Source organism: Candidatus Similichlamydia laticola (genome assembly GCF_003339615.1).
GTDB classification, from domain to species: Bacteria; Chlamydiota; Chlamydiia; order Chlamydiales; family Parilichlamydiaceae; genus Similichlamydia; species Similichlamydia laticola.
Map to the genome: position 1 here is coordinate 1 of NZ_QQBG01000011.1, position 55921 is coordinate 55921.

At 42.4% G+C, this 55921-nt stretch carries 50 protein-coding genes, 4 tRNA genes and 2 pseudogenes; 25 read left to right on the forward strand and 31 right to left on the reverse strand.

The window, feature by feature from the left end:
• The 3 genes from HAT2_RS01295 to HAT2_RS01305 form a co-directional block, all read right to left on the reverse strand.
• The gene (locus HAT2_RS01295; protein ID WP_114544285.1) at positions 1–390 is read right to left on the reverse strand and encodes a hypothetical protein; all 390 of its coding nucleotides are present in this window, start codon (positions 388–390) and stop codon (positions 1–3) included.
• A gap of 60 nt (positions 391–450) precedes the next feature.
• On the reverse strand, positions 451–1125 hold the full coding sequence (locus HAT2_RS01300) for a ribulose-phosphate 3-epimerase (protein WP_147267467.1): 675 nt from the start codon (positions 1123–1125) through the stop codon (positions 451–453).
• A gap of 92 nt (positions 1126–1217) precedes the next feature.
• On the reverse strand, positions 1218–2195 hold the full coding sequence (locus HAT2_RS01305) for a DNA polymerase III subunit delta (protein ID WP_114544237.1): 978 nt from the start codon (positions 2193–2195) through the stop codon (positions 1218–1220).
• Positions 2196–2312: 117 nt separating this feature from the next.
• Here HAT2_RS01305 and HAT2_RS01310 point away from each other — a divergent pair, with 117 nt between their 5' ends.
• From HAT2_RS01310 to mnmA, 5 genes are all read left to right on the forward strand, one after another.
• Positions 2313–3047 carry a hypothetical protein gene (locus HAT2_RS01310; RefSeq protein WP_114544238.1) on the forward strand — a complete coding sequence of 245 codons (735 nt, stop codon included), beginning with the start codon at positions 2313–2315 and terminating at the stop codon, positions 3045–3047.
• 279 nt (positions 3048–3326) lie between these two features.
• Complete coding sequence (locus HAT2_RS01315; RefSeq protein WP_114544239.1) at positions 3327–3494, forward strand: small basic protein; 168 nt, start codon at positions 3327–3329, stop codon at positions 3492–3494.
• Positions 3495–3510: 16 nt separating this feature from the next.
• Positions 3511–4017, forward strand: a complete 507-nt coding sequence (gene ybeY, locus HAT2_RS01320; protein ID WP_114544240.1) for an rRNA maturation RNase YbeY — start codon at positions 3511–3513, stop codon at positions 4015–4017.
• 15 nt (positions 4018–4032) lie between these two features.
• The gene (locus tag HAT2_RS01325; RefSeq protein WP_147267469.1) at positions 4033–5319 is read left to right on the forward strand and encodes a hemolysin family protein; all 1287 of its coding nucleotides are present in this window, start codon (positions 4033–4035) and stop codon (positions 5317–5319) included.
• 1 nt (position 5320) lies between these two features.
• Positions 5321–6397: a tRNA 2-thiouridine(34) synthase MnmA gene (gene mnmA / locus HAT2_RS01330; protein WP_114544242.1), complete on the forward strand. Its 1077-nt coding sequence runs from the start codon at positions 5321–5323 to the stop codon at positions 6395–6397.
• Here the strand turns inward: mnmA and HAT2_RS01335 are convergent.
• Positions 6375–8294: an HDIG domain-containing metalloprotein gene (locus HAT2_RS01335; protein ID WP_220253866.1), complete on the reverse strand. Its 1920-nt coding sequence runs from the start codon at positions 8292–8294 to the stop codon at positions 6375–6377. The genes mnmA and HAT2_RS01335 overlap by 23 nt on opposite strands.
• Positions 8295–8794: 500 nt before the next feature.
• Between HAT2_RS01335 and dnaX the strand changes: the two genes are divergently transcribed.
• Positions 8795–10120 (forward strand): DNA polymerase III subunit gamma/tau, encoded by a 1326-nt coding sequence (gene dnaX / locus HAT2_RS01340; RefSeq protein ID WP_114544244.1) that lies wholly within the window; start codon positions 8795–8797, stop codon positions 10118–10120.
• On the opposite strand, the gene HAT2_RS01345 is transcribed toward dnaX, so the two are convergent.
• Together HAT2_RS01345 and thyX are read right to left on the reverse strand one after the other, a co-directional pair.
• A complete protein-coding gene (locus HAT2_RS01345; RefSeq protein ID WP_220253867.1) occupies positions 10117–10896 on the reverse strand; it encodes an FAD-dependent thymidylate synthase in 780 nt (259 codons plus the stop codon). The two genes, dnaX and HAT2_RS01345, sit on opposite strands and share 4 nt — an antisense overlap.
• Before the next feature lie 9 nt (positions 10897–10905).
• Positions 10906–11655: an FAD-dependent thymidylate synthase gene (thyX, locus tag HAT2_RS01350; protein WP_114544246.1), complete on the reverse strand. Its 750-nt coding sequence runs from the start codon at positions 11653–11655 to the stop codon at positions 10906–10908.
• A gap of 155 nt (positions 11656–11810) precedes the next feature.
• On the opposite strand from thyX, the gene HAT2_RS01355 reads away from it, so the two are divergent.
• The 4 genes and pseudogenes from HAT2_RS01355 (at position 11811) to HAT2_RS01370 (ending at position 16677) form a co-directional block, all read left to right on the forward strand.
• The gene (locus tag HAT2_RS01355) at positions 11811–12212 is read left to right on the forward strand and encodes a hypothetical protein (protein WP_181860294.1); all 402 of its coding nucleotides are present in this window, start codon (positions 11811–11813) and stop codon (positions 12210–12212) included.
• A gap of 111 nt (positions 12213–12323) precedes the next feature.
• Positions 12324–14750 (forward strand): annotated as a pseudogene (lon, locus tag HAT2_RS01360) (endopeptidase La); the annotation flags it as partial.
• A gap of 131 nt (positions 14751–14881) precedes the next feature.
• Complete coding sequence (locus HAT2_RS01365; RefSeq protein WP_114544249.1) at positions 14882–15796, forward strand: ribonuclease Z; 915 nt, start codon at positions 14882–14884, stop codon at positions 15794–15796.
• Complete coding sequence (locus HAT2_RS01370; protein ID WP_114544250.1) at positions 15793–16677, forward strand: DMT family transporter; 885 nt, start codon at positions 15793–15795, stop codon at positions 16675–16677. Before HAT2_RS01365 ends, HAT2_RS01370 begins: the two co-directional genes overlap by 4 nt.
• Here HAT2_RS01370 and HAT2_RS01375 read toward each other — a convergent pair.
• From HAT2_RS01375 to HAT2_RS01415, 9 genes are all read right to left on the reverse strand, one after another.
• Positions 16654–16735 (reverse strand) — tRNA-Tyr (locus tag HAT2_RS01375). The two genes, HAT2_RS01370 and HAT2_RS01375, sit on opposite strands and share 24 nt — an antisense overlap.
• 12 nt (positions 16736–16747) lie before the next feature.
• Positions 16748–16821, reverse strand: a tRNA-Thr gene (locus HAT2_RS01380).
• A gap of 53 nt (positions 16822–16874) precedes the next feature.
• Positions 16875–17846 carry an oligopeptide/dipeptide ABC transporter ATP-binding protein gene (locus HAT2_RS01385; RefSeq protein WP_114544251.1) on the reverse strand — a complete coding sequence of 324 codons (972 nt, stop codon included), beginning with the start codon at positions 17844–17846 and terminating at the stop codon, positions 16875–16877.
• Positions 17847–17848: 2 nt separating this feature from the next.
• The gene (locus HAT2_RS01390; RefSeq protein ID WP_114544252.1) at positions 17849–18847 is read right to left on the reverse strand and encodes an ABC transporter ATP-binding protein; all 999 of its coding nucleotides are present in this window, start codon (positions 18845–18847) and stop codon (positions 17849–17851) included.
• Complete coding sequence (locus tag HAT2_RS01395) at positions 18844–19779, reverse strand: ABC transporter permease (protein ID WP_114544253.1); 936 nt, start codon at positions 19777–19779, stop codon at positions 18844–18846. Before HAT2_RS01395 ends, HAT2_RS01390 begins: the two co-directional genes overlap by 4 nt.
• Positions 19780–19800: 21 nt before the next feature.
• A complete protein-coding gene (locus HAT2_RS01400) occupies positions 19801–20736 on the reverse strand; it encodes an ABC transporter permease (protein WP_114544254.1) in 936 nt (311 codons plus the stop codon).
• Positions 20724–22361: a diphosphate--fructose-6-phosphate 1-phosphotransferase gene (locus HAT2_RS01405; protein ID WP_181860296.1), complete on the reverse strand. Its 1638-nt coding sequence runs from the start codon at positions 22359–22361 to the stop codon at positions 20724–20726. The genes HAT2_RS01400 and HAT2_RS01405 overlap by 13 nt, the downstream gene beginning before the upstream one ends.
• Positions 22362–22452: 91 nt before the next feature.
• Positions 22453–22526: transfer RNA gene (locus tag HAT2_RS01410), tRNA-Met, on the reverse strand.
• A 33-nt stretch (positions 22527–22559) separates the two neighbouring features.
• A tRNA-Met gene (locus HAT2_RS01415) sits at positions 22560–22631 on the reverse strand.
• 144 nt (positions 22632–22775) lie between these two features.
• On the opposite strand from HAT2_RS01415, the gene HAT2_RS01420 reads away from it, so the two are divergent.
• The 15 genes from HAT2_RS01420 to HAT2_RS01495 all read left to right on the forward strand — a co-directional run bounded on the left by HAT2_RS01420 (position 22776) and on the right by HAT2_RS01495 (position 36008).
• Complete coding sequence (locus HAT2_RS01420) at positions 22776–24695, forward strand: DUF3604 domain-containing protein (protein ID WP_114544256.1); 1920 nt, start codon at positions 22776–22778, stop codon at positions 24693–24695.
• 22 nt (positions 24696–24717) lie between these two features.
• A complete protein-coding gene (locus HAT2_RS01425; protein WP_114544257.1) occupies positions 24718–25581 on the forward strand; it encodes a P-loop NTPase family protein in 864 nt (287 codons plus the stop codon).
• Between the two features lie 379 nt (positions 25582–25960).
• Positions 25961–26407 (forward strand): Holliday junction resolvase RuvX, encoded by a 447-nt coding sequence (ruvX, locus tag HAT2_RS01435; RefSeq protein ID WP_147267471.1) that lies wholly within the window; start codon positions 25961–25963, stop codon positions 26405–26407.
• Positions 26408–26409: 2 nt separating this feature from the next.
• The gene (locus tag HAT2_RS01440) at positions 26410–27741 is read left to right on the forward strand and encodes a glucose-6-phosphate dehydrogenase (NADP(+)) (RefSeq protein ID WP_114544260.1); all 1332 of its coding nucleotides are present in this window, start codon (positions 26410–26412) and stop codon (positions 27739–27741) included.
• A 1-nt stretch (position 27742) separates the two neighbouring features.
• Positions 27743–28486 carry a 6-phosphogluconolactonase gene (gene pgl, locus HAT2_RS01445; protein WP_114544261.1) on the forward strand — a complete coding sequence of 248 codons (744 nt, stop codon included), beginning with the start codon at positions 27743–27745 and terminating at the stop codon, positions 28484–28486.
• Positions 28461–29495 carry a tRNA (adenosine(37)-N6)-threonylcarbamoyltransferase complex transferase subunit TsaD gene (tsaD, locus tag HAT2_RS01450; protein WP_114544262.1) on the forward strand — a complete coding sequence of 345 codons (1035 nt, stop codon included), beginning with the start codon at positions 28461–28463 and terminating at the stop codon, positions 29493–29495. The genes pgl and tsaD overlap by 26 nt, the downstream gene beginning before the upstream one ends.
• A 60-nt stretch (positions 29496–29555) precedes the next feature.
• Positions 29556–29699 (forward strand): 50S ribosomal protein L33, encoded by a 144-nt coding sequence (gene rpmG / locus HAT2_RS01455; RefSeq protein WP_114544263.1) that lies wholly within the window; start codon positions 29556–29558, stop codon positions 29697–29699.
• Positions 29699–30808 carry an ABC transporter permease family protein gene (locus HAT2_RS01460; protein WP_114544264.1) on the forward strand — a complete coding sequence of 370 codons (1110 nt, stop codon included), beginning with the start codon at positions 29699–29701 and terminating at the stop codon, positions 30806–30808. The genes rpmG and HAT2_RS01460 overlap by 1 nt, the downstream gene beginning before the upstream one ends.
• Entirely contained in the window at positions 30805–31416 is a 612-nt protein-coding gene (locus HAT2_RS01465; RefSeq protein WP_114544265.1) for an ABC transporter ATP-binding protein, read from the forward strand. Before HAT2_RS01460 ends, HAT2_RS01465 begins: the two co-directional genes overlap by 4 nt.
• On the forward strand, positions 31346–32470 hold the full coding sequence (locus tag HAT2_RS01470; RefSeq protein WP_114544266.1) for an FAD:protein FMN transferase: 1125 nt from the start codon (positions 31346–31348) through the stop codon (positions 32468–32470). Before HAT2_RS01465 ends, HAT2_RS01470 begins: the two co-directional genes overlap by 71 nt.
• Before the next feature lie 20 nt (positions 32471–32490).
• Positions 32491–33084, forward strand: coding sequence for an adenylate kinase family protein (locus tag HAT2_RS01475; RefSeq protein ID WP_181860298.1), 594 nt, complete (start codon positions 32491–32493; stop codon positions 33082–33084).
• Positions 33085–33087: 3 nt separating this feature from the next.
• Complete coding sequence (gene smpB, locus HAT2_RS01480; protein ID WP_114544267.1) at positions 33088–33537, forward strand: SsrA-binding protein SmpB; 450 nt, start codon at positions 33088–33090, stop codon at positions 33535–33537.
• A 26-nt stretch (positions 33538–33563) separates the two neighbouring features.
• Positions 33564–34664, forward strand: coding sequence for a DNA polymerase III subunit beta (dnaN, locus tag HAT2_RS01485; protein WP_181860299.1), 1101 nt, complete (start codon positions 33564–33566; stop codon positions 34662–34664).
• On the forward strand, positions 34621–35724 hold the full coding sequence (gene recF / locus HAT2_RS01490) for a DNA replication/repair protein RecF (RefSeq protein ID WP_114544269.1): 1104 nt from the start codon (positions 34621–34623) through the stop codon (positions 35722–35724). Before dnaN ends, recF begins: the two co-directional genes overlap by 44 nt.
• Before the next feature lie 20 nt (positions 35725–35744).
• A complete protein-coding gene (locus HAT2_RS01495; protein WP_114544270.1) occupies positions 35745–36008 on the forward strand; it encodes a 2Fe-2S iron-sulfur cluster-binding protein in 264 nt (87 codons plus the stop codon).
• On the opposite strand, the gene HAT2_RS01500 is transcribed toward HAT2_RS01495, so the two are convergent.
• The 16 genes and pseudogenes from HAT2_RS01500 to HAT2_RS03835 form a co-directional block, all read right to left on the reverse strand.
• Positions 36009–38027, reverse strand: coding sequence for an ATP-dependent helicase (locus HAT2_RS01500; RefSeq protein ID WP_114544271.1), 2019 nt, complete (start codon positions 38025–38027; stop codon positions 36009–36011). It abuts the gene before it with no gap.
• A gap of 7 nt (positions 38028–38034) precedes the next feature.
• Positions 38035–39291, reverse strand: coding sequence for a serine--tRNA ligase (gene serS, locus HAT2_RS01505; RefSeq protein WP_114544272.1), 1257 nt, complete (start codon positions 39289–39291; stop codon positions 38035–38037).
• A complete protein-coding gene (rnpA, locus tag HAT2_RS01510) occupies positions 39285–39641 on the reverse strand; it encodes a ribonuclease P protein component (RefSeq protein ID WP_114544273.1) in 357 nt (118 codons plus the stop codon). The genes serS and rnpA overlap by 7 nt, the downstream gene beginning before the upstream one ends.
• The gene (gene rpmH, locus HAT2_RS01515) at positions 39642–39779 is read right to left on the reverse strand and encodes a 50S ribosomal protein L34 (protein WP_114544274.1); all 138 of its coding nucleotides are present in this window, start codon (positions 39777–39779) and stop codon (positions 39642–39644) included.
• 9 nt (positions 39780–39788) lie between these two features.
• The gene (gene rpsN, locus HAT2_RS01520) at positions 39789–40094 is read right to left on the reverse strand and encodes a 30S ribosomal protein S14 (RefSeq protein WP_114544275.1); all 306 of its coding nucleotides are present in this window, start codon (positions 40092–40094) and stop codon (positions 39789–39791) included.
• A gap of 54 nt (positions 40095–40148) precedes the next feature.
• Positions 40149–40280, reverse strand: a pseudogene (gene rpmJ / locus HAT2_RS01525) (50S ribosomal protein L36); the annotation flags it as partial.
• Positions 40281–40353: 73 nt separating this feature from the next.
• The gene (gene uvrC, locus HAT2_RS01530; RefSeq protein WP_114544276.1) at positions 40354–42213 is read right to left on the reverse strand and encodes an excinuclease ABC subunit UvrC; all 1860 of its coding nucleotides are present in this window, start codon (positions 42211–42213) and stop codon (positions 40354–40356) included.
• Positions 42214–42239: 26 nt separating this feature from the next.
• Positions 42240–44066 (reverse strand): hypothetical protein, encoded by a 1827-nt coding sequence (locus HAT2_RS01535; RefSeq protein WP_114544277.1) that lies wholly within the window; start codon positions 44064–44066, stop codon positions 42240–42242.
• A gap of 177 nt (positions 44067–44243) precedes the next feature.
• A complete protein-coding gene (locus tag HAT2_RS01540; protein ID WP_114544278.1) occupies positions 44244–45356 on the reverse strand; it encodes a hypothetical protein in 1113 nt (370 codons plus the stop codon).
• 161 nt (positions 45357–45517) lie between these two features.
• Positions 45518–47131, reverse strand: coding sequence for a hypothetical protein (locus HAT2_RS01545; RefSeq protein ID WP_181860301.1), 1614 nt, complete (start codon positions 47129–47131; stop codon positions 45518–45520).
• A 72-nt stretch (positions 47132–47203) separates the two neighbouring features.
• Positions 47204–48625, reverse strand: coding sequence for a hypothetical protein (locus tag HAT2_RS01550; RefSeq protein WP_114544280.1), 1422 nt, complete (start codon positions 48623–48625; stop codon positions 47204–47206).
• 48 nt (positions 48626–48673) lie between these two features.
• Positions 48674–50167 (reverse strand): hypothetical protein, encoded by a 1494-nt coding sequence (locus HAT2_RS01555; protein ID WP_114544281.1) that lies wholly within the window; start codon positions 50165–50167, stop codon positions 48674–48676.
• 304 nt (positions 50168–50471) lie between these two features.
• Complete coding sequence (locus tag HAT2_RS01560) at positions 50472–51863, reverse strand: hypothetical protein (protein WP_114544282.1); 1392 nt, start codon at positions 51861–51863, stop codon at positions 50472–50474.
• A gap of 90 nt (positions 51864–51953) precedes the next feature.
• Positions 51954–53540: a hypothetical protein gene (locus HAT2_RS01565; protein WP_114544283.1), complete on the reverse strand. Its 1587-nt coding sequence runs from the start codon at positions 53538–53540 to the stop codon at positions 51954–51956.
• Positions 53541–53630: 90 nt separating this feature from the next.
• On the reverse strand, positions 53631–55139 hold the full coding sequence (locus tag HAT2_RS01570; protein WP_114544284.1) for a hypothetical protein: 1509 nt from the start codon (positions 55137–55139) through the stop codon (positions 53631–53633).
• Between the two features lie 94 nt (positions 55140–55233).
• On the reverse strand, positions 55234–55921 hold a 688-nt coding region (locus HAT2_RS03835), incomplete at its 5' end, for a hypothetical protein (RefSeq protein ID WP_220253868.1).

Below are 55921 nucleotides of genomic sequence, written 5' to 3' on the forward strand. Positions count from 1 at the left end.
CTAAATTCGCTGGATGTATTCCTCTAAGCGCGTATCCACCTTCACAATATCTCCCGATTCGATGAAAGGGGGAACCTTAATGATAGCTCCCGTTTCCAAGGTGGCATTCGACAAATTTTGCTCCTCTTCACAGGTTTCCACTTTTGAGACCATGAGCTCTAAGAATTGGGGCAACTCAATGGAAATGATTTCTTCCTCGCACACTCGCCCTCTGACAACGACACCTTCTTTCAGATAGAGGGCTTTTCCATCGATGATATCCCTGGGAACCGGCATCATATTTAAGGAATTCATGTCGAGGAAGAGATAAGTGTGGTCATCTTGAATGTAGAGAAACTCCAATCCTTTTTCGGTTAAAGTTGAAGTGCCTTTCTTAGTGGAATGATTCATGTTTTGCCTCCGCACAGATAGAGAATCTTCTCTAATTCAAGAAAGAATAAGACATTCATTTTAACTAGGTTCTCCCCTTTTTAAAAGGTGTAGGAAGGTATGCCGAGGTGTTTCTTCTTTGAAAAGTGCTGACCCAATGGCCAATTCATTAGCTCCTTGGGAAAGACAAATTCGTCCTGTTTTCAGTTGTATTCCTCCGTCAACCTGAATGCGCAAAGACTTGGACCAGTTCGAAAGTAGATGAATTTTAGGTAGCACATTGGACATAAATTTTTGCCCACCAAAACCAGGGGTCACGCTCATCAATAAAACACGATCAAGTCTAGAAAGAAGAGGTTTAATAACTTCCAAACTCGTCTCAGGGGACACAGCCATGCCTACTTCGACCCCTTTCGCCTTCAAGGAGTCAATAAGTTGGGGGGCTTCCTCCAATGCAGTTTCATAATGAAAAGAGAGCGCGGTAGCCCCAGCCTGGATAAAACAGGGAAAATATTTTTGAGGCTGGCATGTCATAAGATGGATGTGAAGTGGCAATTTGGAAAAGGAGCGTACTTGCTCAATGAAGCTAGGGCCGAAAGAGAAGGACAAATTAGCTACGAAATGGCCATCCATGATGTCCAAATGTAATCCATCGACCCCATCCTTTTCGAGACTACAGCAGAGTTTTTTCAGATTATTCAGGGGCGCATTGAGTAGAGAGGCCTCTACACGAAGAATGGGATGCCTAGCCGACATGGTACCACCATAAAAGGAAGCCCAAAAAATTGATCTTAACAGATCAAACAAGTCAAAAATAAAATAAAATGGATATTGTCACCCCAAAACGCTTAGAGTTCGACTAGGCTTAGGGCCCAAGCCTGTAAAGCTTCCTTTGGTGAAGCCTCTCCTAGGCGAACGGCAGTTTCTGCTGCTCCCAAGGAGCAGATCATTGCCATTAGGTTGTTTTTACCAATTTTTCTAAGTGAAAAGCGAAGAGCTTGGCGTCTTTTCTCATTCCAAGCATGCGGCTCATTCGGAGACCCTCCTGAAAGTTGTAGAGCCAATAACTTGCTTAAATGACTCCTTAAAGCGACCATCCATCGGACAGCTGTTTCTGGGTGACCGTCCATGAGATGGATGAGTTCTAGGGCATTTCTCCACTCCCTTTTCTCTATCTTCCTCAAGAAATCCCAAACGCTTTCAGATCCGTAAAGGGAGGGAAGCCACTCTTTCGGCCAACCCAAGGACAGTTTGATCAACTCGTTCTCCAAGGCATAAGGATTATTTTTGCACGAACAAGCCAGAGCTTCGGCTTGTTCCAAGTCTAGTTCTATCCCCTGTTGTTTGGCTAAAAAACAGGCCAGACCTAAATAGCGATCTTGCACTCTTTGGGGCTGTGGATTGCTCCAGTCCAGACATCTTACTTGGCCAAAAATTTGCTCCTTAAAAGGCTTGGGTGAGCTCACAACAACTTGGGCAGAGGACGAAACCTCCACTATTCTAATTGCTTCTTTTACAAAAGCTATCTCGACGTCTGAACAATTTTTGAGGTCAAGGGAATAGGCCACTGTTTTCAGAGAAGACGCAAAAAACAGATGTGACATTTCCTCGACTTGTTCAAGTAGGTCTTTGATCGAGTCTACTTTCTTGATCCGACCTGCTAACCGCATCTTTCTGAGAAGAAAAGAAACTTCTTCGCTGTTTTCTGTTACAAGTACGAAGAGAGTCATTTGGCGTACTGTCTCCTGAACAGAGGATTGCCAACTCGAAAAAAAATCGGACAGCTGCTCAAGACTGCTTTGTCTCTTTGTTCGGATCATTTCCATAAGCACGCCTTAGAATGCTTGATCTTCATCATAAAAGAGCTCTCTACTCATTCACTTCATTCGCGAATTTAACACTTTATATACCTCATTTATCGTCCCAACATCATCTTCCAAAACATGAACTTATCCAAAGAACTAGATTCATCTTCTACGAAAAATGAACATTACATAATTTTCATTCAAGGAATGAGGCACCTTATAGACCTCGTTTCCCCTTCAGGGGTAGAATCTCTCCTCCTCATGTACCATTGGGCACGTTTCGATACAGTGGCCTGTGCACGAAGCGAGGGTTTATCCACCGTTCCTGCTCCTTCACGAGGGTATTGCCCTGAAGAAGGGAGAAGATACTCTTCCGATTTAGAAATCAAACGACTCCTGGCACAAGAACGAGGAGAACAAGATCACATTGATTTTTGGAAAGAGCGCGAACAACTTGTCAGAACAAGTCGAAGGGCTGTTGCGTTCTTCAAAAGAGCTTGCTTTTTTGTACAAGTCCCTTGTCAGATTGTCCCTTTCTCAGAAAAGACGAGCTTAATGAAGAAAGTCAGCGGTCAGATTTCACACAGGATCCCTTTGCTTTCTCAAAAAAAACCAAAGCCTCTCTTTCTGCGCTCCATTTACCAACTAAGACATGTAGAAGATCGAAAAGAATGGAAAGACACCAGAAAAACAAGGTGCAAAAAGAAAAAGGAGACTGCTTTTACTCACCTAAAGGAGCCTATTCCACAAATTTCTTTTTTTGTTCCCCTAAATCTTCTGGAGAAGAACACAGGCAAGAAAAAGAAGTTTAAGCGCCTAAAGAAACTAAAAAGAATTTTTCGAGAAGAGGAAGAAAAAGAAGCAGAGGAATAGAGAAAACAATGTACACCATTTTATTTCCGATCTCGATATGCTGGACCCCCGAGATTTAGGATTGTTTAGGACAGATCAAGTCAATGACCAGAAAGAGTAAGAAAATGAGAAACCGTTCCTTTTCGCCCAGGAGAAGGAAGCCGCGATTGACTGAGATGGAAGGAACAAAGAATCAACCTAAAGGGCTTTCCTTTCGGGTTGTAGTTAGTGCTGTTCCAAGTGATTTGAGCCCGCTTGTGTTTGTCGGGAAAATTTCGAGATGTTTTTAGGAGGGTTGTTGTGTCTAAGCACCGTAGTTACGGAAGAAAGGGTCGCTCTTCACAGAAGAGAAGTGTCCTTACAAGGTGGGAGAGAGTCGCTGTGTTGAGAAAATTAGGTAGATGGGACGATAAAATAAATAAAACTGTTACTGGTTTACCCAAGACACCGTTGGTTTCAATCGATTAAGCAGCGTTTTGCCTTTATGCTTCTTGTTACCGTGGAAAATTCCCAAAGGGACCTCGTTCTCTGTTTTAGAGACTTGCCTACTCTAGTCAAGCGTGTTCTAAGAGAAGTGAGGGTTTCCGCGTCTTCCGTTACCCTTTACTTTGCTGATATAGAGTCTATCTGTCAGTTACATGCCCAGTTCTTTGGCGACCCTTTTCCAACGGATTGTATCTCCTTTCCCTTGCATGATCATTGTTCTCCCCCTTTTCGCTGTTCCTTACTGGGAGAAATTTTTATCTGCCCCAGAACTGCGGTCGATTATGCTCAAGAGAAAGGTAAGGATCCTTATGAAGAAGTGCTCTTGTATCTCGTGCATGGACTTTTGCATTTATCTGGGTTCGAAGATCAATCTTCTAAAGGAAGGGATGCGATGCTATTGAAACAAGAAAAGATTGTTTCCATCTTGCTAGAGCAAAATCTAACCTTGAAGCCTAAGGTCAGGGTAGAAACTCTTTCAGAAAGTTTTTCTTTGCTGCGCATCTAGCCAGGTAGGTTTTTTTTGCTGTCCATCAAGCTCACCATAGGCGTTTTGATCCTGGCCTTGTCTTGCTTTGTTGTTTCGGCTCTTGGCTTAGACTTGGCAAGAATGTACCGTTACAAAGTTAAGTCAAATTTGGCAAGTTTGGGCTGTTTTTTCTTTTATAAGCATCTTTTGACTAGGGCTTTTGGTAGTCAGGTTCTTCCCTTGAGGTTTAACCTTCTTGTTTCATCTCAAATTTTACGACATCTGTGCAACTTGTCTGTTGGAATGTATTGCATTCCCAAAGAACCTGTGTGGCTTTGTTTCTTCTACATTGTTCTTTATATCCTCTTTCTAGAGACGTTTTGGGAGATTTTGCCGAGATGGATTGCTGGGGCCAGTTCTCTGCGTATACGACAATATTTTGCTTTTTTTTCTTCTCTCATTCTTTCGGTTCTCTCCCCAGTCAGTGTCTTTTTAACCTGGCTTTTTTTAAGAAAGACACATTCTTCTGGTGATCGTTTAGAAGATTTTCGTGACAAAATGCGGGACGTTATTCACGACGTGAATGAGACAGGTCTGGACGATTTAACGAGTAGGACTTTACTGCGTGGTGTTCTAAGATACCAAGATCGTATTGTCCGTGAGATTATGGTGCCTCGAGTCAAAGTCGTTGCTATTTCCGGACAGACTTCTATTTCAGACGCCTTATCCTGGTGGACAGAGGAGGGCTATACGCGAACACCGATTTACCAAGATTCCATGGATCGAATTATTGGGATCTTGATGTCTAGAGATTTATTTGACGCGTTTTTTGCTTCAAGAAAAGACCCTGCCATTCTTCAAGCACCAGTCTCCTCACTAGGGAAGAAGCCTTTTTTTATTCCCGAAACTCTCTCTCTAGGGAGAATGCTTCAGGAATTTCGGATTCGTCAAGCTCACTTAGCTATTGTCGTAGATGAGTATGGAGGAACATCAGGTGTGATCACAATCGAAGACGTTTTAGAAGAACTTGTTGGTGATATCAGTGATGAGTATGATGAAGAGGAAGAGGAAGAAATTGTTTTTTGTTCAGACGGAAGTTACTGCACGGATGCAAAGACAAGCCTTTATCTCGTAGAAGAACAACTAGACATTGTTATACCTAGGCACAGTGACTACGAGAGCCTTAACGGGTACGTTTTTTTTGTTACTGGGGGCATTCCTGAGTCCGGCTTTCGCATTCACCATGATACATTTGATATTGAAATTCTTTCTAGCAACGAGCGAAGTGTTGAAAAAGTGAAAATTCATTTACATAATCAATCGGACTCGAAGCAAAAGTAAAATGGAACGCGTTTTCGTCGCGATGTCGGGAGGTGTTGACTCTTCCTTGTCCGCACTCCTTCTCAAGGAGATGGGGTACGACGTCATAGGGCTCTTCGTATCCGGCTGGGAGGATGAGTTTATCGGTTGCCAGGCGAAAAGGGACTTAGAAGATGTGGTTGCTGTGTGCGATTCGATTTCCATTCCTTACTACGCTGTGGATCTCAAAAAAGAATTTTCGAACCTTGTTTTTGATCGTTTTTTGCATTCTCTACGTTCTGGTTTAACACCTAACCCTGACATCGCGTGTAACCAGCATATTAAATTTCGTCTTCTTTTGGATAAGGCCCTTGCTATGGGAGGGCAGTTTTTGGCAACTGGCCATTATTGTAGATTGAAACGATCTGTCTCTGGGACTCCTCTCTTGTTTAAAGGCTTGGACAGGAACAAGGATCAAAGTTATTTTTTGCATGCTATAACTGCTTCTTCCCTGAAAAGGGTTCGCTTCCCTATTGGAGCTTTACGAAAAGAGGAGGTAAGGTTTTTAGCCAAAAAATATTGCCTACCTAATTACAACAAGAAGGATAGCGTTGGGATTTGCTTCGTTGAAAATAAAAAGTTCAATGAGTTCATTTCACGTTACATCCCCCCTAAGCAAGGGGCCATTCTTTCCACGGAAGGAAGACCTTTAGGAGAGCATCGTGGTTTGCATTTTTTTACTATTGGACAAAGAAAAGGCCTCCGTATTGGTGGAAAAGGACCTCCTTGGTTTGTCGTTCGAAAAGATCTTGCTACCAACACCCTATGGATTGCTCAAGGGCAAGACCATCCTTGGCTTTTTGCAAATCGTTTTTTAATTCGTGATCTGAATTGGCTTGATGAACCAAGGGATTTTCCTTTTCGGTGTTGTGTCAAAATCCGCTATCGCTCTCAAGAACAGTCTTGCGCGCTCCACTTGATTTCAGAGGAAATAGTGGAGGTCCAACTCGATTCTCCTCAACGTGCTGTAACACCGGGACAGTCCGCCGTTTTCTACGATGGGGAGCAGTGTTTAGGGGGAGGTTTGATTCAAGAGGTTATTCCCGCTTGGGGTACTTGATACGGGAGTGCGTAGATGCGAGAAAAGCTTTGACCAAAGCTTTCTTAATGAGTTGAAGTTCTCGGAGTCCAATAGGGCATTCCTCCAGTTGGTGGTCTCGGATTAAGTTGAAGATGATAGAATCGATGAGTGAGTTAGCTCTTTCTTCTGATACTTCGTCCAGGGATCGAGAGGCAGCTTCGAAGCAATCTGATATCATGACAAGAGCAGCCTCTTTTGAGGCTGGCTTAGGTCCTAGATAACGGAAAGCTTCTTCTGGGGTCCCTTTCATGCCCTCAATCGTTTTGGCTTTGCAATAGAAGTAGTAGACTAATCCTGTTCCGTGGTGTTCCCGAATAATGTCAACGACAGTCTCTGGTAGCTCATATTTCTGAGCAATCCTAACCCCTTCGGCTACGTGTCCGATGATTATTTTAGCAGATTCTTCAGCTGGAAACACTTCATGAATGTTTAGGCCTTGTTGGTTTTCTGTGAAGTACATAGGGGATAAAATTTTGCCAACATCGTGATATAGACCAGCCACCTTGCAAAGAAGTGCATTAGCACCAATGCAGAGCGCCGCTTGTTCTGAGAAATAAGACACAAAAAGGGAGTGTTTATATGTACCCGGAGCCTCAATACTTAGCATTTGTAAGAGAGGATTGCTTGGGTCGAGATATCCTTCTAAGGCAGCCCTTGAAGCGACAGAAAAAAGGCTTTCCAAAATTGGATTGAATACAACAACAGCACAGGAGATTAGGAGAATGACAAAAATAGAGAATACGGACAATTCAAGGCAAAATGACTCATAGGTGCATTTGCGATCGATTAAACTAAATCCTATAAGGATCAAAGCTGCAAATAGCCAAGAACAAAAAAGAGCTGACAGAAGATCCTTCTTCTTGTCACCTCTTTCTCCATAACAAAGAACAGCAATCAAAATGACAGTATTGATTAAAATAAATTTAACTGGGTCAACAGGCAAGGCGAATACAAGAACGGCGTTGCAAAAAAAACCAATCGCACATGAGGCATGAAGCGAATACCATTCGGCTAAAAGCCAAGCTAATAAAAAAGCAAAGGGTGGTGCCCGGCCGACAAAGTTTAGAGAATGAGGTAAAGAAACAAGTAGGGCCCGGTGCAGTGCGCAAGAAAAAAGAAGATGTACGCAGATAATAGTCAAAAGAAGGCTGAGGCGCTTGCTGGAATGAGACACCTGGGAATCTGTCCTAAAAAGGTAGACGTAAAGAGCCCCAAGAAGACTTCCAGCCAAAGCAAGAAGACCGAAGATATGTCCGAGGTCTAGTCGATTAGAACGGGAAAGAAGGGTGTTGCTCATTGCTTCAATGAGCCGTAGGTGCTTATTTTTTACGATTTCACCTTTGGAGAGCAATAAGGTTCCCGCTCTTGTTTGGGTGTATCGATTAGGGATGACTTGCGCAATGCAATCTCGAATTCTTTGATCAAAGCCTGCATCAATACCAAAATCCCAGGGATAGCCTCTAAAGAAATCTAGGACTTGCTTTGCTGTTTGCGGACATCTAAAGGTACTGATGCGTTTAAGGAGACGTTTCCAGATAAATTCAGGAATTCGAACAGAATCTTTGCCCTTGAGGTGGATCGCAATGATTTCTCGATTGACTTCCATATTTTCAGAGATGAACGTTGCAGTTGACGGGGATGTAAAGAAAAAACAACAAAGTTCTTCCGTAACAAATCTAGCCATGAAATCGAGTTTTCGATACTCTATCTGCTCCCGTCCAAACGCGTTTCTGTCAAGTCCAAAAAGGGTTTCAAATTCCCGCAAAGCTGCATCGGAATTCTTGACAGCGAGAACGGGGTCAAGTTCAGAAAAGAACTCCTGCCTTGCTAACCATGTTTCCTCTTCGTTCAAATGAACGAAGTCAACTTGAGCCACAACGTAATAGGGGGAAAGTGTGCCAACGTGTAAGTCCGTGAATTGCCTGTGAAAAACGGAGCCGCTACCTTGGTATAGCAAACAAGAGCAAACAAGGACCGAGCACCCTAGTATGAAGCCAAAATACCAGGAACCGTAACGCCAATACTGGGAAGACTTGAAGAAGAAATACTCTCTAGGCAGGCCGGCTCTCCCAAAATTTATTCTATAACGATCTAGCGTCCTAAGAGAACAAGTTCCGTCTTGCAAACGGACAAGAATCGTAAGGAAAACGTATTTTGCATATTTTAGCTCTTCGTATTATACATAAAAATTGTAATAGTCGCCCTCTCCTATTGGTGGCCTCTTTGCCATAAAAAACGACGTATGCGAATTGTTTCCAGGTGATGTATCTCTTTCTAAAACCTGTTATAAAGGGATCCTACTCGCCCCCCAAAATTGAGGGAGCAGATGAGATGCCGATGAAGCCTTCTTCTCTCTAGGAACCTTTGGTTGCAAGAATGAGCTGTTTTTCAAAAAAGAAAAGTAAAAGCAAAATGGGTCTGAGCAGAAGATGGAGACCGATACTGTTTCGCGATGTTTTAGGGCAAGATATCTCTGCCGAGATTTTGAGAAAGACAGTGCAACAAGCCAGAGTGGCTCCTGCTTACTTGTTATCTGGTTCTAGAGGGTCTGGAAAAACATCCTTGGCTAGAATTTTTGCTAAAGCACTCAATTGCCAAGGAATAGGATCGGACGGAGAACCTTGCAATTCCTGCGATTCTTGCTGTGACATTCAACAAGGTTTCAGTTTGCAAGTTATTGAAATAGATGGCGCTTCGCACAGGGGGATTGATGACATGCGCGCTCTCATTGAGACATGTCAATATACTCCTGATGGCGGAGGCTTTCGTGTTTACATCGTGGATGAAGTTCACATGTTAACGAAAGAAGCTTTCAATGCACTGCTGAAGACTTTGGAAGAGCCTCCACGACATGTTGTTTTTGTTTTAGCTACAACGGATCCCCAAAAAGTTCCCTCTACAATTAAGAGCCGTTGCCTGCAGCTCGATCTAAGAAGGATCCCTAATGATGTGATGGTTCGTAAGTTAGCCCTTTTACTTGAGAAAGAGGGCACTTGCTCTTACGACGCTTCCGTCCCTTTTCTTATTGCAGAGCGTGCAGAAGGGAGTCTGCGAGATGCCGAATCTATTCTGGAGCAACTGTTAGCTTTTTCGGACGGACACCTGTCTATAGATCAGGTTTCTTCCGTATTGGGGATACCCAATCAAACTCTTCTCCTTGACCTAGATGAGGCTCTTTTGAAGGAAGATATAGGGGGAGTGCTTGCTACGGGTGACAAACTTTTTCAACAAAGCCAAGACGGATATGTTCTTCTTCGCTATATGGCAAAGCATTATCAAAATCATCTTATGGTTCTTTCTTTGCAGAATCATTCTTTTATTCAAAACCTGTCTGAAACTCAGATCACTCGCTTTGTTGAACTTAATTCCCGTTTCAATCGGAAACAGATCGTACACCTTTTAGCCAAAATAAAGGAATCCATTCCCATTTTGGACTTCTCCCCGCAAATTGTTTTTAAGTCTCTACTGCTGGAAATTGCAGATATGCGAAACTACGTCGAACTTTCTGACGTTCTTCAAGTTTTACAAAACCTCGGAGAAGAGGAGGACCTCGACGCTCCTCCGGCTGAAGAAAAAAAAGCCCCCACAGGAGAAGGAAAAGATCTGCGAATGGAAGAGAGAAGGAGGAACTCAAGGCTAGAGAACATTATCCAATTCCTTGCAAAAGAGACGGATTCGGTGATCTCTACAAAAGTCCTTTAGATCAAAAATTTCTTAAAAAACTCTTGTATCTCTCCTGGAGCCATCCCGATAGCTTGTGCCTCTTGTTCTATTTGTTCTTTGGCAATAGCGCTCAAATTCCGAGATATCTCTTGAGACTCCTTCTGGTGCAGTAACCTTCCCTTGATGATGTAATCTGTGAAGGCAGAGAAGGAGCAGGGAGCAACGGCTTCCAAACAACACGTCAATTCTTGTAAAAACTCTTTCATTTCTGGAGATGCTCCTTCTCGTCTAGAACGAATAAAGTAGCAAAGGTTGTGCAAGTCGATTTGCCAGACAAGGTCGACTATGAAGGTTCCTGGAGCAAAAGCAAGACATGTTTCCAGAGAGCCACCTCTCTCTTTTGCCATTTTTATCACAGTTCTTGCTTCCTCATAAAAAGTATAGAGGGATTCTTCCATTTGCTTTGGAAGCCAAAATTCCAACTCTCCTTTAGGCCAAACGAGCTGGCTTTTGGCTGCTCGACAACGTGAAAATTGCTGCGAAAGAAAAAAGGGCAAACGTAAATGAAAGAGAAAAGAGACTTGTTCAAAAGGAGAAGTATGAGCATGCCGCATAAGGAAACGAATCAGTCTTGCATCTTCATGAAAGCTCTTATTGGAATCCCCGTAAGAACAGCGCGCTCCTCTTGCAACACTGGCATCTGAACCGAGGTAATCTGCAAGGATTAAATGGCCTTGCCCTGACAAGACTGGAAATATTTTTCCCAGCATCTCATCTGCTCGGGATGACCTTGGTCTGTTGCTGTAGTGAGACATGGACATATCCTAGAATGAAACATTAAGACGCTTGAGCAATGCAAGCTCTGAACAGCTTAAAGAGATTCTGGAAAGATATACTTCGTGGAAATGCTTCCAACAGAGAGGAAAAAGTTGTGAAAGAACGAAGCCAATTTTCTCGGCATAAAGGCGAATTTCCTTTTGAGCATCTGTATGCAATCTCAGACGTAAAAAGTGAAACAAATTTCTCAAATCTATTTTCCAAAAGATTGTTGTGTACATGTTTTGCGGCAAAATTGTTCGAGCTTGTTCTCTACAAACTCCTCTATCGAGCAAAGACAGGTACTCCTGGTATCCCCATCTAGATAGCTTATGAATAGACTGGGAGCAGGTTTCTGCTATTTCCGTATTCAACAGATCAGTTCCCACCTGTTTGTTCGAAGAACTTTGCATTCTCAATTCTTCCGCTTTAGGTTCATGAAAGTAGTCTTCAACTTTGGCATAACGAGCGGAAAAGGAGTTAAGTTTTGCTGTTCGATGACGAACAAGCTGTCCCATAACGTAAATCGGCAAACGAATTTGGAAAACGAGACAACTCTGCTCGAAGGGAAATAGCTGGTTTAGCCGGAAACATTCTTTGATGCTCTCCTCTTCCGAGAGGGTAGTGGTATGCGCTCTACCCAAAGAAGCATAGTGGGCCACAGTTGAATCAGAGCCCATGTAATCGACAAGCCTTACAAAGCCATGGTCTAAAACATGCAGCTTCTTTCCCAGAAAAGTTTCACCTTGATCTTGCATGCGGATCACCCAGCAGAGAATTGCGAACGCCAACTTCCGGGTCGGATTTTAACTTTTTAATCCGCTTCCCTTCAAGCTCGAAACAGATTACATTCCTTGCTGAAGCCTTAGCGTCTCGGGTCAAGACCATGTATCAGTTTCTTTTTTCTCTCTTCATGTTCACCTTCCCTTCCCTTTCCTGTTTTTGTGAGGAAATAGGCAACAACATAGGCCAGTTTCGTCAACAAGGGGATCCTCTCTCCTTGTGGATTGGTGGCATTGGAATTGCGATCATTTGCTTGTGTGTTCTCTTGCAATATTTTCTTATGAGATGGACCTGTCCTATTCGGGAGGGATCATCTAGAAAAATTTTTGTTTTAAATAGGACCAATATCGGGCATAAAATTTGTACTTACCTGATTGAGGTTGAAGAAGAACTTTTCCTCATTATCCAAACCCCCAATCAGGTGATTTGTGAACCTGTTCGTGGAAAGGCAAAGTGGGAAGTTTTTAATGGGATGTCACAGAAGGAAGATACCCTGCAAGCCTCAGAGATGAAGCCCACTTCGATAGGGTAATTTCCTTGGATTTGCATTCTGAATGCAAGATCTCCTATCCTGGTGGGTTCCGATGCTTATATTTTTGTTCCTTAGCTTGAAAGGAAGCGTACCTCCTACCAGAGAGATGAAATGTCCACTGAGAGATCAAAACAGAAGAAAGATCGACAGTCCCTCGTTGAAGAAGCGAGCCCCGAGGATGAACCGACACAAGATATAGGACGACCTAGCGTTGTTTTCCCGAAGGAACTTTTGATTCTGCCCGTTTTCAAGAGGCCCTATTTCCCTGGGATTGCTTTGCCTATCTCTATCGAATCAGGTGTGCAGTACGAAACGATCAAGAAGATTGCTTGTTCGGATTTGCGTACAGTTGGTGTCCTTCTTTCCAAGGGGTCTAGTGCAGAATGTTCCTCCGATCAGTTGTACCAGGTCGGCGTAGCGGGACGTGTTTCCAAGATATTGCCAGCAGAACACGGTGGATTTCAGGCGATTGTCGATCTAGAGAAGCGTTTTCGTGTGCTTGCGATCAAACAAGAAAAAGACCACTTCTGGGCAGAGGTTGAGTATCTCCAGGATGAAGTCAAAGTCTCTGCTAACAGGTTAAAAGCGTATGCCAACAGTATACTTAAGGCTGTAAAGGAGCTGATTGCACTTAGTCCCCTTTTCAAAGACGAGATGCGTGTCTTCCTAGAACACGCAGATCCTAACCAACCGGCTGCTCTAGGAGATATGATCGCATCTTTGACAACAGCTCAACCAGAAGAGCTACAAGATCTTGTCGAGTGCCTACTTCTAGAAGAACGCCTAAAAAAAACACTTTTCTTGGTCAAGAAGGAGCACGATCTCAGCAAGATTCAGTACGAAATTGATCAGCAGGTAGAGTCTGCCTTGGGTAGAATTCAAAAGGAGTATGTTCTGAAAGAACAGCTTAAGACAATTAAAAAAGAATTAGGGATAGACAGTGATGATCGTCACTCCGAAATATCTAAATTCGAGAGCCGTTTGCAGGGCAAGGTTGTTCCTCAAGAGGTCTTAAGTGTGATGCGGGAAGAGATGCACCGTTTAGCCAGCTTGGAAAGCCACAGTCCCGATTACGGTGTCTGTCGTAATTATCTTGACTGGTTAACGGCAATTCCTTGGGGAATGTATGATGAACATCTTGTAAGCATTAAGAAAACAAAACAAATTCTCAATAGAGAACATTGGGGAGTTGAAGAAGTCAAGGAAAGAATTTGTGAAATTGTTGCTGTATCCAACATGGTAGGCAAAATGAAAGGCACTGCCCTGTGTCTAGTTGGACCTCCTGGAGTGGGGAAGACAACAATAGCGAAATCCATTGCTACAGCTTTAGGAAGAAAATTTTTTAAATTTTCTGTTGGTGGTATGCGAGATGAAGCGGAAGTCAAGGGCCATCGGAAGACTTATATTGGATCAATGCCTGGTAAGTTTGTTCAAGCTTTGAAGGCATGCCAGTCTATGAATCCCGTTATTCTTGTTGATGAAATTGACAAAATTATGAGTGGGCAACTCGGAGACCCTGCATCAGCTCTTTTAGAGGTTTTTGATCGAGAACAAAATGGGCAATTCCTTGACCATTATTTGGATCTTCCTTGTGATTTGAGCCGTGTTTTTTTCGTTTTGTCTGCCAATCTTCTAGATCATGTGCCAGACGCTCTTCGGGATCGCTTTGAAGTCATTCATCTGTCCGGCTATATCACGGAGGAGAAGATTCAAATTGCGCAAAAGCATCTGATACCAAATTCTTTAGAAGAAGTGGGCCTTAATCCTGGTTCCATTCTATTCCCTGTTCCAATCCTTAAAACTATTGTTTCTGGCTATGCTCGCGAAGCCGGTGTGCGTAATTTTGAAGGACAAATTAAAAAGATTTGTCGCAAATTAGTGACGGAGCACGTCAATACGGCTCCTAAAAAGGAATTTGGTCAGAAGGAGGTCACTGAGGCATCTGTTCGGAAGCTTTTGGGTATACCTCGGTTCCAAGAGGATCCCCTTGTACAGTCTCCTCCCATAGGAGTTGCTGTTGGTTTAGCTTGGACGGCTTTAGGAGGGACCCCATTGTGTGTAGAAACTTTGACAGTTTCTGCCTCTCGTACTGCTATGCGTTTAACTGGACAAGCTGGGTCCGTCATGAAAGAGTCGGCAGAAATCGCTTGGAGCTTCTGTCAGAGTTGGCTTTTAAAGCAGCATACGGGCTCTAAGTTTTTCTTTAAAAAAGAAGTGCATATACACCTTCCGGAAGGTGCAACTCCTAAAGACGGTCCTTCTGCAGGTATCACAATGGTTTCTGCACTTCTTTCTCAACTTCTACAAAAGAAGATTAAGCCTGGTCTCTCTATGACAGGAGAGCTGACTTTAAACGGTCACGTTTTACCTGTAGGAGGGATAAGGGAGAAAGTAGCTGCTGCCAAAAGGGCTCAGCTTAAGCATATTATTTTGCCTGCGCTTAACAAGCAAGACGTTGAGGAGCTTCCTACCCTTCTCAAACGTGGGCTCACATTGCATTTTGTTTCTGTTTACGACGAAGTTTTTCGCATTGCGTTCGATTATGCCCCCTTTGAAAAAGGACGAGCAGAGGCTTTTTCAGGACACACAAATGAAGAGAAAACGCAGCGCAAGAAAAGAGCCCCTTTTGCTTGAGAAAGATTGAATTAAGAGAGTAACTACACGACTTCATGAGCGTACGAGACCTGACAATTTTTGGTTGTTCTAGCCAACAACCTACGCGATTTCGAAGCCATCCTGGATATCTTTTAAGATGGAACGAAGAAGGTTTTCTTTTGGATCCGGGGGAAGGGACTCAAAGGCAATTTATATTTGCAAATATAGCACCTACTACAACAACGAAAATCTTGATTAGTCATTTTCACGGTGATCATTGCTTGGGGTTAGGTTCTATGCTTATGCGGTTGAATCTTGATCAAGTCAAGCATACGGTGCACTGCTACTTTCCGGCATCAGGACAGCGCTATTTCAATCGTCTACGCTTTGGGACGTCATATCATGAAAGAATCAAAGTCGTCCCTCATCCTATTATAGAGGGGGACGTTGTAGAAGATGGAGATTTCATTCTTGAAGCTTTTCCTTTGGTACACGCTATCGAAACACTTGGATGGAGGATCACAGAGAAGGAAAAGAGGAGGTTTGATCGTGCGCTTCTCGAGCATCATGCTATTCGTGGACCGGCTGTAAGAGAACTGATCACGAAAGGTTGTGTAGAAACATCACAAGGAATGGTTTGCCTTGATCAAGTCAGCACGATGCAAAAGGGTGATGTTTTCGCCTACGTCACGGATACCTTACCCTGTGAGCAAGCTCTTTGTACTGCACAAGGCGCTCAGCTCTTTTTGTGCGAAAGCACTTATCTTGAGTCCGAAAGACACCTTGCTACGCAAAATCTACACATGACCGCAAAAGATGCTGCTTCTATAGCAAAACAAGCTGGAGTTCGTCAGCTTGTCTTGACTCATTTTTCGGGACGTTATCCTGATACTTTCCCTTTTTTAGAAGAAGCCAGGGAGATCTTTCCCAACACACTTCTTGCGGAGGACCTAAAAACCATTCCATTTGAGAGATCGTCAAAGAAATGAGGCCTTCCTTTTCTCAATTTGTCCAAGTATTGCTGGCTTACGCTGCCATCGCATCGAGCGCATTGTTTTCTCGTACAGCTTTAGAGGCAAGTATTTCCCCTTTTTTGTTTGTCGCCTTAAGGTTATCTATTGCTGGAACGTGTCTGCTTCTTTTTCAATCTTGTAAAAAAGTCACTTCTCTTACTTGCTTAGAAAGAAGAAAAATTATCTTTCTAGCTTTTTTACAAGCCTTCTTCCCCTTAAATTGCGAAATTTGGGCATTACAATACGTTTCAATTCCCATGACGCAATTGCTCTACAACTTAACACCTTTTCTTACCGCTCTTTTGCTTTGCAGAAGAACTCGTCTTTCCCTCATACAATGGGGATGTATTGCAATTGCATGCACTAATAGCCTGTTTGCACTTGGAGCAAGCAACAGCTTCTCCTTTCCGGAGATCGTCATGTTTTTAGCAGTTCTATCAGGAGCAGCAGGGTGGATTTATTTCAAAAAACTTCTTAAGGAAGGACATTGCCCTCATTTTTTAAATGCAGCTATGATGTTCACTGCTGGTCTGTTATCTTGGGCTTTATGCGGATTTTTAGGCGTTTCGACGAAGATAGAGCACCCTAAGGCGATTTTCGTGGCTTTAGCTTCTTCCCTATTTTTTTCGAATTTTGTTTTCTACACTCTCTATTCCGCGGCTCTCCAACACAGCTCACCAACCTTTCTAGCCCTCTTGGGCCAGTTCACTCCCCTTTTTGCAGCTTTTTATACTAAAGTCTGGTTCGGTGAGGCCTTTCCTGAAAACTTCCTCAGAAGCGTTTTTGTAACAATTTTCGCTACTCTCCTCTTCCATAGAGAAGATAAGGGGCTCTGGGGGCGGTCAGACTCGAACTGACGAAGCCCGAAGGCGGAAGATTTACAGTCTTCTGCAATTGCCGCTATGCGACACCCCCATGAATGAGACTTGCTGCCTGAGGGACTTGAACCCTCAACCGCTCGATTACAAGTCGAGTGCTCTGCCAAATTGAGCTAAGGCAGCATACCGCTTGGCGGATGATAAACAAGGGAGGCGTTTTGTGACAAATGAGATCCTCATGATCCGGAAGAAGGAAAGAGATGGCACGCAACAGATCTCCCATCTGCAAGAGAAGTCATGGTAGGACGGACTGCAAAGCAAACATCCATAGCAAAGGGGCACCTTAGAGCAAAGGGGCAGCCGGTCTCTTTATTTCCTTTTTCTAAGCTGTATTTTGGGACAACAATCTTGGGCACTCTTTTCCTTTGTTTTTCCGGGTTTGGAATAGGAATCGCATCAATTAAGAGTTGTGTATAGGGATGTTGAGGGTTGTCGTATACTGTGTGAACAGGTCCAACTTCTACTAATGTACCACCATACATCACTCCTAAACGATCACACATGTAACGCATCATCAGAAGATCATGAGCTACTATCAAAATAGTTAAGGAAAAATTATCCCTAAGATCGAGAAGGAGATTGACAATTTGTGCTTGAATAGAGATGTCCAAGGCAGAGAGAGGCTCATCGCACACCAATAGCCGAGGCTCAAGGACAAGGGCCCTCGCCAAGCCAATACGATGCTTCTGCCCCCCACTAAACTGGTGGGGAAAACGTGAAAGAACATTGGAACACAATCCGACTTTTTCTAAGAGCTCGGAGATTTGTTCCATAGGTGATGCATTAAGGCGAAGATAGTCAGCATGTAACTGCAAAGGCTCTATCAGAGTTTCTAAGATTCTGTGCATTGGATTAAGTGCAGCACAAGGGTCTTGAAAAACAAACTGGATTTCTCGACGAAGAGAAAACATTTCTTCATCTGATAGATTAGAAATATCTCTCCCTTCGAAGAGACACTGTCCTGAATCGACTTCCTCTAGTTGAGAAACAACACGGGCACAGGTTGATTTTCCGGAACCACTCTCCCCTACTAGTCCAAAAATCTCTTCCCTGTAAATCTCAAAGTGAATGTGATTGAGGGCTAAGATTCCTTCCGGCTGATACGTTTTGCAAACATCTTTGAGAGAGTAAATGGTCTCCTGTTGCATTTTCAACTCACTTCAAATCGTTCCAGTTCTTTTCTTGCTTCAGAACGATATAGATGACAAGCACACTTCTTATCATTCTGAGTCAAAAGCTCTGCATCCTCTAAACCACAAACGTTCATGGCAAAAGGGCATCGCGGTGCAAAAGCGCACCCTTTTGGCAATCTAGAAAGGTCAGGAGGACTACCTGGAATTGTCTTTAGCCGTTTAGATACATGTGCAGTTGGAAGCGCTTGGAGGAGACTTTTTGTGTAAGGATGTTGTGGAGCACGAAAGATTTCAAATACAGAACCTTCTTCTACAATTTTTCCTGCATACATGACGAGAATTCTATCAGCAAAGGCAGAGACCACGCCCAGATCATGGGTGATGAATAAAATACTCATCGATAATTCACTTCTTAGCCCTTGTAAAAGGGTCAGTATCTGTTCCTGAACAGTTACGTCCAAAGCCGTTGTAGGTTCATCTGCAATCAAAATTTGAGGTTTAGAAGCTAGGGCAACTGCAATAGCAATACGCTGACGCTGTCCTCCACTAAGTTCATGCGGATAGTGGTTAGTTCTGCGTTTTGCATCTGAGATGCCTACACGTTCTAGCCAGTAAAGTGCTTCTGCTGCTGCTTCTTTTCGAGAGAGTCCCAAATGATAACGCATACCTTCCGCAATTTGTTCTCCAATACTAAACATCGGATGCAACGCTGTCATGACATTCTGAAAGACGAAACCAATTGATTTACCACGAAAATGGTGTAAGTCATCTTCTTCCACTTCAACAAGATTGGTTTCGTCAAAAATCACTTTTCCAGAAAGATTGTATTGGATATTCCTTGGAATTAATTTGACTAAGGACATGGCTAACATGCTTTTACCACAACCTGATTCTCCAAGGACAAAAAGAACCTCTCCTTCTTTCAGAGAGAAAGAAACATTCCTAACGCAGTGAACCAAACCTTGTTGTGTACGTAGCTTGAGAGACAATTGCTCAGCAACTAAGATCGACTTCATGCGGGGTCTTCTTCCTCAACAAATCCTCTCGGATCTAAGGCATCCCTTAAACCATCCCCTATCCAGTTAAAAGCTAACATGGTCATAAAGATAAAAATAATTGGAAAAAAAAGTCGCCAAGGGTAATAGCGCAACGCCGCTAGCCCTGAGCTAGCCATACTGCCCCAACTGGCGACAGGCAAATCAACTCCCATGCCCAAGAAACTCAAAAAGCCTTCTCCAAAAATGGCACTTGGAACGGACAAAGTGACAGAAACAATTAAAGGGCCCCAAATGTTGGGAAGAATATGAAAAAAGAAAATATGCCTCTTGTTTGCTCCAATGGCTTTGGCCGCCAGGACGAAATCTTGGTGCTTACATTGTAAAACTTGGAAACGGACAATACGTGCGGTTCGACACCAACTCACAAGTGCAATAATAAATAGAACGGTAAAGAATCCACCGCGAAAGAGGCATCTTAGAGCCATAGCTTTAAGTAAGGTGGGAACGCCATCCAGTGCATCAATCACGCGCATCATTACTTCATCGATCCATCCACCAAAATATCCGGAGATCCCTCCGAACAAAATTCCAAGAACTAAGTCAATGATGGCAGAGCCAATACCGACTCCAAGCGAAATACGTGCCCCGGACCAAACGCGCACAAAAATGTCACGTCCTAATTCGTCTGTTCCAAACCAAAACTCTGTACTTGGAGGTGCATTCACGGACTGCAGATGGTTCTCGTAATAGGTGTGCGAAGAAAAGACAGGAATGAAAATAGCCCCCCAAAGGAGAACGAGCACAAAGAGAAGGGACCCAGACGCTGTTCTGCTCCTAACAAATTGCCGAAAAACTAGAGCTACCTTGCTAGGAAAATGCATCTCCTCTAAAGGCCTTCCCTCTTCTTGAGTCTTCTCAAGCGGCGAAAATAGGCTTTCATTTTTATCCATACAGCCACGCCAAACCTTTCTTCACTTCTTCCTGAAGATCGAGGAACGAGCTACACGGGGGTCAAGGGATATGTGAATTAAATCAACTATAAAATTCGCGATAAGAAGAAGAAACCCATAAAACACAGTCAATCCTAAGATAAGGGGATAGTCGCGATTGGAAATGCTTTTGACTAACCATTGGCCAATTCCGGGTATGGCAAAGATCTTTTCAACGACAAACCCTCCAATTAAAATTCCAGAAGTCAGTGGCCCCAAGATACCTAGAGCGGGCAAAATAGCTTCAGGAAGAAGATGACGATACAAGACGTGATTCCACGGAACACCTTTCGCTCGAGCAAATTGAATATAGTCTCGTGAGAGGGCATTAATCATGCCTGATCGGATAAGACGTGCAAGGTGACAAGTAGGAGAAAATGCGATGGCTAAAACAGGCAGAACAGTGTGACGAAAAGTACCCCAGCAAGCAACAGGGAAGAGACCAAGTTTGATTGCAAAGATATATTGAAGAAGAGTGGCTTTAACAAAACTAGGATTAGAAATTCCTACTACCGAAGCGATCGTAATGATACGATCGACCGGTTTTTTCCAATTTTTAGCAGACAAGACTCCGCAATACGTACCGACGAAGAGGGAAAGAAAAAGAGCCTCTACTCCTAAAGTCGCTGAGACGGGAAACCCCTCTTTTAGGATAGAATTCACGGACCGGTCCGTGTACTTGAGGGAAGGGCCTAAATCCAACTGAACTAGTCCTTTCAAATAGGTGATATATTGCACCCAAACGGAGTGATTTAAGCCGTAATACGCATTAAGTGCAGCCCTGACCTCTTTGGGAATAGGCCTTTCCTCTGCAAAAGGATCTCCAGGAATAATCTTCATGAGAAAAAAAGTAACTGTCGCAATGGAGAATAGAGTTGCAAAGGCGCTTACAGTTTTCCTTAGAATCAGCTTCCGCATGCATTCTTCTCCAGATATAGGGTTTTGGGGATATCATGAGGGTCCGTAAGGCTATTTCCATTAAATTGACACGGGCCAGGGGAAAGGAAACAGTCTTTGACTGCCCACCGTTCCTCCATTTCCTTAAGTCTAAGAAAAGCCGGACCTCCTAAATTTACCAGTGTTTTTCGTATTACTGGACTCCACTGCCCTCTTCTTCTTTCTTTATGAAACATAGAGCTTAAAGGCACCCCTTTAACCTGCCAAGAAGAAACAGATTTCTCTAAGTCGGTAATAAGAGCCATGTACCCATTTCTTTCCTCCAAAACCAATGCGGCCGCACACATGCCCAAAGCATAGCAGTAATGCGCATCGAAATGGCTTGGATGAGCACAGCGACACTCGTATCCAAAGAAATGGGTTAGGGCAGAAAAAGGGACTTCAGAAGCCTTTTTCTCCAGGGTCTGTTTCACGAGAGACAAGAGAAGCCTTTCTGTTTCGATTCTAGATACAGCCACATTTCCATGAGAATCTCGATCGTACAACAACTGTTCCTGAATTGTTCTTGGGAGGGACCCGAGTATTGTGGCAGATGCAGGATCTAAACTTTGATGAATAGTGTCTAAGGTGTGATGAGGATCCCTTGCGAGAAGGTCGTTTAGGACACACATTAAACTATCAATCCCTGGAACCTGTTCAATCAATCCTTCTGGAACCAAGATCACACCGTAATTCTTACCCGCTTGTGCTCGTGTTTTGATCAGTTTTGCTAGAGAGGAAATCAACTTATCGAGAGAGACTCCATCACGACGAATTTGCTCACTGATAAGTGTATACGTAGGTTGCACCTGTAGAGCCGTTTCTAAGGTCAGATGAGAAGCATGCCTTCCCATTAAGCGAATAAAGTGATAGTTTTTTTTGCACGATAAAGCATCCATGCAAACATTACCGACTAGTTCGGAAATGACCTTAGATGCTGTATCGTGACCAAAGGAAATCTCAATAGAGTGTCCCTTGAGATCTCCATCAATTGTTTTAGGCACTCCGATTACAGACGTCTTAAAGTTTTGCTTTTGAAAAAATTCGGCGAGAAGACCTGCGTTCGTATTAGAATCGTCCCCCCCAATGACAACTAAGCCGTTGAGGTCGAGAGACTGACACACTTCCATTGCTTGTTCAAAAGCTTGCTGACCCACTAATTTTGTCCTGGAGGTGGATAAGAGATGAAAACCTCCAGAATTGGTCCAATTGCGCAAAAACTCGTGAGAAAGCTCTACGTAATCTCCATGAAGGAGGCCCCAAAAGCCTTCCTGAAACCCGAACAATTTGTTCCGAGTAGAAAGGCGTGTCATGGCTTCAGAAAGGCCAAGGACGACGTTGTGCCCTCCCGGGGATGGCCCTCCGGAAAAAAGCACACCAATTCGTACAACTTCTTTTTTAGAATCCTGAGGGCACAACCCGCGTTCTGCCACCAGCAAGGGAGCGGATCGCGTAGAAGAAAAATATTCCTCTACCTCAGGACGAACGGAGACTTCCTTTTCCTCCCGGAATCGCATATGAGGAAATTTGGATAATTGCTGTGGCAGCCGAAGACAAGCGCCTATCCTGGCGAAAGTGAGGGGGCTCACCATCTCGTTGTTGGACACGTACATCACCTATTGTTTCAATATGCACAGAAGCAAAGGCGAGATAAACGATCTAGGCGATTAAGAACAGATAGAATGGGCTCTGTAAAGATAGCGGCAGATGGACTTGAACCACCGACCTACGGATTATGATTCCGCTGCTCTGACCAACTGAGCTATGCCGCCCCACAAGAGAGGCATCCAAAAAAAGATCAAGTATGGCGGGGGCAGGATTCGAACCTACGACCTCTGGGTTATGAGCCCAGCGAGCTTCCACTGCTCCACCCCGCACCAAAATTCCAGCGCGATGATACAGGGAATACTGAATTTTAGAAAACAGGAAAGCGTAAGGTGTGAATCGAAGCATTCTGGAATCAGGAAATGTGATAAATTCCCCCTGCATCGTTCTGTTTTGTTTGATGGAGACTAGGTACCATGCGGCGATCAACAGTTTCAGCAGATTTCGGATCGTGTTTAGCAGGTGAAACAGGTTGTTGGAAATTTTCTGTTTGCCCTTCTTCCCCTCTGCAAAAGGGCACTTTGATCCGGTTAGAAATGGGGTCAGCTGGACAGGCTTACGAGTGGCAGATTCCCCAAACAAACGTTGCAAAGGATAACGCTATTTTTGGTGTTTTCAATGGCTCCACCATTGTGAAAGCAAAGGAAGGGCCTCTTGGAGAGGCCCAAACTATCTCTTTCGAGTTTATCCTTCCCAAGACCTTAGCTGTTGGGCAAAGGTTTCAGATTGTCATCGGTGGAAAAACAGACGACTTCCAGTCAAGGGTTGGGACGAATCGTGTTCAAACGTTTACTCAGAGAAGGAAACTCTTTCTCATTGTCATGGAGCATGCTGAGAGTGGGCTTAAGGAACAGGAAAAAATTGCTGTTGATGTTTTGGGAAACGTTTTGGATAAAATTCGCGTTTTAGCTCCTTCTTGCGTCGGAAAAGGCAAACGGTTCGATGTTGTTGTTCGGTTTGAAGATCAGTTTGGTAATCCTACGAATAACGCTCCACCAGACACTTTGATTTCCCTTTCTTATGAAAATTTAAGGGACAATTTGCAATGGCAATTGTTTGTGCATGAAACAGGATTTGTTACTTTGCCCAATCTCTATTTCAATGAGGTAGGCGTTTACCGTATTCGGCTCAAAAATGAGCTGAACGGAACAGTTTTCGTCAGTGCTCCTATTCGCTGTTTTCCAGAAGAGACCCTTTTATTTTGGGGGCATCTTCGTGGAGAACCTCCCAAGTCTAAGACGATGGAAACTTATGAAATGTACCTTCGACAGTTTCGTGATGAAATGGGACTCAACTTCTTAACAATCACACCTCCGGATCAGTTGACAGACGGAGGTTGTATTAAAAGTCTTGTGCAATCGATTGAAGACTTCAATGAAGAGGATCGTTTCGTTACCTTTTTTGGAGCACAACATTCAGGAAAAGCAAAAGAAGTGGGCTGTCGTCAGCTGTTTTCTACAAGTGACTCTCGCTTACATCAGAAGGATATAGAATTTAAAACACATGCTGACCTGAAAAAGTTTTATAAAACAGCTATGACAGGTGACGTTATTGCTGTGCCCTTTCTTACAATGGGAGAAAAAACAGGATACGACTTTAGAGATCTTTCGAAAGAGTTCGAGCATGTCGTTGAAATATATTGCAACCTGGGAAGCTCCGAATGTCTTGAAGATAACCTCTTCCCTATACGATCCAAATCTTCGAAAATGGCACAGGGGAACTCGTATGGTTCTGTTCGGGAGGCCTTGAATCGTAATCTTCGATTTGGTTTTTGTGCTGGTGGAATCGACCCCAGGAGCTTAGGAGCAGAGCAATCAAGCTATTCGCCAGGTCTCACCGCAGTCTTTAGTCCAGAGTTTAATCGGAAGTCAATCTTCGAGGCTATCTCGCAAAGAAGTTGTTTTGCAACAACAGGGGCGCGCATTCTTTTGGGCTTCTTTGTCGCTGGAGCAAGAATGGGTCAGGAGATTTCGACAGATGATAAACCTGGCTTAATTCTGAATCGACATCTGACGGGATTTGTTTCAGGATTAGCAGGCCTCAAGTCTGTCGAAATTATTCGCAATGGGACAGTACTTCATAAGTTAGACTGCCCTTCTGGACAGACAGACCTCGACTTCTCTCTGGATGATCGAGATGATCTTGAGTCAATTAGTCTCAATCATCAAAACAAGCTTTTTTCCTATTACTATTTGCGTATTGTTCAGGAGGACAACCATGCCGCTTGGTCGTCCCCTATTTGGGTCGACTTTGTTACCCCTTCAGATGCACAACAAGAAGATACTCCTATAGTCGCTCAGAAAAAGCACACAACTAAAAGAAAGCGTAGCTCTTAATTTCAGAACAGGTCTTTCGTATATGATTTTTCGCAAGTTGTTTCAGAGATTGAAGACGTGTGCTTGTTCTAACAGCAAGAAGGAGTCTTTACCACCTCCTTGGTTAGGCGAAGCGCTTTTATCGGCAAATACAAACCAAAAGGTTGTGGATCGATTGCTATCTGCAGTACGTTATTCAGGCCAAGGAAAAGGTTCTTGGGAAGAGGTAGTACGGGAGGAGCTATTGAAAATGGTTCCGCGAGAGCCGTTTTGTCTTTCGAAAAAAAGGCCTCAAGTGTTCTTTTTCCTTGGTGAAAACGGACATGGAAAAACAACCTCCTGCGCCAAAGTTGCCCGATATTTTTTACAGCAGAACAATCGCCCCTTTCTTATTGCGAGTGATACATTCAGGGCTGCGGCAGGAGAACAACTTCAATTCTGGGCCGATACTCTTGATATTCCCTGTTTCCAGGGGAAGCCGAAAGCTGATCCAGCTTCCGTAGTTTTTCAAGGCATGCAAAAGGCGCTTGCAGAGGAGAGGGATGTAATCTTGATCGATACTTCTGGTAGGCTGTCGAACAACCAAAATTTGATGATGGAATTGAAAAAATCGGTCTCCATTGCTCATAAGTTTTTATCGGCTGATCGTATACATTCCCTACTCATACTTGATAGCTCTCTGGGTCAGTACGCTTCGATCCAGGCTTTGAAGTTCTCCGATCAACTCCGAATTGCAGGATACATTTTCACTCGATCGGAAAGACCATCAGGAACTCTCTTTTCTGTGTTGGAGGTCCGGCCCTTGCCTATTGCTTTTTTAAGCCTAGGCGGTAACATTGAGGATTTATCTCTATTTGACCCCATGGAATATACTGTTTCTTTTCTCGAGTCATTAAAAGAATGTTAGTTTGTACACCGACAGTTGTCTGAAGAGCGTGCGACTGAGTCTTGATCTCCGTTTTTATCTCCCTACAAATACATTTCTTGAAAAATTAGAGGTACATGGTCAATGAAAGGCATGAACCAGTTTGGAAAGCCCTTAGGAGGATTTCAATGGAAAGCTTGGTGAAAATTGCTCTGTTTGTTCTCATTTTGAGTCCTATTTTCTTGTTTTTTTGTTGGGGGTGCAGAAAGCGTTGTTGCTCCTTTTCCTTTTTTTCTAAGGACAAGTCGAGTTGTTGTCCCTGCGATTCGAAGGAAGAAGATAAGGGGAAATGTTGTAGAACCAAGGATTGCAACGATTGAACTGTTTGGACCTCTCTTCAAAGAAGGGCCATAAAAGGAGCGTGGCGATTGATCCGGGCATGGTGCGTTGTGGTTTAGCCATTTCGGATCCGTCTGCCTCTTTTGCCCTCCCCCTTCGAACAATTACGCTTAAGACAAGCGACCCTCGGCAAGCTGCTTATCAAATTCTTCAAGTGCTTGAGCAAGAGTTGGTCGAAACAATCGTTGTCGGCATACCTCTTCTTCTTTCAGGGAAGGATAGTCGCATGACAGCTTGGGCTAGAGTTCTCTACCAAGAACTATGTGCGGCTCTTCAGAAAAATTCTGTGCAGGTTGTGCCTTGGGACGAAAGACTCTCTTCCCGACAAGCGGACGTCTTGCTCGAAGAAAGACAGCTGAAAAAGAAACGCAGGAAAGAGGTACAGGATTCAGTCGCTGCTACACTGATTTTACAGAGTTATCTTGATGCAAGGCATCATCAACAGCAGAGTCTTCCTCTAAGGGGGTAAAGATGCACTCTCCGGGCAAACGTCAAACTTTAGTTTTGTTCGGTGTCACAGGGGACTTAGTAAGGCGGAAGATTCTTCCTGCTCTTTATCAATTGGAACACAAGGGACTGCTTGCAAACGATTTTTGTTGTTTAGGAGTGGGCCGGCAGGAAGTGACGAATAAAGACCTTCTTGAAAAGGCTCTAATCAAGGATATCAATCCAATTGTTTGGAGGCGTTTTGCGTCCAAGTTTCGTTATTGCAAATTACAACTTGACAATTTGGAGACTTACCATTCTCTGAAAAAGGAGGTGGAACATTTCGGAAAAAAAACGGAATTATTGTTTTTTTTAGCCGTTTCGACCTCATTCTTTTCTGTCATTGCACATCATCTCGTGGCTTCTTCTTGTTGGCAAGAGGGTCGTTCTTCTCTTTTCCTAGAAAAACCATTTGGAAGCGACTTCATGGTTGCGCAGCAACTGCAAAGAGACTTGGAAGGTTTAATTGGAGCGGAAAACATTCATCTCATTGATCATTACCTTTCTAAACCGGGGATTGGATCTTTACTCCAAGTTCGGACGCTTCCTGGTATCGCCTCTCTATGGAATAAGGAGAGTATTCGGTGCATTCAAGTTGTAGCAACAGAGTCTTTAGGAATAGAGGGAAGGGCTCCATTTTATGATCAGCAAGGCCATATTAAGGATCTAGTGCAAAGTCATCTGTTGCAGATTTTGTCTTTAACAGGTGCACTCTTGACAGATCAAAATCTCAAGGAGGCTCGTAGCCATTTTCTGAAGTCGCTTTTTCTATCTCATTCAAAGCCTATTCATATTGGACAGTACACAGAGGGCAAGATTAAAGGGAAAACAGTTTGTGGTTACTTAGACGAGTTGGGTGTAGCTTCCAACTCTCAAACGGAAACATTTGCTGCAATGTGTTTCGAAAGTGCTTTGCCAGAATGGAAAGGGGTTTTTTTTGAGGTTTTCACAGGGAAACGACTACATCAAAAACTTACTGAAGTGATTATCCTCTTCCATTCCGGGAAGCGTTTAGTGATTCGCAGTTTTCCAGATACATCTATAATGGGCATGCCTTCCGAAGAAAAAAAGTCTTGCAGAGCTTTAGAATGTCTTTGGAAACAGAGTCTATCGGGTTATGAGGCCATCTTGATGGCTAGTTTTTCCCAAAACGAATCCGTTTTTCTTTCCCCAAAGGAGGCTGCTTTGGGCTGGGAAGTTCTTGCCCCGTATTTTAGAGAGAAGCAGCACCTTCATTACTATGAGGCAGGCTCTTGGGGACCTCCTGAAACTTTAAAGTTATATTCATCTATTTTCGAACAAATCGGTAGAGGCTGATGTGCGTTATTCTTTAAATGGCATGGATCTCATTGTACCAGGTACGCTGAAAGAGACGGTAGAATGGACTGTTCAAGCCTTTCTTACTTATGCCCAAAGTAGTATCAACGCCAGTGGCCTTTGCAAAGTAGCTCTCTCCGGAGGGAAAACTCCGCTAGTTCTCTTTGAGGCCTTTGCCCAAATTTCGACTCAAGAATTGTGGAAAGGAGTGGAGTGGTTTTGGAATGACGAACGTTATGTTCCCATAGGACATCAAAAGAGTAATTTCGGCAACGCCTTTCATAGCCTAAAAGCCCTTAAAGGCTCCTCTTTTTTCCCTATGGTTCACGATGAACTTCTTCCCCCTCAACAGGAGGCTTTACTTTATGCCAAGAGAATTGGAGACAAACTGCCTTTTGACCTTTCTCTTCTTGGTCTAGGTGAGGATGGACATATCGCATCTCTCTTTCCTAACCATGACGTCTTCTTAAGACAGAAAGAAGGATTGGAAAAAGGTGAAGACGATCAGATGCCTTTAGTGGAGGCGTTTTCTGTTCCAGGAGAAGGTTGGAGGATCTCTTTATCCCTAAGTCCGATTGTGAACAGTTCTTCTATTTGGGTGTTTATTACAGGAAAGGAAAAAAGTTCCATTGTAAAACGAGTCCTTTGTGATGAGGACACTTCTTTGCCTGCTCGCCTTTTAGTAGGGAGAAAGAACGTTTTGTTTATCCTAGATCAGGATGCTTTTTCTTCAATGGATCTTTGAGATGCTTATCATCGGAATCGAGACAACGTGTGATGAGACAGCTGTCGCTTTTCTTTCCTCTCCTCTGAAAGTACTTCACCACGAATTATATTCGCAGTCAGGCGTACATAGAGCAAAGAATGGTGTTGTTCCAGAGGTAGCTGCCCGGCTACATCTGAGTCTGTTACTTCCACTCTTTGACCGTGGACTAAAAGCCGCGCAAAAGGAACTCTCTTCTGTAGAGGCAATTGCAGTGGCACAAGGACCCGGATTAATCGGGGCATTGCTTGTAGGTATGAGTTTTGCAAAGACATTAGCTCTTGTTCTAGATCGTCCTCTAATTTGTGTGAATCACGTAGAAGCTCACCTTTACGCGGCCTTAATGAATCATGGTCGTACGGATATCAAACAAGCGCTAGGAATTGTCTTATCTGGAGGTCATACTTTCTTTTGTCTTATGCACTCCGTTGGTGATTATACTTACTTAGGAGAGACGCAAGATGACGCTATCGGAGAAGCGTTTGACAAAGTAGCCATTATGCTTCAATTGGGATATCCGGGTGGCGCTTTGTTAGAACAACTTGCTCATTATGGAAACGAAAAACGTTTTTCTTTTAAAGCTGGACAGATCGAACCGTATCATGTCTCATTTAGCGGTCTAAAGACAGCAGTCCTGTATAAAATCAGAGACCTAGAGAAAAAAGCACCTTTGTCTGCTCAAGACCGAGCAGATTTGGCCGCATCTTTTCAAAAAGCTGCGTTTGATGTGGTTTGTATCACGATTGAAAAAATTAATTCTGCTCATTCTCTGAAAGCTCTTGTTTTAGGTGGAGGAGTGACTGCCAATGGTTATTTGCAACGTTTATTGAAGGAAAAATTTGGACACACTTTCAAAATCTATTTACCTCAACCTGCTCTTGCAACAGACAATGCTGTTATGATTGCAGGGTTAGGAGCTTGGCAATTCCAAAAAAAAGGGGCTTCTTCTCTCGAGTCGAAGGCAAATCCCAATCTCAGGCTAGAGTGTTGAAATTTTGATTGACTCAAGCTAAACTGACGCGTAGGTGAACTCGTTTTCTAAGGGAAGAAGATGGCAAGAGAGCTCGTCAAGCTTAAGAGTACAGCAAGTGACCAGATGCGCTGGACAACAAAAAAGAAGGGAGCACCTAAGCTTCGAATCAAGAAGTTTGATCCAAAGGTTAGAAGGCACGTTGAGTTTGTTGAATCGAAGTGATGGTTCCTTTTTGGTTCCGTTTTTCTAGATCCCTTTTCCTCACGCGTCCTTCTTGTCTCGTCACATTAAGCTTAGGGGTTTCTCTCTTTTTGAGTACCCTGGTTCATTCCCTTGCAGAAGGTGTGGGGAAAAAGTGGTTTCGGGCCCTTAGCTTGTCTTTCCCACCTCTTTTAGTCCAAGTTCCCTACTCCTCACAGGAGGAGTTTGCTTGTGTTTTAGACAAAATAGGATCTGTTAAGCTGTTTCCTTTTCGTCGCGAAGCTGTTTCTTGTTTTTCGTTATCTTCTTCTGTCTGTCACGATGCTTTGATTATAAATAAAAGCTTCCAATTGGGATCTCTAAAAGAGGGAGAACTACTTGTTCCCAAGAGCTGGACGCATACTCAAATAGGAGATGTCCTTTCTCTTCAGTTCCTTGAAAGTGGAAAAAGAGTAGAAGGATGCGTCACTGGATTCTTTTCGGATTTTCCGGGCTTAACGGATGACCTTATCCTGGCAGAATGGCCCGGTGCATTGCCTTCTTGTGTTTTTGCCTGTTTCCCTCCGTTATATCAGATACAACCGTTCAAGAAACTTTTAAGGGAAAAGCTTCCTCCGACCTGCTCCTTGTCTTCTTTGGATGAGCACCCTGTTTATGGGGACTGGATACAATCTCTTTTTTACGACTATTTCCTTGTTTCTTGTTTGATCGGAGCAATTCTTTGCCTTGGCCTAGTGAATACCTTTTTGTGTACCTTTCTTTTGCTGCTTCAGAAAAAAAAAGAAATTGCTCTCATTCGGATCATGGGAGGCTCTTATCAGAAAGTATTAGTAAGTTTTCTTTCCTGGGTAGGGATTTGTTTCCTTTGCTCTTTTTCTATTGCTTTTGCTTCCTGTTTCTTCATTCTTGAGTGGGTGATGAAAAGAAGCACTTCGGCAACCCAATGGATAGGATCTCTTTTAGGGCTTCCGGAGGTTTCTATAGGAGATCTTTTACAAGAAATACAGTTGATTCCTCTCTCATCAAAGACCTTGATGCTTTTCCTTTTTATTGTAGGCCTTGGAGTCTGTCTCCCTGTTTTCTTTTTTTGTAGGCGGTCGCCTGAAGAACTATTGAGGAGCGACAGATGATTCTATTAGAGGCTAAAAGCCTCTCTTACTCTCGTGACTGTTGTAACATCCTATATCAAGTTTCTCTCTCTTGCTCTTTGGGTGAAAAGATTGCAATTTACGGCCCTTCTGGGTCGGGAAAAAGCTGTCTTCTCGCTCTTCTTTGTGGAGCTGCTACACCTGCTTCTGGTTCTATTTCGACTTGCTTCGAACTAAAGGATCGTTCTGTAATCGGTTATCTTCCACAAGATGATTTTTTTTTGGGTCACGAGTCTATCTTGTATAATGCGTTGCTCCCGAGCAAATTCATACACCTCAAAGAAGAGGAGGCCCTTAACAATCGCGTGATGGAGTGGCTAAAATTCCTTGACATTCCATCGAATGGAGACCCCTACAATCTTTCTGGAGGGGAAAAAAGAAGACTGTCTCTTATTCGTGCTCTTGCATTACAACCGACGATTTTACTTGCAGATGAATGGTCTTCAGGTTTAGACCACCTCAATCAGGCGAAGGTGTGGTCTCTCATTGAGGAATGTCCGAGTGTCATTTGTGTCACGCATGATCCTAATATCCTTTCAAAGTGTCAGAAGGTTTACCGTATGGAACAGGGGAGGCTCTTTCCTTCATAGGTGTCTGTTTCGTCGTTTACTTATTCTTTTTCTTCTTGTTGGATTGAGTTGCGTTGTACGTTTTTTGGCTCCCATCCCTTCCTTACATTCTTTTGAAGGCATTGCTATGACGATGGGATACCATGTTACCGTTGGACAGCCGCTTTCTTCGGCTCAAATTCAAGAAATAGAGGAGGTCATTGAGCAAACCTTTCAAGAAGTGCACGAGCATTGTAATCCATGGAATCCGGAATCAGAAATAGCCAGGCTTAATCAAGCTGAGGGAGCTGTTTTTATCCTCTCTCCTCTTTTGGCTCGACTTATTTCTCTAGTTGATCAGTGTGTGAAAGAGACAGACGGACTTTTCGATCCGACTATAGGCCCCATTTGGGGTCGTTGGTGTTTTGCGCTGATGCAGCAAGAGCTCCTTTCTTCAAAAGATCTAGAAAGGATGAAGCCATTGCAAGGATGGAACAAACTGACTCTTGCAGGACATGTACTTGTAAAGAAACACCCTGGTATTCAACTCGATGTTTGTGGTCTTGCCAAGGGATTTTGTGTAGATCTTTTAGCGGAACGTTTGCGTTTCTTAGGAGTAGAAAATGGTCTTGTAGAATGGGGAGGAGAAGTATACGCCTGGGGTTCTCACCCTGAAAAGCGTTCTTGGTCCATCGCTCTGGCAGATCGGTTGCCCAATGGTGAAGAGCTTGACTTAGGTGTGGTTGATCTCTGCGAACGAGCCTTAGCAAGCAGTGGCATATCTCAACGTTACTGGACAGTTGAAAAAAAGAATTATTATCACTTTGTACATCCCAAGACTTTGAAAGTTTTGTCTCAGGATGCATGCTTCCTTCTTCTCTGTTCCGTAGAAGCTGATTCGTGTGTTTTTGCTGATGCTTATGCAACTGCCTGTATGCTGTTTACCTCTCAGGAAGAGATTCAACACTGGTTTGAGAAACAGCACAGGATTAGTCGTCTTTGGGCTCTGCTCCACAGTGGAGAACGGCTCCTTTTAGAAAAATCTGTTGGGCAAACGAACTGCAATTTTCAGAATGTTGGTACACTGAGTCCTTAAACGGAGAGGGAGTTGATTTTGTGGCAAAGTCTGCTATTCGGTCGATTTTACTTTTAGGCCCTCCTGGATCAGGAAAAGGAACGTTGGGGAAGTCTTTGAGTGATCTGATGGGGATACCTCATCTATCTACTGGAGACTTGGTGCGTCGAGCCTCCCCTTCTTCTCCGTTGGGCCGTGCATGCTCTCATCTATCGGATTCTGGTTCGCTTATTTCGGACAAATTGATTTTTTCAACATTTGAGGATTATTTGAAGGGTCTATTGTTGACATTTCAAATGGATGAACAAAGTTGGATTTTGCTCGATGGAATTCCTAGAACTGCAGAGCAAGTTGATCTTGTTTCAAATGTCTTGAACCTTTCTGTTGTATTGAGGCTGCACGTCTCTGATACCGTTTTGCTGAAACGTATAACAGAAAGGGCATCCTCACAAGGACGAGTGGATGATTTAGACATGGATGTCGTTCATAGAAGAATCACGATCTATAATGAGCATGTGGGTCAGATTTTAAGTAAACTTGATTCAAGCCGCGTCTTTACGATCGAGGCAGACAAACACCGTTTGCTTGTACTTGCTGAGGCCTTGTCATTTCTTGTCCCCTTCTTGGATGCGTAAGTTATGAAAGAGGTCGTTAAAAACACTAAAGCTTTCTTCCATTACGTCATTGAGGAGACCTTTGATGCTGGAATTGTTTTAGTCGGAACTGAAATTAAGTCTTTGCGGCAAGGAGGAGGCAATTTACAAGACGCCTATGCTGTTGTTCGCCGTGAAGAAGTCTGGTTATGCCATGCTTCTATCCTTCCTTATGCCATGGGAAATATACATAACCATTCTCCAAAAAGAGACCGTAAACTACTGCTAAAAAAAAAAGAAATCCGTCAGTGTAAGCTGGCTTGTGAAAGAAAAGGACTGACACTTATTCCTTTGGGGATCTATTTATCTAATGGGCTTGCGAAAGTTCGGCTTGCTGTTGCCAAAGGGAAAAGTCATTTAGATAAACGTCAAGCTATCCGCAAGCGTGAAGATGACCGTGCTATGCAAAGAGTCGTATGCCGGCGCAATCGTTAGGTCAGTCTGAGGGCAGGAGAAAGTATATGAAATTTATCGTTGCTAAAGAAGATCTTCTAAAAGCGATTGCTTCGATCCAAAATGTCATCGCGCCTAAACCTACGATGCCCCTACTTAGTAACTTTCTTTTAGAAGCTCAAGATCAACTCGTTCTTACGGCAACAGATCTTACGGTTGGTTTATGTCGGGTGTTGCCAGCGCAAATTTCAGAGAGAGGAGGAACAACTCTCCCTGCCAGAAGATTCTTCCAACTCATCCGAGAGATCTCTTCACCTCATCTCGAATTGACGACTAGCCATTCCCATATTACAGAAATTAGTACAGATCGAGCCCATTTTAAGTTGCACGGCATGTCAAGGGAAGAATATCCAGTCTTGCCCTCTTTCGAAGGTGCTATTAGCTTTGAACTACCACAGGGCTTAATCCGAGAGCTTTTCTTCAAAACATCCTTTGCCGTTGCGAGGGATGTGTCGAGGCCAATCCTCACAGGATTGCTCTTACAAATAGAGGATCAGGTTTTAACCGTTGTAGGAACGGACGGAAAACGTTTGGCCAAAATGGAAACAGCACATGCAACTCTTCCAAAGGAGAGTAAAAAGTGGGTTTTGCCCATCAAAGGAGTTGAGGAGATGAATCGTTTGTTAAAGGACAACGACGATCCCACTCGGATTCAATTGATGCAAGACAAAATTGCAATGGAAACAGATTCGGCACGTGTTGTCTCTCGCCTGTTGAGCGGAGATTACCCTCATTTTGCCAGTGTGATTCCTACTCAAGAAACGATTAAGGTCCTTTTAGAAAAAGAGGAATTCATTTCCATTCTTAGACAGATTTCTCTCTTTGTTACGGAGTCGCATTTAGCCGTTCGTTTTTCCTTTTCGTCCGGTCAGTTGACCCTTTCTGCAGCTCATGCTGAGATCGGTGAAGGCTGTATTTCGATGCCTGTTCATTATGAGGGCCCTCTTTTTGAAATCTCTTTCAATCCATCCTACGTGTTAGATGCTCTCAGACATTGTCATGATGAGCATGTTTGGTTCTCCCTTAATGATCCTTATACACCAGGGGTGATTCAGGATTCTTCTCATGTCCTCTACGTTTTCATGCCCATGCGCCATCAGAGACAGTGATTTTTTTATTCGCTTACTCGAAGTAGTCCATTGGAGAAATCTGAAATATAGTTCTTTCTGCTTCGAACGCGGCTTAACTGTTTGTACAGGCAGGAATGGGGCAGGAAAAACGAACCTCTTGGAAGCTATTGGCCTTCTTTGTTCTGGTCGTAGTTTTCGTAGAGCACGTTACGCCGAGCTCATTCAGCAAGGAGCCAAGCAATTCTGTTTGAAAATGTCCTTTTTTCGAGAAGGGTTTGAGCATTTTCTCGAATTGGGAGGTACAGCGCAGCAGAGAAAGATAACCTATAATAAGCAAAATATCACAGGCAAGCGCCTTCTTCTTCCCGTATTGTTTTGGATGGCGGAGGATTGGCTGTTAGGATCTGGGCCACCCGCTTTAAGGCGTGCTTTTCTTGATGAGACTCTAATCTTTTTTGATCCGCTTTATGCTCACCATTTTACCCGCTACCACCGAGCTCTTCTGAGTAGGAACCGTGTTTTACAAAGTGGCCAACTTGCTGACATGGAGCCTTGGACGGAGACATGTATTCAGTCTGGAGGCTACCTATTATCCAGTCGATTGCAGTTGCTACGCTCTCTTCAGCATAAGCTTAAAGAGGGTAATATCCAATTGCACTATCTCTCCTCTTCTTCATTACACGAAGAAGGATCGATTGCTTTGAGAAAGAGTTTCCTGGCTTCTGAGCAACAAGAGAGGCGTTATCGTTGTACTGTCTGTGGTCCTCATCGAGATGATTTAGAAATTCTTAGACAAGGTTGCTCTCTACGTGGTTTCTCCAGTCGAGGGGAGAGCTTTTCAGCGGTTCTTGAGTTGAAAGAGGCTCAGTGGTATCTCTTGCAGGAACATGATCTTGCTCCTGTTATCCTTATAGATGAGTTGGGTCTTGGTTTAGACCGAGAAGCCTTAAACAGAGTTCTTCATTTTTTAAGAATACCAACACAGGTTATCGGAACTTTAACGGATGATCGTCTCCATCTCGTTCAAAACTTTTGCACCTCTATTCTAACATTGGAAATGTCTTCACAAAAAGATAGCTTCCTTTATCCTAATTTATAAAAGAAGTGGAGACTTTTTCTGTGGCAAAAGTGAGATTTGAAACAGCTAATATAGAAGTCGAAGTGGAAGACCATTCCAGTTTAAAAAGTGTTTGTGAGCAGCACGGAGTTTTATTTGGGTGTCGGTCAGGAGGTTGTGGTACTTGTATCGTTAAGATCCTGTCTGGACACGAAAATTTAAACGCCCCAACAGAAGAGGAATTGGACTTTTTTGGAGAAGACCCTAACAGTGAACGTTTGGCTTGTCAGTTGAGTATTACTAAAGGATTCGTAACAATCGCTTAGTTACAAGGGGCCTGAATAACGAAGTGGGGCGTCCCAAAAGGTTGGACGCAATAGTTTTTTAGGAATCTCGTAAAGAAAGGGAGAAGGTTCGCATGTGATTTTACTGGAGCCTCTTTTTCTGCTTGTTGCCATGCTGAGGCAGATGTAGCGCATAGCTCGTGTCAAAGCAACATAAAAAAGACGTCTTTCTTCCTCTAAACGTCCCTCATTGACTCCACGTTGGTGAGGAACGACTTTGTCTTCGAGGCCTACTAGAAAACAGATTGGAAATTCTAGCCCTTTGCTGGCGTGGAAAGTGGAAAGTGTGACAACATCACCCCGGTTCCGGGTAAGGTGTTTCCCTGAGTCATCTAGGGAGACCTTTGTGATAAAGTCTAGACATGTTTTGGGGAGCGAACGCCCCTCAGACTTCTGACTGAACAGTTCCGCAGTATGAATAAAGTGCCGAACGATCTCCTCTTTTTTATTACATGCTGCGTCACTTTTAATCGACTCTTTGATCTTACCAATGTAGTCTGTCCTTTCAACTAGCCAATTCAGGACCTGATGGAGGGGCTCATTTAAAATACGCTGACTACCTTCTTCAATGAGCCGGACAAAGCAATCGATACCTCGGCGTTCTTCCTCTGACAAACCTTCCCATATGCCAGAAGGATGACCTTCACAAAACAAGTCGAATAAATCGTGACCTTCTTTCCTTTGTATTGAGGTGATTGCATCTAAGACATGCTCTGAAATGCCACGAGCAGGTTTATTAATGGCTCTCAGAAGGGATCCGTGATCTTTACGATTTAGAAAAAGGGAGAGGTAAGCACAAAGATCGTACTCCTCTACAGCTTCGTATGATTGATCCCCTCCGAAAACCTGAAAAGGGATACCTCTTCTGCACCCTTTATGCAAATCAAGATGGTTGGGTTCCCAAACGGCCCGAGATAGGGCAATTTCAAAAGATTTAGCTAATGCATTCGACCGAAAAAGAATAGCAAAATCCTTCCACTGTAAATTCCATGTTTCTCGCATGGCAATAAGGCGCCTCACAACAGCCTCGGCTTCTTCTTCTCCGGATGGTGCATGAAAGACTTCTAGAGGTTGCCCAGGGCCTTGCATTGATTTAAGCTCTTTACCATGCCTTTGCTCATTACAAGCAATTACGGCATTAGCAGCAAGGAGGATAGGTTCTTTGGATCTGTAGTTTTGTTCTAGCTTAATAACACGGTCGGCTGGAAAACATAAAATATTTTTTATAGAAGCCCCTCGCCATTCGTAAATAGCCTGGTCATCGTCTCCCACAATACAAATATGAGTCTCTCCGCTTCCTAGAGAAAGAACAAGATGATTTTGAAGGACATTAGTATCTTGAAACTCATCGATTAAGACATGTGCAAAACGATTTTGTTCATTTCTCAAGCATTCGGGATGTTTTTTCCAAAGAAGAAGGGTGAGCTCAATTAGGCCATCAAAATCTGTTATATTGTAAACTCTCATGGCTTGATGAAGCCTTTGAAAAACAGCTTGAGCTTCTTCAGAAACGCCTATCAGTTCCCATTTTTCCACATCAAGGTTTCCCATACTCCTAGCTTGAATCACCTCGTAGGCAAGGGAAGAGGATTGTTCTTGAGAAAGCTGTTCTTCTTGACCAAAGTCCCTAGCTAATCTTTGAACGAGTTGAAAAGTAGTGTATTCCGTTGAAACAGAGAAGTCTTGGGTATAACCTAAATGATGAATATCTCGTCTTAAGACAGAAAGGCAATAACTGTGGTAGGTCGAGACAGAAAGATGATACGCCTCCTGGGGACTTGTCATCATACTCAGGCGACGACGCATTTGATCTGCTGCTTTACTTGTAAAGCTAACAGCCAAAATTTTTTCCGGAGGAACACCAGAAGAGAGAAGTTGTAAGATTCGAGCAAGAAGAACACGAGTCTTCCCAGAACCAGCTCCAGCTATGATAAGCAATTTGCGATCGAGAGAGGAGACAGCTTGCACCTGTTCTGGATTTAAATCAGGAAAAGTGACCACAGCAACCCTAGCGAGGTCGAATTTCTGAGAAACCTAGCCAAGGAACAAGGGCTTCGGGGAGACGAACAGAGCCATCTTCTCTCTGTCCATTTTCTAATAGGGCCAAAAGAATTCTTGGTACGGCTAATGCCGTTCCATTCAAAGTGTGGGCATACTCCCTTGACCCCTTTATTCGGATATTTAATCGTCTAGCTTGGAAATCTGTGCAATTAGATGCACTGGAAATTTCTCCGTAGCTTCCGTTCTCACCACGGAAAGGCATCCATGCTTCCAGATCAATCTTCCTGTAGGCGGGGGCTCCGAGATCTCCAGCTGCTATGTCACAAACCCTGTAAGGCAACTCCAATGCTTGTAAGATCCCTTCTTGATAAGAAACAAGCTCTTCCAACATATCTTCACTTGCATTGGGAGTTGTTACTGCAAACATCTCTAGCTTTGTAAATTGTCTGAGTCTGTATAGCCCCTTTGATACACGGCCGTAAGAACCTGCCTCTGTCCGAAAACAGTGTGATAGGGAGAGAAACCTTTGCGGAAGATCTTCTGCATTCAGGACAGAGCCACTCAAAAAACCCGCAACGGTGACTTCAGAAGTACCGATTAAGCACAGATCACTATTTGCAATCTTGTAAATTTGAGAGGATTCCCCTCTTGGATTGAAACCAGTTCCCTCTACGATTTCTTCACGAGCCAGATCTGGTGTCTCCAAAAGAGAAAATTTGTTCTTCTTGAAAAGAAAATCAATGACAAATTGGATCAAGGCCAAACTAATTCTGACAGCTTCATTTTTGAAAAAGCAAAACTTAGCACCCACGACACGGCTTGCTGATGCAAAATCAACCAAGTCGAAACGAGAAACAAGATCAGAATGCTCCAAGGCCATTTGAGGAAGGGTAGACCGCTCTCCCCAAGTTCTCAACACACGCGCATCATCCTCCCCTCCTTGAGGTACGTCAGGGTGAGACAGATTAGGCACTTCCAAAAGAATGGAGCGAAACTGGGTATCTAACTCTTCAAAAATGGCCTCAAGACGCTCTTTTTCTTTTTTTAATCGTCGCATTTCCTTAAGAGCTTCTTCAGGCAGGTTCCCTTTGTGTTGGTTAGCCAAGGCGTTTTGGGTCTGTCTTACATGTTCTAGATCTTGGAGACTCACTCTGCGTTCAGCATAGAGACCCAAAAAAAACTCTGAGTCGAAGGGTACAGACCTGCGAGCACAGTTCTGCTCTACCAAAGCAATATTTTCCGCAATAAACTTGGGATCTAACATGCGCCATTCCCTTTCGATTTGTTCAGAAGAAACCTCAGAAAATGTTCAAAATCATTTTCTAGATCGCAGTAAGTAAGCGGACTCTGTCGCACTTTTGGAGTGACAGAAAGAGAAAGAGGAGAGGGAAAGCGGTGCTGATACAACCGAAACAGTTCACGGATACGCCTTTTGCACTGATTCCTTTTTACGGCATCCCCGTACTTCTTGCTTACTGTGATCCCAAGGCGCAAACAGCTCCCCGGGACGAAAGAAAAACACAAGGCCTCCCCATGGAACCTCCTTCCAAACCGACCTATCTTGAGAAAAACCCGCCTTTTCAGGATCCTCATCGATTTGGAGAACAGGAACATCTAGGCAGAAAGCCTAACGCGACCAGCGGCTCTCCTTCTGGCCAAAATACGACGGCCGGCCCTTGTGGACATCCTCTTCCTGAAACCAAAAGTCCTTTGTCTCTTAATTTTGCTTGGTTGATACGTGCGCTTAACCACATTGTCCCCCTACCAGCTTGCTTTGATCATTCCTGGAATAAATCCACCACTGGCCAATTCTCTGAGACAAATTCTAGATACCTGAAACCTTCTCAAGAAACCACGAGAACGGCCCGTCAGCTTACAACGATTTCTCAGACGAACAGGAGAAGAATCTCTTGGGAGTCTGTTCAACTCTTCTCGAGCCCTCTCCTTCTCTTCCTCAGACGTCTTGAAGGACTTTACTGTCTTTAGCAAAGCTGTTCTCTTTTCTCTGTACTTTGCAACACAGCGTTCACGGCGCTTCTGCTTTTCAATCATTGCTTTACGAGCCATGTCTTCTTATTCCTCATTCTTCTTAGCAAGCTCTCTTCTCAATCCTATTGAAGACCTCCTCGAAGGACCACGTTGCCTCTGCTTGCGGTTCGGATCTTTTTTGTTAACGACATAGAGCCGACCTCTTCGCCTCACAATTTTATCCCCCTTCGAGAAGTCTGCCTTAACGGAAGCTCGAACCTTCATAATTCCCACCAAAACGTTCACACCATCCCCTGAAACAAGGAGTAGACATGCTACAACAGGATAAAGAATCCTTTCAATCGTCTTCGTAAAACTCTCGATCTGTGCAGTATTCCAGTAGGAATGACCTCGTTACGGAGGGTAATTTGACACTTTCCGTCCCCTGTTTTAAGGCTTCACTGAACTGCTTTAGGCTATCGTATTGAGAAAGAATAGCGGTTTTAAGCTTTGGGCCGATTCCTGGAACCGTATCCAGGACACTTAGTGCTTGATATTTGCCTCTCTGCTTCCTCTGAAAAGATAAAGCGACATGATGTGCTTCGTCGCGCACCTTTTGCAGGAAAAGCGTAATTGGAGACATGGGATCCAAATACTGAAACCTTTTTGGACTAGGTCCCCAGATCTTTTCTCGAACTAAGCCTTTGGTATGCTTCCCTTGATCCTTGCTAAGAGCTAAGAGAGGAATATCAGAATATCCCAAACTTACTAAACAAGAGTAGGCTGTTTGCCAATGTGTTTTGCCACCATCGAGGAGAAGCAAATCTGGTAAATTTCTTTTCTGAGAGTAGCGTTTTAGGATCAACAACTTTAGCAAGTCCAAATCGTTACCTCGAGTGCAACCCCAGCTATACCTCCTATATTTCTGTCTATTAAAGTGTCCCTCTTCACACACGATTACAGAGGAAACAGAGTGATGTCCTTGAAGATGGGAATGATCAACGCACTCTATCTTGTTGGGTAAGCGATTCAGGGAAAAGAAGGACTGGATCTCTTCCATGTCAACAGTTGGGGCTAAGCCCGTAACAGTTTGCAATTTAGACCAAGAGTTAAGCGCAAGAAGTCGAGCCCAAGAAACAAATGGGTCTGTTTCGGGTAGAAAGATCTTAAAGGGCATACCTAGTTTTTCCGTGAGGCACTCTCTCAATGCGTCAAGTCGAGTGCCTTGTTCTAGACAAAGAATAACTTTCCCGATCATTGAATGCCGGGCAAGATCCATATAGTACTGGAAAACCCACGTCTGTAAAATGTCCTCGTTACTGCCTAAAATGTTTTTAAGTTCGAAATGATCCATGTGCATCAATCGACCTCCTCGGTACTCTGCTCGTGTGATCAAAAGGCAGGTCCCTTGTCGAATAATTCCAAAAAGGTCAGCTGATTCTTCACTAGGTGAGTCTACAGCCCCATCGGAGGGAGAGTTCCAGTTTTGAATCTTTTCATGTAGGTCTCTTAAATATGCAGCATGTTCAAATTCAAGTTGATTGGCAGCTTGTTCCATTTTCTTTTCTAAATAAGTCAGCACATTTTGAATTTTTCCATTTAGAAAGTTAATAATAGCTTGAACATGAACAGCGTATTGCTCTTTCGAGCATGAACCGATGCATGGAGCAGGACAACATTTAACTTGGTAGTAGAGACAAGGGGTTTTTCTTTGAGAAAGTTCTTGATCGGAGCATCGGCGCAGCGGAAAGACTCTATGCAAAAGATCGAGAATCTCTCTAGCGCTTCTTGAGTCAGAATAGGGTCCCCAAATGAGGGCTGTCTCTTCTATTTGGTTTTTAGACCTTACTAGGCGTAACTTAGGCCAAGTTTCTTTTGGATCGAAATGGAAAAAGTAGAAGGAGCTGTCATCCTTTAAGCAGGCGTTATACTTAGGACGATGTTCTTGAATAAAGCGTCGTTCTAAAAGAAGCGCTTCTTTTTCGGATGAGACAACAATAAAATCAATTGTTTTGATTTCCGATAGCAGATGAGGAATCATATCGCGATCGTCTCGCCCAAGAATGAAATATTGAGAGATTCTTTTTCGAAGATCAATAGCTTTCCCGATGTAAAGCGTACGGTTGCGGTTTCCTTTCATCAGGTAAACACCTGGAGCCTTTGGAATAGCTTCAAGGTTGATCGAAAAGGATGTCATAGTCAAAGTATCATTTGTCATTTTTCTAAATGACAAGATAATTAGGGTTATTCTGTCAAATTATTTGGCAGTTCTGCCAATTCTATGAGGATTTTAGCTATCTCTTGCCGGCGTTCTTCTTCAGAAATTTCTCGTTGGAAATAAGGATGATCTAAATTTACTGCACTTATTGCTGTTTCTTTTTTATACTCTGTTAGTATGTCTTTTTCCCTATTCGGATCGAAGTTTTGGAAGTATGAATGGTCATGTGATATGCACCATTCTCTTGAAGCTTTAGTCATGATACAGCCTGAAAATTGCCTTTGCAAAGGACTTGGTATTTCTTCTTGCTGTTGGGTTAAGTGAACTGTGTTTTCTATCTTTGTCTTTTTTTTCAAAGGAGCTTTTTCGGTCTTAGACTCTATTTCTAAACAGCTGATTGGCAAAATCAACACCCTCTTCTCTGTTGTGCCCTTTTGCGAACTCTCTTCTTGGGATTCACAAAGCAGTTTTTTACTTAAAAGATGGGAAGACTCTTTCTGGATAACGAAGTGTGGTGAAGAAGTTGTTCCTTTTTCTGGTGTCCCCTGCCGTGGGTTCATTTTCACTTCTTGATATGATTCGAGCTGTTTTTTTTCATGAGCTAAATAAATTATATTTTCCACTCTTGCTTGTAACGAGGTGGTTGGCTCTTTTGTCTGAGACTTTTCTTTTGGAGGAGCCGTTTCTAACGTATCCAACAGTATAGGTTCAGAATTTGATTTTGTCAGATAGATGCCTTTTAATTCAAAGAGCCCTTTTTGACACAGTATAGCTATACAATCCTCTGTTTTGGAGACTAATAAAAAGAAAGACATCTTGTGCCAATTGCCTCCATTTGATGGAGAGAGAACTAATCTAGTACAATTGTCTCCAGAGGCGACATATTGGCTTGAACTCAAGCCATCAAGGAGTGCTCGTTGAAAAAAATAAAGTGTATTATAGGTAACTTTTGGTTTTCTGCTTGTGGGAATGAATCCAATTTCCAAAAGAGAATCACTTTGAATTAAACATAGTTCTCCCCCTTTGAGTTCGTTATTTAGGCCCAATGAACAGCCATGTGGTAAAATGATAATAAAAGTTTCATGACGTCCCATTTCTATTTTTTCTTCTAGAAAAAGCCCATTGGGCTTTTTTCTTTCATCAAAATCTCTTTTCGAAAAAATGGGCAATTTGGACTGAAAAAATTTCAGGCCTTTCAGGCCAGACATGTGCAACCATTTCGATGCTTTTTCTTCTTTTTGCTTTGGAAGTGAACTTTCTGTTTTAGGACAAAGAATAGGAATAGGCACTTCTGGAGGTATGGGCTCTTTACAGCAGAGTAAGGCGTAAGTGTTGTATTTAGAATCAAAGAGTAGTATGAAAAATAGCCCTTCAACAAAAAATTGAGTTTTGTCACATTTTAGTCTATTCTCAGATGGTAGCTTTAAAAGGGTTTTTTCTTGGGAAGAAGGCCCTGTTCTTTCGATCTCTTTTTCAATGGATTCCAGCCTATGATGATAAAATCGCATCACGTTATGGGCGTTTTGTACTATTCTGGCTTCCTGTTCTAAAAATGGAATGAATCCGACATATAGGCAGTTCTCACCTACAACAATTTTCAACTGGCCGTTCGTCATCAGTCCTGTATCAGGATTGACTTCAACGTTTGTTGGTAAAACAATAAGAAGGCAAGTATGTTTTTTTCTAAAAGCGTTTCTTTCAGAGTAGGTCTTAGATATCTCGAGAGGTCCAGATGCAGTTCGACGAACACGAGAGGTGAGATGAATAAAATCTTCATAAAAAAGTAGCTCTAACCCAGAATTTCCTGTTCTTGTACGTGTGCAAAACGGGACAGAGATTATATTTGCAGTCATGCAAAAATAGCCGATGTTAGAAAGATTCTTCTGGTGATCATCTAGCTGCCTTTACGGTGAAGAAACTTATCTGCAAGAAGGTCTGGACATATAAAAGAAATAGAAGCAGTACAAATGGCTATTTTTATACATGCTCTAGAAAGGACACTGTTAATCAGAAAAATATGGAGTTGGAGGTTAGTTCGCTAGAGCAAGCAGGCCACTTGCCGCTAATATCCTCCGTTCTTCTTCTGCTCTTTCAACACCTGATGAGGTAAGCAATCGTTCTAGCTCACTGGGCTGAGTTAAAGGAACCGATCTCCTGTCTTTTAATGCCTCCAAAGCAATTGCATGACAGTAATCATCCTTTTGTTTGATCATGGTCCAGCTTAGTTGCTGTTGTGTTCCACCTGTTGCTCTCCTTTCCCTCAAGAAAGGCAAGCTTTCTTCCATTGCTTGTGCAGAAGTGTTGGGCTCCTCTTCTTTTCGAAGCCTCTTTTCAATAGGCTTATACTCTGATGCACTAAGGTCTTGAAGTTTGTTAACTGACTCTACATTAACTGGTTCGTAATCTCCACTTTTACAAAGAATGGCAACAAAGCCTGCCTTTTCAGAGGCTAAAAGAATGATTGATACTCCAGAAATACGAAAATAGTTGTCTTTTGTCCTGGATATTTTTGCTTCTTTACCTAAGGAAAGCTTTGAGCATTTATTCGGTGGAATAAAACGATGTGTGACATCTAACTCATCAAGAAACGTGCGATGAAAGCTGAGGAGATCTTCTCGAAGGAGAATAGAATTTTTCTCTCCAGGAATAAAAGCCAACTCCAATTGAGGACCTCTAATTAAATACAATGTTCCCTCTTTAAGTTTCTGTTGAGGAATAATGGAACAACCATGTGGTAAGACTAAGAGATCATTATCTTTCCAAGGAAAAAGATTTACTTCTGTCTTGATATCCAAGTTTTTAGTAAAACTACCTCTAAAAAAAGCTGGTTGAGGTAACTTTTCTTTGAAGGCTTCTGCAGATAGAGAAGGTATTTTTATACGAAAGATTCTCTTGTCTTTTAAGCAAAAAAATTCTACTTGTGAAGTTTCTTCGTTTGTTACCTGGTCCAATAACTGTCGTTTTTGAAGTATAGTCATGGGCAAGGTAGATGAAATGGGCTTTCTGGAACATAATAAACCGAGAGTATTGGATTTATTATTGAGGAGAAGCATCAGGAATAAGCCCTTTAGGCTTTGTTTTCCTAACTCTCCTTCCACTCTGACGTATGGTTGCAGTTTAAAAGAGACTTGCCGTTTTCGCATACCCCATTCCTTTTCAGTTCTGTTGATATTGAATCAAACTGATGATGATGGAAACTTTTTACTAGTTTGCAACTTTGGATCAAATTGAGCTCTTCTTCAACGTCAGGAACAAATCCGATATATAAGTAAACTCCTTCCTTAACAAAGCTTAACCTTCCATATTAGGAAGGGTGATCTTGACTGGATTTGAGAGAAAATGTGCCTGCAGATTGATTGGCTAAAGCAAGTAGGCTACCTGCTGCAAGTATTCTTCGGGTTTCTTCTTCTAATTTCTCGTCTTCTGATGTAGCAAGAGATCTTCCTGCTTCGCGTGATAAAGTGAGGTAACTTTGCTCCCCTGATTGGAGAGCTTCCGGAGCTTTTGTACAGCAGTAGGTGTGATCTTGCATAATTATATGCTGATTTGGTCTTTGGATGATTTCTGTTTGCGGGAGTGCAGAGGTATCCGGCCTAATAAAAAAAGGCAAGCTTTCTCTTATTGCTTGTGCAGACGTGCCCGGTTCGTCTTCCTCTCGAGATCTCTTTTTGGGAGGGGCTCCCTCTTGTTCTACCTCCGGAAGAATTATCCACTTGTTCAATGGAAGAAATCCTTCCTGTGGATGAAGTGGGTTTATCCCTTTCAAATCCAAGTCTCCGTCTTGGCAAAGAAGAGCCATGAAATTTGTATCCTTAGAGGCCAGTAAGAAGAGAGAGACCCCGGAGATACAAGGTTTCGAATCGCATGTAAGAGATAGCTTAGCGGCTTGGCCTAAAGTGAGTCGTGAGCAACGACCTGCAGGGACAAATTGATTTGTAGTATTTACACCATCAAGCAGAGATCGATGAAAGGAAAAAAGACTTGTGCGCTCTACTTTTTTGTCCCCTTTCATAGGAATGAATCCAAGTTCTAATTGAGAACCTTGAATTAAAAATAAGTCACCTCCCTTGATCACTTGTTTTGATTCAACACAGCAACCGTGAGGTAAAACTAGAAGATGGTTCTTTTTCCAAAAGATAGGATTTACTTTATGGCGGTAACCCTTCCCTTCGATAAAACTCTGCCTAAAAATAGCCGATTGGTGCATTTTTTGTTCAAAATCTTCTTTTGAGAGGCAAGGGATTTTTATATATCCTAGCTGCCGGTCTAGCAAGCAGGGAATTTCTATGTGATGTAAGTTATGTCTCCCCTCTAATAGACTTTTCGGTTGTAGGTAAAGGACAGGAACAGGCAATGGAGAGGGAATGGACCTTCTACAGCACAATAAAGCAAGGGTATTGTTCTTGTCGTCAACGAGGAGCATTAAAGATGCGTCATTTAAGACCAGTGTATTTAGAGTTCTTTTCAGTTTAATATCTGTATGAAGCTCAAAAAGAGACTTTCCCTTTTCAGAGGCGCCTTTTCTTTCAATTTTTCCAGGGATCGCATCCAATTGATGGTGGTGAAACTGTTTGATAATTGATTGATACTGGACTAATGTGGCTCCCTCTTCAGTTAACGGAATAAACCCAATGTATAAGCGATTATAATCTGAGACAAGAATTAATTTCCCATTTATCAGACTTCCATTAGCAAAGTCTATGCTTATACGTTTAGGTAAGACTATAAGATATGATATATCTTTCTTTCCAAAAATTGGCCTGCTGGGACAGGCTAGAGACCTGTCCCAAATGTTTTCAGCTTTAGAAGAGACCCGTTGTGTAAGGCTAAGAAATTCATTGCGGTTCATTACTTCTAAATGAGTGAAGCCAGTTTTTGTTCGGGTATAAAAAGGGATAGAGACAGTATTAATTATCATTAGAAAGATCGGTGAATTTCTAGAAACGGTAAGATTCTTACGTATTAAGTTGCAAAGTGATTTTGTGTCCCCTCATGGATCGGATATGGCTCTTTTGGCAAGAGCAAGAAGACCATCCACTGCTAAGGCTCTTCGTTCTTCTTCTGTCCTTACCTCGGGGGTTCCTTGCCTTTGGAAAAAAGGGAAACTTTCCTCCATTCCTTGTGCAGAAGTGCATGGGTCATCTTTTGTTCGAGATCTTTTTGGTGGAGGCTCTTGCTTAGACTCATTCTGATTATTCTCATCAGTGTGAGTTGGAACTGATAACGGGCTTAATGGAAAGATTCCTGATTCTGGGTGCAATGGATCTGTGCTTGCTAGTCCGTACTCCCCATTTTGACACAAAATGGCTAAGAAATCTGCTTTTCTAGAGGCCAAGACAAAGAAGGATACGCCAGCAATCCCCCAGCTTTGTTTCTCGGTCCACATGGTTGACATATGCAGAGAAAGTTGTGAGGGTCTATTTACAGGGGCAAATCGTTGCATCACTTTTAGTCCATCCAGAAAGGATCTATGGAAAGAAGAAAAATAAAACTCTCTGCGGGAAGCCTCTTTTGTTCCTTCTTCGGGTAAAAAACAGAGTTTTGGTGGAATACCGTTAGTTAAAAATAGCTCTCCTCCTCTTAACTCTTGTTGTGGACCAATGGAACAGCCATAGGGCAAAACAAGCAAGCAGCTATTTGTGTTGGGAAGTAAATTCATTTGATGAATCACAGATTGTATTCCCAAAGACTTATCCTTAAAGGGAAGGTTATATGTTCCAACCTTATGATCGAGCAGATACTTCACTTTTAATTGTGGTTGTAGTGCTTTTTTTTGAAATAAATGCGAGTTCGGCAAAGCATAGAGAACAGGAATAGGTGATATAGATGGGATTGGCTTTTTTGAACACAGTAGGGCAAGGTTGTTTCGTTTACAGTCGAAAAGAAGCATGAGATGTAACTTTGCAAAAGTTGCTCGGTCTTGTTCTTGTTGTAAGACAACTTCTGAAGCAAGACCTAAAAGGGAAGTCCTTGCATATACTCCCTTTCTTTCAAGTTGGTCGGCAATCGAATCTAATTGATGATGATGAAATTGCATGATCAAGTGGTTGTTCTGCTGCAACTTAGTCTTTCTATCCAAGGAAGGAGAAAAGCCGATGTAGAATCGGTCCGATTGTCTGACGATGTTTAGTGTTCCATTGGTTACTGTTTTATCAATCGGATTCACACCGATCCCTTTAGGAAAAACAAGAAGAGAAGCTGTGATTTCCTTGCTAAGGAAAGACCTTTCCGAATAATTTTTTTCCCTATTTAACGCTGTTTGAGCTGTGGAAGAGGTTTGTAATGCGGTAGAAAGAAACGCATCTCGTTCTACTACACATAAGTGAACTGATTGTACCTTGGTGCGAGTGCAAAAAGGTATAGAAACAGTTTGAATAGTCATTTGAATGATGTCATCATTTTCAGATAACAAGTATATGACATGACTGGATTACAAAATATCTTCGGATAGCTCTAAGTCTCATTTTGTTTCAGAGTGATAATTTAGAGCAGAAGTAGTTTGAATATGGGCAAGAGCAAGAAGACCACTTGCCGCGATGGCTCTTCGTTCTTCTTCTGTGTTTGGATAGGTTGAGGTGTTTTCTGGCTCAACTAGCTTGATTGCAACAGTTTCTCCTGTTTCTGGCTTCTCTAAACTTGGATTTAGGAGTATTTCTTGTGATTGTTTTGAGGTTTCGGGCTCGCTTTCTATTCGAGATCGTTTAGAAGGAAGTTCTTGTTCTATTTCTGAGCATGTCATCAACTTGCTTAATGGAAGAACCCCTTCGTTCGGATTGAATGGATTTATACCTACTAGTTTATAATCTCCCCGTTTGAAAAGAACAGATAGGAAATGTTTCCCTCTAGAGGACAATAAAAAGAGAGATATCCCAATGACAGAAGGACTTGCATTGAGAGGAAAGAGTACTTTAGCTTCTTCTCCTAGAAGAATTTTAGTGCAAGAACCTGCAGGAATGAATTTGCGTGCAACTCCTAACGGATCAAGTAAAGACCGATGAAAAGAAACAATACTATTATAATCGACTTTTTTACTTGTTGCGTCTGGGATAAATCCTAACTCCAGTTTAGGGTGACTTCCAACCAAATACAGTCTTCCTCCACATAACTGTTGCTTTGAGTTAACGGAGCTACCATATGGCAAGACTAAAAGACAGTCGTCCTGCATTTGAATAGTGTTTATCTTATGTGAATAACCCTTACCTTCTTTAAAACTCCTTTTAAAAGGGACAGAACCACATATGCACTGCTCAAATTCTTCCTTAGATAAACAAGGAATCTTTATATGTCCTAACTGATGGTCTAATGAGTAAAATATTTCAACTTGTGTAGGGGAACTGCTTTCTTCTTGAACTAACTGACACCTTAGTTTTGGGTAGAGAATGGGAACAGGAAGCACTGGTGGTATTAGATACTTACAACAAAGTAGAGCAAGAGTGCTTTCTTTATCATCAAAAAGAAGCATTATGTGTATGCCTATTAAGACCGATTTGCCTAAACTATCTTCCAGTTTGCTGCTGGCAGGTAAATCAAAAAAGGACCTCTTGTTCTCTGGTGTTTCAATTCTTCCGATTCTTTTTGAGATCGAATTTAACTGACAATGATAAAACTGCTCTTTTAATCTGGAATACTGTACTAGTTTGCATCCTTCTTCGGGCATTGGAATAAATCCAATGTTTAAAAAGCCATGTTCTATTACAAGGAATATTTGTCCATGTATTGTCTTTCCTGTAAAAGGGTCAATCGTAACGTTCTTTGGTAGTACAATAAGGGAATGATCGCTTTCTCTAAGAATTCGTCTTCTAAAATAAGGTCTTGCTTTACTAAGGGCTTCTTTTGCAGTGAGAGAAACTCTTTCTGCAATACTAACAAACTCACTATGACTTATCACCTTTAAATCAGTAAAGCCAGTTTGTTTAGAGGTACTAAAGGGAATAGAAACAGTTTTGAGTGTCATTTTGAATATGAGACAAACGCTTTCTACGTGCTAGATCCGGATAGAGGAACATTTGGAATTTGACTAGTAAAAGCAAACAGATCGTTTGCGTTGATTTGCCCCATTGTAGCTGGGTTGGCTATTTGTTTACTGAAAAAAACGAATCTTGCTTTTCAAACATGATTGCAGATGCCATAAAAGAGAGTTGCCTTTTGCAAAGACTCTCCTTGTTTCACTGTTTTATGGTGAAAAGGATCAGTAGTGCCACCCAGTTCAATTGAGGAACTCCCCTATTGAGACTCAGTACTGTTTATATTTTCGTTTCTTATGTAAACGCAGATAGGTCTTGTTTTCTTTTTTTCTCTTCAGCTAAAGCTTGTGCAGAGGTCCCAGCTTGTTCTTCTATCTGTTGCACTTTTACTGCTTCAGTTGAAGAAGTTCCTGGTTCATCCTCTTTCCGAAGTTTTTTCCTAGGAGGCTCCTGCTCTGGTGGAGTAAGGCCCATTGCACTCAATGGAAAAAATCCTGCTGTTGGATTCATAGGGTCTATACTCATGAAGTCATAGTCACCCGTCTTACAAAGAAGAGCTATAAAATCTGTATATTTAGATGCCAAGAGAAAAAGAGAGACACCGTTGATGCAAGGACTTGAATTTTGTTGAGAACATACTTTTGCTTCTGTGCCTAACCCGAGTCGTAAACATCTATTTCCATGAATGAATTTGTTCGTGACCTCTACTTCTTCAAGGAGCGATCGATGGAACTCCCCAAATCTATCCCGATCGGTCGTCTTCTGAATGTTATCTGGGATAAATCCAATCTCTAACTGATTTCCATTAATTAAATAGAGCTGTCCTCCACTAAGACTGTGGTGTGGGCCAATAGAACAACCACGTGGTAAAACTATAAGGGAATTATTTTCCCAATAGAGCGCTTGGACTCTGTGCGTATACCCTTTCCCTTCTACAAAGCTCTCCTTGAAAGGGATAGACTCATGCATCTTCTGCTTGAACTTTTCCGCAGACAGACAAGATATTATCACGTCACTACAAGTGCGATCTGTCAGACACGGAACTTTTATATGAGAAAATGATTCACTTTGAAAAGAAAGTAGATTCTGGGCCTTTAGACAAAGAGTAGGAACAGGTAAAGCAGAAGGAATCGGATTTTTGCAACATAACAGGGCAAGAGCATTATTTTTATGGTCAGAGAGCAACATCAAATACAACTTCTTGAAAGTGGCCTTTCCTGATATAGTTTCTAGCTTTGTATCTAAAGGCAATTGTAAAAGAGATTTTCCTTTTTCTGATATTCCCATCCTCTCAAGATGTTCTTTAGGAATAGAATCCAATTGATAATGGTGAAAGTGTCTAAGAAATCTGTTATGTTGGGTTAACTTCGTATCCTCCTCAGGAATAGGTGAAAATCCGATATATAAACATTCTGCATGTTTAACAATAACTAGACTGCCATTTGTTATAGTTTCCTGCAGGAGGTTAAAGGTTACGGGTCTAGGAAAAACGAATAGAGATTCTTTGTTTGAGGTATTAAAAACCATCCTTCTTGGGCAAGTCTTTAACCTTTTTAAGGCTGTTTCAGCAGCGGAAGACGTCCGTGATACGAGGTTAAGAAAGCCCTCATGTTCTATCACATTTAGGTTAAAACATCCGGTTTGTGTTCGAGTCCGAAATGGAATGGAAACAGAAGAGAGAGTCATTCAGGTACAGAGATTTCTAGTACGAAGCTGCTGTTCATTTTAGATTAGTCGTGGGTTTTTTTGGCTAAACATAGCTCTATTCATACCATCTTACGGCGAGAGGGGCAGATAAGTCGATTGTTCAGCAAGTAGAAGCAGTCCGCTTACTGCAATTTCCCGACGTTCCCTTTCTGTTTCTAATAGGTCAAACAATTCTTCCGTTTCATCTGGTTTGGTTTCTTGTCTTGTTTCACTTTCTGTATGGTAATAATTGTGATCTTGAGTCGCTCTGATCCAAATTGGGATTTGTTTTGTTTCTTCTCTCATTGAAAGAGTGATATCTTGAACAGGCATTTCAGGGTTTTCTTGATCTTTTTCTGGAGTATCAGTATGGAAGTAATTATGCTCCTGAAAAAGGTTGCAACAATATTTCTCATATTCCATATATGCTCTAGTAGGTTCATTATCTACTTTTGAAAGAGAAGGCACTGTCTCCAAATTTTCTGTTGGATTCATTGGATTTATACTTGCTAGTTCATAGTTACCAGTTCTACATAGAAGAGCAACAAAGTCCGTATGTTTAGATGCTAGAAAAAAGAAAGAGATACCAGAAATGCCAAAGCTCGAATCTTGCCTAAGGCAAACTTTTGCTACTGAACTCAGGTCAAGTCGAGAGTATTTGTTTCCAGGAATAAACCGATTTGTAGTACCCATTTCTTCAAGAAATGATCGATGGAAACAATAAAGTTCTTCTCGTTCGGTTACCTGTTTGACAGTATCAGGAATAAAACCAAGCTCTAATTGAGCCCCTTTAATTAAGAATAAATTCATCCCTTTAAGGCCATACTTTGGTTCAATAAAACATTCATGCGGTAGTACTAAGAGATGTTTATCTTCCCAATATAGAGTATTAGCTCTATGCATGTGATCATATCCTTTTGCAGAACTCTCTTTAAATGAACCGTGTTCATTTGCTTTTTTTTTGAAATCTTCAATTGATAAGCATGGTATTGTTATTTCACCATAGTTATGGTCGATCAAACCCGAAACTTTTACTTGGAGCAAATGTTCCGATACCAGAGGTAAAGGGATTTTCTTTTGTAGGCGAAGCATGGGAATGGGCAATATAGGTGGAATAGGATCTTTACAGCATAACAGGGATAAAGAACTTCTATTGCGATCTAGCAACAGCATCAGAGACAGATTTTTAATGGTAGAGTTGCCCAAGACAGATTCCAACTTTGCATCTAATGGCAACTGAAAAAGAGATTTGCCTTTTTCCGACACTCCTATCCTACTCATCTCTTCTAAAGCAAATGAATCTAACTGATAATGGTGAAATTGATTTAGTAACCTATGATGCTGAGTTAATTTAGACCCTTCTGCAATAAAAGGTACGAATCCAATATATAAGCAGAATTTGTGCATCACGATGACTAGTTTTCCAATTTTTGTTACTTCATCAAGAGAATCGAAACTTACATATTTAGGCAATACAAGTAGAGCTGCTCTATTCTGCTTTTGTCTGTCAAAGACGATTCCTTCATGGCAAGTTTTTGATCGTGATATCGCTCTTTTTGCAGTAGAAGAGATGCGTGATGTGAGACTGAAAAATTCGTCATAATTGATGACATCAAAATCACAAAAACCAGTTTGGGTATAGGTCAAAAATGGGATAGAAACAGAAGGGATGGTCATTTGAAAATAATAAGGAGATTCCCTTTTGTAAAAGCTATCTTGTGCACCAGACAGCTTTTAGTTATCTAAGATCACTTATGTGACCATAAACTAAGATGAGGGATCCTGGCTAGGCTGCTTGGCTAGCCCAAGAAGGCCTCTTACCGCAATTGCCCTACGTTCTTCTTCTGTCTCTGAAGTGCAACTTAATAGAGTAGACTCTCCTGTTTGGACCGTATCTAAATGTCGTGTGCTACAATAACTATGATCTCGCATGGATACGAATTGAGCACTAAAGGGGCAAGGTTCATCTCTTACTGCTTTAGAAGTTCCTGCTGATTCTTCTTCTGTCCTAACTTTTTTCTTAGGAGGCTCTTCTTGTTCTGTCTCGCGAAAAGCATGGAGCCTATTCGAGGTGGAACACCCTTCTCCTGGGCTTAATGGATCCATGCTTGTTAGACCATATTCTCCTGCTTTGCAGAAAAGACCAAAAAAATCTGTTTTAGAGGAGGACAATAAAAAGAGGGAGACTTCAGAAAGATGAGGCCCTGACCCTGGAGAAGAACATACTTTTGTGGATAACCCTAGAGAAAGTCGTGAACATCTATCTATGGGAATAAACCGATTTACGACGTTTGCACTATCGAGAAAGGATCGATGAAAAGAATAAACTTCTTCACGATTGGCTTTTTGCTTTCCCCTTTCAGGGATGAAACCAATTTCTATTTGATGAGGCCCTTGAATAAAAAACAGTTGTCCGCCTTTGAAAGGCTCCTGAGAGCTAACAGAGCAATCACGAGGGAAAACGAAAAGACAATTATCTTCCCAAGAAGTGCAATTCGCTCTGTGTAAATGCCCCTTTCCTTTTACAAAACTATCCTTAAAAATTTCGGACACGTGCAGTTTTTGTTTAAACCCTTCATAGGATATACAAGGAATTTTCATAATTCCTAATTGACGATCTTTTAGATGAGGGATCTCTACAAATGGGGATGACTCTTCCAATTGGATCGGTAAGCTCTTCGGTTTTATGTAAAGTGTAGGAACAGCCAAAGCGGGTGGAATTGGCCCATGATAGCATAACAAGGCAAGAGAGCTGTATTTACAATCAAAGAGAAGTAGTAAAGACAAATTCACGAGAACTGCCTTGCCTCTCTCTCTCTTTATCTCAGCATCGAACGGGCAACCAAAGAGGGATTTTCCTATCTCACATACTCCCTTTCGTTCGATGGGTAAGATCGAATCCAATCGATGGTGATGGAACTGGATTACTCTGAAGTTATTTTGTAATAACTCAATTCCTTCCTCCTCAACAAAGGGGACAAACCCGATAGATAGGATTTTATGTCCCATAACAAGGACTAATCTTCCGTTCGTCATTTTTCCTGTCGAAAGATCAATGCGGATATTTTTAGGAAAGACAAGGAGGGTAGACATAGCCTTGCTGTGCTTAAAGAGAGCTCTTTCGGGACAACTTTTTGACCTTGTCCAAAGCTCCTGAAGAGTAGAAGAGACTCGCAATGTCATGCTAGCAAATTCTTCACGACTCTTTACCTCTAACTCAATATTGTGAGTAAGAGTGCGGGTAAGGAAAGGAATAGAAACGGTGTTGATAGTCATCCCAAAAGAAAATGTAACTTAGAATGAAAAGTCTTGGGGAGAAGCCGATTTTATATAGAGAAGTGAAAAGTTTTTTTTAAGCTTGTTTTTCTAGTTAGATTGAACCGTCTTGCGGCGCATTGTACTTAGACAACTCAATTAAAGCCAGAGCGGCTGCCATTCTTCTTTCGGACTCTCTTTGAGGATTTGACGGAGTAGGACTTTTTTGTGTAGTTGGAGTAGTAAGTGGCTCTTTTTTTTGCCCTTTAGGCTGATAAAGACTAAAGAAGTTCTCCTCTTGTGAGGAAAGTTTTTTGTCATATTCCAAGGCTTTTGCAGAGGTACATGGTTCTTCTTCTGAAGAAGTCTCATCTGGCTCTGTTCCTAGTAGGGTTTCTAGGTCAAAGCACCCTGCATATGGGTTCATTGGATCTATCCCTTTCAGTTCTAAGTCTCCTTTTTGACATAAAAGAGCTACAACTTCTTCCCTGTCTGAAGCAAGAATAAAAACAGACAAGCCACGTAAATAGCCTGTTGTTGATGTAGGTCTAGCATATGTTTTGGCCAACGATCCAAGCAAAATACGAGAACTTCTGTATGAAGGCAAGAAGGTCGTGCTTAAGCCTGGTCCACAGTTTTTCATCAGAGATCTATGAAAAGGATATTGTGTCGGCAAAGACATCAGTTCATGATTTCCTTTGCCAGGAATAAATCTGAACTCAATAGATTTATCATTTTTAATAGTAGCTAATTTTCCACCCTTAAATCCGTGATTGGGATCAAAAAAGAAGCCCTTTGGAAAA

What these genes read in the sequence shown, in the direction of transcription:
- thyX (WP_114544246.1), bottom strand. Translation starts at nt 11,655, where the DNA reads ATGCAAGATCAAGGTGAAACTTTTCTGGGAAAGAAGCTGCATGTTTTA.
- HAT2_RS01365 (WP_114544249.1), top strand. Translation starts at nt 14,882, where the DNA reads ATGAGCGTACGAGACCTGACAATTTTTGGTTGTTCTAGCCAACAACCT.
- HAT2_RS01395 (WP_114544253.1), bottom strand. Translation starts at nt 19,779, where the DNA reads ATGGATAAAAATGAAAGCCTATTTTCGCCGCTTGAGAAGACTCAAGAA.
- rnpA (WP_114544273.1), bottom strand. Translation starts at nt 39,641, where the DNA reads ATGTTCCTGTTCTCCAAATCGATGAGGATCCTGAAAAGGCGGGTTTTT.
- dnaX (WP_114544244.1), top strand. Translation starts at nt 8,795, where the DNA reads ATGAGCTGTTTTTCAAAAAAGAAAAGTAAAAGCAAAATGGGTCTGAGC.
- HAT2_RS01535 (WP_114544277.1), bottom strand. Translation starts at nt 44,066, where the DNA reads ATGACTGCAAATATAATCTCTGTCCCGTTTTGCACACGTACAAGAACA.
- HAT2_RS01400 (WP_114544254.1), bottom strand. Translation starts at nt 20,736, where the DNA reads ATGCGGAAGCTGATTCTAAGGAAAACTGTAAGCGCCTTTGCAACTCTA.
- HAT2_RS01570 (WP_114544284.1), bottom strand. Translation starts at nt 55,139, where the DNA reads ATGACTATCAACACCGTTTCTATTCCTTTCCTTACCCGCACTCTTACT.
- HAT2_RS01370 (WP_114544250.1), top strand. Translation starts at nt 15,793, where the DNA reads ATGAGGCCTTCCTTTTCTCAATTTGTCCAAGTATTGCTGGCTTACGCT.
- HAT2_RS01565 (WP_114544283.1), bottom strand. Translation starts at nt 53,540, where the DNA reads ATGACCATCCCTTCTGTTTCTATCCCATTTTTGACCTATACCCAAACT.
- dnaN (WP_181860299.1), top strand. Translation starts at nt 33,564, where the DNA reads ATGAAATTTATCGTTGCTAAAGAAGATCTTCTAAAAGCGATTGCTTCG.
- HAT2_RS01345 (WP_220253867.1), bottom strand. Translation starts at nt 10,896, where the DNA reads ATGTCTCACTACAGCAACAGACCAAGGTCATCCCGAGCAGATGAGATG.
- HAT2_RS01555 (WP_114544281.1), bottom strand. Translation starts at nt 50,167, where the DNA reads ATGACACTCAAAACTGTTTCTATTCCCTTTAGTACCTCTAAACAAACT.
- HAT2_RS01460 (WP_114544264.1), top strand. Translation starts at nt 29,699, where the DNA reads ATGGTTCCTTTTTGGTTCCGTTTTTCTAGATCCCTTTTCCTCACGCGT.
- HAT2_RS01300 (WP_147267467.1), bottom strand. Translation starts at nt 1,125, where the DNA reads ATGTCGGCTAGGCATCCCATTCTTCGTGTAGAGGCCTCTCTACTCAAT.
- HAT2_RS01390 (WP_114544252.1), bottom strand. Translation starts at nt 18,847, where the DNA reads ATGAAGTCGATCTTAGTTGCTGAGCAATTGTCTCTCAAGCTACGTACA.
- HAT2_RS01420 (WP_114544256.1), top strand. Translation starts at nt 22,776, where the DNA reads ATGCGGCGATCAACAGTTTCAGCAGATTTCGGATCGTGTTTAGCAGGT.
- HAT2_RS01440 (WP_114544260.1), top strand. Translation starts at nt 26,410, where the DNA reads ATGCACTCTCCGGGCAAACGTCAAACTTTAGTTTTGTTCGGTGTCACA.
- rpsN (WP_114544275.1), bottom strand. Translation starts at nt 40,094, where the DNA reads ATGGCTCGTAAAGCAATGATTGAAAAGCAGAAGCGCCGTGAACGCTGT.
- serS (WP_114544272.1), bottom strand. Translation starts at nt 39,291, where the DNA reads ATGTTAGATCCCAAGTTTATTGCGGAAAATATTGCTTTGGTAGAGCAG.
- HAT2_RS01310 (WP_114544238.1), top strand. Translation starts at nt 2,313, where the DNA reads ATGAACTTATCCAAAGAACTAGATTCATCTTCTACGAAAAATGAACAT.
- recF (WP_114544269.1), top strand. Translation starts at nt 34,621, where the DNA reads ATGTCCTCTACGTTTTCATGCCCATGCGCCATCAGAGACAGTGATTTT.
- HAT2_RS01355 (WP_181860294.1), top strand. Translation starts at nt 11,811, where the DNA reads ATGTTCACCTTCCCTTCCCTTTCCTGTTTTTGTGAGGAAATAGGCAAC.
- HAT2_RS01385 (WP_114544251.1), bottom strand. Translation starts at nt 17,846, where the DNA reads ATGCAACAGGAGACCATTTACTCTCTCAAAGATGTTTGCAAAACGTAT.
- mnmA (WP_114544242.1), top strand. Translation starts at nt 5,321, where the DNA reads ATGGAACGCGTTTTCGTCGCGATGTCGGGAGGTGTTGACTCTTCCTTG.
- HAT2_RS01295 (WP_114544285.1), bottom strand. Translation starts at nt 390, where the DNA reads ATGAATCATTCCACTAAGAAAGGCACTTCAACTTTAACCGAAAAAGGA.
- HAT2_RS01540 (WP_114544278.1), bottom strand. Translation starts at nt 45,356, where the DNA reads ATGCGAAAACGGCAAGTCTCTTTTAAACTGCAACCATACGTCAGAGTG.
- uvrC (WP_114544276.1), bottom strand. Translation starts at nt 42,213, where the DNA reads ATGACAAATGATACTTTGACTATGACATCCTTTTCGATCAACCTTGAA.
- rpmG (WP_114544263.1), top strand. Translation starts at nt 29,556, where the DNA reads ATGGCAAGAGAGCTCGTCAAGCTTAAGAGTACAGCAAGTGACCAGATG.
- HAT2_RS01545 (WP_181860301.1), bottom strand. Translation starts at nt 47,131, where the DNA reads ATGATAATTAATACTGTCTCTATCCCTTTTTATACCCGAACAAAAACT.
- HAT2_RS01425 (WP_114544257.1), top strand. Translation starts at nt 24,718, where the DNA reads ATGATTTTTCGCAAGTTGTTTCAGAGATTGAAGACGTGTGCTTGTTCT.
- tsaD (WP_114544262.1), top strand. Translation starts at nt 28,461, where the DNA reads ATGCTTTTTCTTCAATGGATCTTTGAGATGCTTATCATCGGAATCGAG.
- HAT2_RS01465 (WP_114544265.1), top strand. Translation starts at nt 30,805, where the DNA reads ATGATTCTATTAGAGGCTAAAAGCCTCTCTTACTCTCGTGACTGTTGT.
- HAT2_RS01470 (WP_114544266.1), top strand. Translation starts at nt 31,346, where the DNA reads ATGATCCTAATATCCTTTCAAAGTGTCAGAAGGTTTACCGTATGGAAC.
- ybeY (WP_114544240.1), top strand. Translation starts at nt 3,511, where the DNA reads ATGCTTCTTGTTACCGTGGAAAATTCCCAAAGGGACCTCGTTCTCTGT.
- smpB (WP_114544267.1), top strand. Translation starts at nt 33,088, where the DNA reads ATGAAAGAGGTCGTTAAAAACACTAAAGCTTTCTTCCATTACGTCATT.
- HAT2_RS01560 (WP_114544282.1), bottom strand. Translation starts at nt 51,863, where the DNA reads ATGACTCTCTCTTCTGTTTCCATTCCATTTCGGACTCGAACACAAACC.
- HAT2_RS01305 (WP_114544237.1), bottom strand. Translation starts at nt 2,195, where the DNA reads ATGGAAATGATCCGAACAAAGAGACAAAGCAGTCTTGAGCAGCTGTCC.